Below are 57,671 nucleotides of genomic sequence, written 5' to 3'. Positions count from 1 at the left end.
TTGGATAAGCGCAAACCAGCCAGCCCCATAAACATAGTACCAAGCTACTTCAGTGCTGGTTTTGCTCTCTATTATTGTAGCGGCTCCGCTGGCTATGGCAAAGATTATCATCAAAACGATAGCTGAGCCCATACTTAAAAATAATGTTTTTGGATTTAACATCTGCTTCCTTTTATTTATATTGTGGCAAAGCTACCGAAGTGAAATTTATCTTAAATAACTGCCCTGCTTTGTTTCGGTTGAAACTGGTTTATTTTCGTTAGTATCCTGATCTGCAAGCGCATCTTTACCTTTTAGATAAGCAAGTATTGCACCTAAGTCATTGTTTGAGACGATCTTAGCTTGGTTTTGCATTACGTTTTTACCGCTACCACCAAAGCTTGAGTCGCTTCTATAAGAGATGATGCTATCTTCTATATCTTTAGCATCCATATTTTTGAGTGGTGTTGAGCCAAATGGTCTTTTATCTGCGCTTTCGCCATGGCAGCTAGCGCATTGTTTCTCATAAAGCTCTTTTCCTAAAGAGACACTATATCTACCTTTTCTATCAACGCCAAATTTTAAAATTCTATTGTCTTTATAGCGTCTTGGATCTTCATCGACATAGACATTTACTTTTTCATTTCTGTCATTAGCCTGCTTTTTTGCCATTTCGGCAAGCTCTTTACCAAACTCACCACGAGCCTCTATATAATAAACCTGAGAAGCTGCAAAGGCATTTGCCACCAAAAAACACGCCAAAAAAGAAATTTTGATATTTTTCATGAGTTTCCTTGAAATTTTGCTCTAAATTTAAAAATCCCGGATCAGATTGCTCCGACCCGGGATTATATCATAAGTTGATTAACGAGCTATGAATTAGAATGAGTATTTAGCTTCAAATCTAAATTTGTCTTCTTTTGTCTTCACATCATTAGGTAGTTTGTGAGTTTGGAAAGAGTAGAATGAGCTAAATGTTAGCTTTTTGTTGTATTGGTAAGCAAATCTTGGAACAAATTCTTCAACTTTATCTTTTACATCTGGGTTACCAGCACCAGCTGAAGTTTTTTGAGTACCTTTAACATAATCTAAGCCAACTTTGAATTTATCAAATGTATATGCACTTGTTGCATAGAAGAAGTTACCTTTACCCTCTGCATATGTCCAGTCAAATACATCTTCGCCAGCAGTTATTAGGCCACCTTGATCTTCAAAGCTAAAAGATGTTACACCTTTATCTTGTGCTTTCCAGCCGATATAACCAGCAGCTAGATCAAAACCAAATAGTGAAGTTGAAAGTTCGCCAGCATAGAAGTTACCGTCATTGTATTTAGCGCCACTCTCTGATGTTAAATGTCCTTTTGCTTCTTTATCGGCTGTGCTATTTGCATAGTTAAGTCTTGCACCTACAGAAATATCACTAGTGATAGCAAAATTTGCAGAAACATCAGCTGCAAGAACATCAGCTAGATTAGTTAAGCTTGCATACCATAGTTGGAAGTTAATAGGATCATATGAACCAGCGATACCAGCTGCATATAGGTTACCAACGTCATAATTATTTAAATGACCTGTAGCACTTAATTTAGGTTTATCTTTGTCTTTATCAGCATACAAAGTGCCATCACTCTCACTTCCGCCTTCAAGAGCATCAAAAGCTAAAGCTGTTAAAGTAAGGCCTTCTATATCTTCATTTACTACTCTTACACCAGTACCGATAGCATCATCAGTAAAGTATGAGCCAATCTCTTGTTTACCAGCTGTTATAGTAGTACCGCCGATCTTATAGCCAAGATAGAATTGGTGAACACCAAAAGTTCCAGTTGTGTTTGTTTTATCTGTACCAGCACCAGCATTATCACCTGAACCATCAGTAGCATTGTATCTTAAACCAACAACGCCAAAGAAGTTATCATCGATAGCAGCTTTAAAATTTGTGATCATTTTAAAGTTATGACCAGCCTCATTTGATTTTTTAACATTTTTTTGTGTTTTGTCATAATCATGTACATGAGTATATCTGTATCTTGCCATACCAGAAAGATCAACATTTTTTATAGCTTCTTCAAGTGGAGTAGCACTTGCTACACTTGAGAATGCGCCTAAAGCAACCAAAGCGGCTAAACTAATTTTTGTTAGTTTCATTTTTTCTCCTTTTAAGGTTTTTGTGTTGACGATTATAATCAATAAATTTTAATATGAAGCTTAAAAAATCATAAAATTTTGCATTTTTGTTACCGATCGTTTACCGATTTTGACCAAAAAGAGGTGTATTTTGATAATTCAACTTTTACAAGTGAGACTTTTAAAAAAGGGGATAAAAAGAAAAAGGGGCCGTTGCTTTGCCCCTTAAAAGGAGTTCTAGTTTTGATTGCTGATGAAATTATATATGCTAGCAGTAAATCAACGGTAATCTAAAAAGAAATTTTCTCCTCTTTTGGTACTTCGATATTTGTTTTTATATTTTTTCTTTTAACAACTACTTCATTTTGTGGTTTTCTTATGCCATTATATGCGCCTCTAGAGCCGCCCTCTTTTATAAGAAGCATGTCTATGAGCTTATCTGCGTAAAAAGTCGCATAGACAAGATCACCTTTATCGTAATAATATCTGTTTGCACAAAAATTTGCTTTGTTTAGTTTGTGATTTTTCACATCGCTGGCTACTATCTCGTAGCAGTATTTCGAATCTTTATAGCTGACATCTTTTATGAAGCCTTTGATGGAGCTTTTTGCAGGTATAGTTTTAGTAGCTTGCCTTGGTTGCTTGCGGACTGGTGGGTTGTCATCAAAAAATGAACATCCCAAAAACATAGTGGCTACTGCTAGAGGAAGTAAAATTTTAGCTTTCATCTTTTCTCCTTAATATAAAGAGCAAAGTATAGCTTTTAAGATTAAATAAAATTTGCGAGTTTTAAAATTTGAGTTTTATGCTTACATTAATATATAAATTTCTTGGGAGAGACCCCAAGAAATTTAGGCTGATACGTTTAAAACATTACCGCCAAGCTCGGCGATCTTTTTATCGAGCGTCTCAAGGGTCTTTTCGATAGTCTTTTGTGAAATTTCAGGAAGCTCACCACCCCAAATTTTCTTTGCATCCTCAAAACCCTTTGCCACGCCCTCTCTACCAGCTTTTAGCTTCTCTACATCATCACCTGCGCCATTTAGCACAAAGCTGGCTATCCTATCAGCTGTATTTGCGATACCAAAAAAGCCATTTTCGCTAACTAGCTCGCTTGCTTCATCGCTACTTAGCTCTCCTAGAGCTTTGCCATTGTAACCGATGCCTGCTAGATCAAGTCCAGCTAAAATGTCTGATAAATTTTCAGGTACGTTAAAGCTTAGACCACCTTGAGCTAGTAAATTTGAACTAGCATTTTGAGTAATATCTTTTTGATACTGCAAAAAGTAGCTATTTGATATCTCTTTTGCACTTAAATTTGAAATCTCAGGCTGCTTTTTAAAAACCTCTTTTTCATCTTTATGAAGCGAAATTTCTGATTTTACATTCTCTTTTACGCTTGAAGTGTTATATGAGCTTACTATTTGACTGATTTGCATATTTGGCTCCTATAAGTTTATAAAAACTATATCGCCAAAAGGTGGAATTTATTTAGGATAAAGCGGGAGAGCTCCCGCTGTGATTATTTACCAAGTGTTGCGTTTAGCATCCAGATGGCTTTTTCAAATTTAGCTATTTGATCTTGTGCGTACATCTGAGTTGTTGTGTCGCCCTCTGCAAGCTCATCAAGCTTTTTAAACTCGCCCAAAAGGTGCTTGTAATCAGCCAAAACGATCTCTAAAACTTCAGTCGGAGTGTAGCTCTCTTTTGGCTCGTGTTTTATGTGAGCGACTTTTGCTAGCTCCTCAGCCTTGACGATAGGCCTGCCACCAAGCATAAGAGCTCTCTCAGCTGCGTCATCAAAAATCTCACTCATATCCTCATAAGCTTTTTCAGTATACTCGTGGACGCTAAAAAATTGAATACCTTTTACATTCCAGTGAAGATCATGAAATTTGATATAAAGCGCATTTGCATCAGCCTGAATTGTGTTTAACTGTAAAATAACTTTTGACATTTTGTCTCCTTCTTTATTGTTTAAATGTGATGAAATTATATTGACTTAGAGTTAATCACTGGTTAATCAAATAATAAATTTTATTATTTAGTATAAATTTTGACTACAAAATAAATTTATCTTGTAGCCAAATGTAGAATTTAGAGATTTGTCTATTTTTTATAAGGTGTAGTTTTGTAGCCTTGCTCGATCAAACTACTCATGCCACCATCTAAATTTATAATCTTAAGATCTGAGCTATCTATCACTGCAGCTGCTGCTGTGCTTCTTCTACCACTTCTACAAACAAGAGCGATAGGTTTTTTGATATCAACCGCTTTTGAAAGCTCATCTAAAAATGCACTCTTATTGCTTGGATCAAAAGTGATAGTCTTCGCACCAGCTATGATGCCAGTCTCTTGCCATTCAGATGGAGTTCTAATATCAACGATCTGATCATATTTTTTGATCTCATCTGGACTTATATTAACAGTTTTAACATCAGCTGACAACATGCAACAAACGGCTCCTAAAAGTAAAATTTTTTTCATCTACTCTCCTTAAATAAATTTTTGAAATGTTAGCATGGATTATTAAATATATAAAATTTTTGTTGATAAATTTTATTGATAGTGAGGTCATACAAATAATTCATTAAAAAAATAAATTTATTTATATGTCAAATACAACTACTTATAAAAATAAGAATTTTAAATATAAATGATTAAAAGCACTCTATACAAGATTTTTATGAGATAGTATTTAAAGCAGGAGTGGTGTCCCCAGCGAGGTTCGAACTCACGACCTCAGAATTAGGAATTCTGCGCTCTATCCAGCTGAGCTATGAGGACAAATTTAGAAGTTAGTTTAAATTTTTACTCAAGTAGTTAAATTTTAAAGGGCAGATCGCTCTGCCCTATTTTGGCTAATTAGCCATTTCTCTTTTTAATAATCTCTTCACTTACGTTTTTAGGAACTTCTTCGTAGTGATCAAATTCCATAGAGTAAGTCGCACGACCTTGAGTCATTGAGCGAAGATCTGTTGAGTAGCCAAACATTTGAGCAAGTGGACAATAAGCAGCAATGATTTTTACACCATTTCTATCATCCATTGAATTTACTTGACCACGGCGCTTATTAAGGTCACCGATAACATCGCCCATATACTCTTCTGGTGTCTCAACTTCAACTTTCATCATAGGCTCAAGAATAACCGCACCTGCTTTTCTAGCGCCCTCTTTAAAGCCCATAGAAGCAGCAAGTTTAAATGCCATTTCAGATGAGTCAACTTCGTGGTAGCTACCATCAAAAAGTGTAACCTTAACATCTTCAACTGGATATCCTGCAAGAACACCACTTTGAAGCGCTTCTTTACAACCTTTTTCAACAGCTGGAATGTACTCTTTTGGAACAACACCACCTTTGATGTCGTTAACAAATTCAAATCCGCTAGCAGCTGGAAGTGGCTCGATACGTAAGAATACGTGACCGTATTGACCGCGACCACCTGATTGTTTAGCATACTTATACTCTTGCTCAACTGCCTTACGGATAGTCTCGCGGTAAGCAACTTGTGGTTGACCAACTTCAGCATCAACTTTAAATTCACGAAGCATACGATCAACAATGATCTCTAGGTGAAGCTCACCCATACCACTAATGATAGTTTGTCCGCTCTCTTCATCAGTGCTAACTCTAAAGCTTGGATCTTCTTGAGCAAGTTTTTGAAGAGCGATCGCCATTTTTTCTTGATCTGCTTTTGTTTTTGGCTCAACCGCGACACTGATAACTGGCTCTGGGAAGTCCATTCTCTCAAGGATAACTTTATCTTTTTCACTTGCAAGAGTATCGCCAGTTAAGGTATTTTTTAGACCAACAACAGCACCGATTTCACCAGCGAAAAGTTCTGTAATCTCTTCACGTTTATTTGAGTGCATTTTTAGTAAGCGGCCGATTCTCTCTTTGCAGTCTTGAACTGTGTTGTAAGCATAGCTACCGCTTTCAAGGCTTCCTCTATAAACACGGATAAATGTTAGCTGTCCAACAAATGGGTCAGTCATAATCTTAAACGCAAGAGCTGCAAATTCGCCATCATCTGTACTTTCAACAGTCACTTCAGTGCCATCTTCGTAAACACCATTTATCGCTGCGATCTCATCTGGAGCTGGCAAATAGTCAACAACAGCATCAAGTAGAGGCTGAATACCTTTGTTCTTAAACGCGGTTCCGCAAAGCATAGGCGTGATAGTCATTCTTAAGCAGCCTGCTTTTATGCCTTTTTTGATCTCCTCTTCAGTTAGCTCTTCACCTGCAAAGAATTTCTCCATCAAGCTATCATCTGTCTCAGAAACAGCTTCGATTAGTTTTGCACGGTATTCTTCAGCCTTATCTTTAAGCTCAGCTGGAATTTCTTCTTCAACATAATCAGTTGGTTTTTTCTCGTCATTCCAAACGTATGCTTTCATCCTTACAAGATCAATCACACCTTTAAAGTTATCCTCTGCACCGATAGGAATTTGAATAGGCACTGGATTTGCTTTTAGTCTTTCTCTGATCTGCTCTTCAACTCTAAAGAAATTTGCACCAATTCTGTCCATTTTATTAACAAAAACAATTCTTGGTACGTGATATTTATTTGCTTGTCTCCAAACAGTTTCAGACTGTGGCTGAACACCACCAACAGAACAAAATACCGCAACAGCACCGTCAAGAACACGCATAGAACGCTCAACTTCGATAGTAAAGTCAACGTGTCCCGGAGTGTCGATTAGGTTTACTTGGTAGCCCTTCCAAAATGCTGTAGTTGCAGCTGATGTAATAGTAATACCACGCTCTTTTTCTTGCTCCATCCAGTCCATAGTAGCAGCGCCATCATGAACCTCACCTATCTTATGGCTCATACCAGTGAAGAACAAAATTCTCTCACTAGTAGTTGTCTTTCCAGCATCAATGTGAGCCGCAATACCGATATTTCTTACCTTATGTAAAGGCGTTTTTCTCTCTGCCATACTAATTCTTTCTTACCAGCGGTAGTGAGCAAATGCTTTATTAGCCTCTGCCATCTTGTAAGTATCTTCCTTCTTCTTGAAAGATGCACCTTTTGAATTTGCCGCATCTAAAAGCTCATTTGCTAATTTATCAACCATTGTTCTTTCGCTTCTTTTTCTAGCAAAAGTTATAAGCCAGCGGATAGCAAGAGCTTGTTGGCGAGCTGGGCGAACCTCAACTGGTACTTGATAAGTAGCGCCACCAACACGGCGTGATTTAACTTCTAAAATAGGTTTTACATTTTCGATAGCGTCGTTAAAAACGTCGATGCCTTTAACCTCAGCATTTTTCTTTTCGATAGCTTTAATAGCACCATACATTATCTCTGTAGCGACGCTTTTTTTGCCATCATACATAAGAGAATTAATAAATTTAGTGATTATTTTATTTCCGTAAATCGGATCAGGTAAAACTTCCCTTACAGGAGCTTTTCTTCTTCTCATTTTGATTTTTCCTTCAAATTTTTATGAAATTTTACTCAAACGTTTGCAAATTTTAGCAACGTCTGCGAACCTAAATTTTTACTTTTTTGTTGCAGCTGCAGCGCCAGCTTTAGGGCGTTTTGCACCATATTTAGAACGAGAAACTGTTCTTTTTGCAACACCAGCAGTATCAAGTGCACCACGAACGATGTGATATTTAACACCTGGTAAGTCTTTAACCCTACCGCCGCGAACTAAAACTATACTGTGTTCTTGTAGGTTGTGACCTTCACCGCCGATATAGCTGATGACTTCAAAACCGCTTGTAAGCCTAACTTTGGCAACTTTCCTCAAAGCTGAGTTTGGTTTTTTAGGAGTTGTAGTATAAACCCTAGTGCAAACTCCTCTTCTTTGAGGGCACTCTTTTAACGCTGGAGATTTTGACTTAACAGTCACTTTCTTGCGTTCATTTCTGACCAATTGATTTATGGTTGGCACAATAATTCCTTTCAACTAAATTTATTAAAAAGACCTAATTTTATTTAAAAAAAGCTTAAATAACGGTTAATAAGTTAGACTTATTCATACGTTCCTTTTTTTATAAAACCGCTGTCATCTTTTAAAATTTCACCCTTTGCAACGACAAATTTAATCTCAAATTTATCATCGATTAGCAAAATATCTGCATCGAAATTTTCTTTTATCTCGCCTTTTTTATTTTGCAAGGCTACACTTCTTGCAACATTTGTCGTAAAATATGGCAACGCCTCTTCGATACTAAAGCCATCTTTTACAAAATTTATAAACTCTTCATATAAGCTCTTAACGCTAGCGATGCCTATTTTTAGTAAATTTCCGTCGCTATCATAGCTAGAGTAACTACCAAAGCCGTCTGAGCTAATGGTTATCTTATTTGTCGGTAAATTCTCTTTTTTGATGCGCTTTACAGCCTCAAGTGGCGTAAGTCCTGGCATGCAGGTAAAGTCGATATAGCCGCCATCTTTTATAAATTTAAAGCTTTGTTTAAAAAGCTCCTCGTTTCTATTTACGTGCGTTGGCTGAAATAGCGTGATCGGCATATCGTACTCATTTAGCACTTCGTAGATCAAATTTAAGCCCTTTTTACCATCACCCATGTGAAGCGTGGTGTGGCCTGACTTTGAGCTGATCATACCAGCCACCCTGCCAGCTGAAACTATGTGAGCGAGCTCATCTTTGCTTACACTTGATGAGCGGTGGTCGCTTATGGCTAACTTGGTGCCGATTATGGGATCAACAAAGACAATATCTTTTTCGATCTCGCCAGTTATGGTTGGCGTTTTAGAGCTGTATGCGCCAGTGTGAGCGTAGCATGTGATGCCCTCGTCGTTTAGCGCGTGTGCTTTTGCCACTAAATTTTCAACGCTTCTTGTCGTGCTGTCAGTTCCAAGTAGGCCAACAGCCGTCGTTATGCCAGCTTCTATTAAATTTGATAGCATGATCTCAGGCACCCTAGTCTTAAAGCCACCCTCGCCGCCACCTCCAGTGATATGCACGTGCTTATCAATAAGACCTGGTATAGCCGTGAAATTTGAAGCGTCGATCACCTTTACATTTGGTAAATTTGGCTCCAAATTTTCAGCTATGCAGACGATCTTGCCATTACATATAAATATATCTTTTTTACCAAGAAATTTTGGCGAGTAAATTTTGGCGTTTTTTATAAGTATCATTTGGCGTCCTTATTTATCTTAGCTATGCCGATGCCAGTAAGAGCTAAAATGATAGCAAAGACAACGCCCATGTAGTTTAGTATCGCCCATGGCAAATACTCTACCGTTGGCACACCAAGTGTGGCTGTCATATATGCGCCTGCTGCTGACCAAGGTATAAGTGGGACGATCACAGTGCCAGAGTCTTCAAGCGTTCTTGAGAGGTTTTTGGCTGCTAAATTTTTCTCTTTATAAAAGTCTTTAAACATCTCGCCAGGGATGAGGATAGAAAGATATGAACTACCAGTGACAAATGCGACGGTTAGGCATGAGCCGATAGTCGAGATGATGACGCCTGCTGTTGATTTAACCCTTGCCATGATGGTGTGAAGTACCTTTGTAAGCATGCCAGTTTTTGAGATGATGCCAGCAAAGCCCATAGCGCAGATGACTAGGATAGTGGTTGAATTTACCGAGCTCACGCCGCCTCTATTTAAAAGCTTGGTGATATCTTTTGAAAACTCCATATTAATGCCGCTCATCGTGACGTTAAAGCCAGTCATCACTGAGATAAAGCCATTTTTAAAGCTAAAATCTTGAACGATAACGCCAAGAAGCACTGAAAATAGCGAAGCTATGATCATGACAGGTATCGTTGGCCACTTTAGCACCGAACCAGCCAAGACAAAAAGCACAGGCAAAAGCAAGATGATATTCCAGTGAAAAATTTTATCAAGCTGACCTTGAAGTGCTAAAACCGACTCTGAAACATTTGCGCCACTGCTTGCAGCCTCGCTACCAAAGAATAGATAAGCTGCTATCGCAACGATAGTTGCTGGGATAGTCGTATAAAACATATGTCTGATGTGCTCATAAAGCTCTGAGCCAGCTGCTATCGGAGCTAGATTTGTCGTGTCTGAGAGTGGAGAGAGCTTATCGCCAAAGTATGCTCCTGCGACTACCGCACCAGCAGTTGCTGCTAAATTTACATCAAGACCTTGAGCTATGCCCATGATGGCGACACCGACTGTGCCAGCAGAACCCCAAGATGTGCCAGTTACGGTTGAGATGATAGCTGCGATGATAAAAGCAGTTAGGACTAGATACTGCGGACTTATAAGATCTACGCCGTAGTAGATGATCATAGGGATGGTGCCTGAAAATACCCACGAGCCAATAAGCAGACCGACTGCCCAAAGTATCATAAGTGCTGGCAATGAGCTTGAAATTTTCTCTATCACCCCTTCTTGAAGCTCGCTCCAACTATATCCTAGTCTCCAAGCGATGCCACCAGCCACGAGGGCTGCTATCAAAATGATCGGCTCAACCTTTAGCTTCATATAACCAACGCCAAGCGCAAGGCCTACGATCATAACCAAGATAGGCGTAAGGGCTAGCAGAAACGAAGGCTCTTTTTTTATAGAGTTCATCATGTGTCCTTTAAATTTGAGATATTTTTGAATTTAAAGGCTAGAAACTTAAATTGTTATAAAAAAATAAAATAAAATAAAAATTTAAATAAAATGTGTGAAAATTTAGCACATCTGATATGTGCTAAATTTAGATCAGTCTTGCTTGATAGCGTATTTGCCACTACCAGTCGAGATGATGCAAAGTGACATAGCGATATAAAGATATATAAGCTCTGCTTTAAAGCCATTTACATTAGTTAGCTCAAGTAAATTTGACAAGCCAAAATACGAATACAAAATGACAAGACTAGAGCCAAAAACTAGGAGCGCGCCAAGCCTTGAGTAAAAACCAACGGCGATCATTATAGGGGCTAAAACCTCGCTAAGATAGGCAAAATACGCTAGAAAACTAGGCAGTCCAGCATCAACTAAAATGCTCTTTACACCGCCAACTCCGTGTAAAATTTTGCCAAAGCCGTGTATAAAAAGGCAAATTCCAAGACCTAAGCGCAGAAATAAAAGTCCAAGATCGACATTTTTCATAATATCTCCGTTACATATTTTTAGTTAGGGATTTTATTTAATATTGATTAACGGCTTGTAAATTTTGAAATTTTGTAAATTTAAGTGGGGAAATTTATGAGAGGTTTAAGCCCCAAATGCGGGGCTTAATATATTAGTTTTCTTTGATCTTTATCTTTTTATCTTTATAAAAACCAGTACCAACTGGGATCATACGTCCAAGGATGACGTTCTCTTTTAGATCTTCAAGATAGTCAAATTTAGCAGCGATTGACGCTTCTGTTAAGACCTTAGTTGTCTCTTGGAATGACGCAGCAGAGATCACACTATCACTTCCGATAGCCGCTCTTGTAACACCAAGAAGGATCGGCTCAGCGATAGCTGGCTCGCCACCCATTTTCATGATACGTTCGTTCTCTTCTTTAAATTTGTTTCTTGAAACCATGTCGCCAACGATGAAATTTGTATTTCCGCTATCGACGATTTTGACTTGGCGAAGCATTTGAGAGACGATGATCTCGATATGCTTATCAGCGATCGCAACACCTTGGCGGCGATAAACTTGCTGAATTTCGCTGATCAAATAGTAGTGAAGTGCCTTCTCACCTAGAATTCTTAAGATATCGTGGCTTGAGATAAGTCCGTCTGTTAGTTTCTCACCAGCATGAACAAATTCGCCGTCTCTTACTTGGATCTGGCGGCTCTTTTCTATCAAATACTCAGCTGTCGTGCCATCTTCTGCTTGGATGATGATACGCTCTTTTGAGCGAAGTGGCTTGTCAAATCTAACAACGCCGTCGATCTCTGCAACGATAGCTGTATTTTTAGGGCGTCTTGCCTCAAATAGCTCACTAACTCTTGGAAGACCACCAGTGATATCTTTTGACTTAGCAACAGCTTTTGGAGTCTTAGCCAAAATGTCAGCTTGAGCCACTTCATCGCCACTTGAAACAAAGATCGCAGTTTTTGGATCAAGCGGATACTTGATCAAATGTCCGCTCTTTGTAGTGATAATGATCGCTGGTTTTACGCCACTTGGCAAATATTCGTTGATAACAAGACGTCTTTGACCAGTTGCCTCATCAGCTTGCTCAGTCGCACTATATCCTGGCTCGACATCTTCAAAGCTAACCACACCAGCTTCTTCTGCGATAGTTGGAGTTGAGTATGGATCCCACTCAGCGATTATTAGCTTGTCATCTTTTTCAGGTAGTGAGACCACTGTCGCTCTTTCTACCGCATCATTATCTGATACTTGGATGATAGAATTTCTTGGGATATAGTGGCGAACTGCCTCACGTCCGTCCTTGTCAGAGACGACAACAAAGAAGCCTTTTTCGGTTACTTTGTGACCTTTTTTAATATCTTTTAGCCTATCAAGGAAGTCACCTTTTAGTATGAAAAATTTAACCACACCATTTGCATCTGCTGTGATCTTTCTAGTTACTGGATCGCCGTCTGAAATTTTAAGCTCACTAGCATATGGGATACGATTTGGAATGTTCCAGCCCTCTTTGATGATCTCGACGATACTCTCGTTCTCTTTTACCTTATCACCATTTGCATAAGGGATATACATCTTGCCTTCGATCTTACCGCTAACGCCAGCTAGTTCGTTTGGCTTAGCAAGGTCGTTTCTTCTGATGGTATATTTGATCTCTTCTTTTTTGCCTTTAATCACGATATTTACGTCTTCGTGGGCATATTCGATCTCGATTTTACCATCGATTGTTGATTTTATCTTTGGCTCAACAAGTAGCACAGCTGCACTTCTTCTGTTTGCAACGATCTTTTTGCCGTTGTTCTCGTATGTGCTAAGGTTGTAATATCTAATAAAGCCCTCTTTTTGAGCGATGACTTGGCGGTCTTGCTGCTCAGTAGAAGCCGTACCACCGATGTGGAATGTTCTTAGCGTTAGCTGAGTACCTGGCTCACCAATTGATTGAGCTGAGATGATACCGACAGCCTCGCCTGGTTTTACGAGTTTGCCCTCACCCAAATTTAAGCCATAACATTTTGCGCAAACGCCTTTTGGCGCCTTGCACGTGATAGGTGTTCTAATGCTTACTGATTTTATGCCAGCTTCTGTTATTGCCTTAGCTTTCTCCTCATCAAGCAATGTGCCTTCGCTAAATAAAATTTCATTTGTTATAGGATCGATCACATCATCTGCTAAAACACGGCCCAAGACTCTCTCTTCAAGGCTCTCTATTAGCTCGCCGCTCTCTGTGATATCTGTGATCTCAACGCCCTCGTGCGTACCGCAGTCGTGCATTGTGACTTTAACGTTTTGAGCAACGTCGATTAGCTTTCTTGTTAAGTAACCAGCGTTGGCAGTTTTTAGCGCGGTATCTGCAAGACCTTTTCTAGCTCCGTGGGTTGAGTTGAAGTACTCCATTATGTTTAGACCTTCACGGAAGTTTGAAATGATCGGTGTTTCGATGATCGAGCCATCCGGTTTTGCCATAAGACCACGCATACCAGCTAGCTGGCGAATTTGCGCTGCACTACCTCTCGCACCTGAGTCAGCCATCATATAAATTGAGTTAAATCCGCCCTTATCACTTTGGATAAGCTTCATCATCTCGCTTGCAACGCTATTGTTTGTATCTGTCCAGATATCGATGATCTTGTTGTATCTCTCACTATCTGTTAAAAGACCAGCGCCATATTGCTTTTGAATTTCACGAACTTTTTTCTTAGCTTCGTCGATATATTTTTGCTTGCTATCTGGTACGATGATGTCTGCGATAGAGATAGAAATTCCCGCTTTTGTAGCATATCTAAAGCCTAAATTTTTAAGCTTATCAAGGAAGTCAGCCGTTACTTCAAGGCCGCCATTTCTATAAACATAATCAACCAAATTTGCAATGTCTTTTTTCTTCATGATCTTGTTCCACATATTTTCAGGGACAAAATCAGGAAGTATTGCTCTTAGGATCAAACGACCAGCTGTTGTAAAGATGATCTTGTTATCAACCATTGTCTTAATTTTAGCGTGGAGACCAAGAGTGTTAGCCTCTTCAGCAATCATTACTTCATCGACGCTTGAGAAAATTTTATTTGCACCTTTTTCGTCGTTTCTCTCTAGGCTTAGGTAATAAATTCCCAAAACCATATCTTGTGAAGGGACTGTGATGGCCTTACCACTTGCAGGAAGCAAGATGTTCATTGAGCTAAGCATCAAAATTTTGCACTCAGCGATAGCTTCCTGCGATAGTGGCACGTGAACAGCCATTTGGTCACCGTCGAAGTCAGCGTTGAACGCCGCACAAACTAGTGGGTGAAGCTGGATCGCCTTGCCTTCAACAAGAACTGGGTGAAACGCCTGGATAGAGAGCTTGTGAAGTGTCGGAGCACGGTTTAACATAACTGGATAGTCTTTAACGACCTCTTCTAAGCACTCCCAAACCTCATTTGTCTTATCTTCTATCATCTTTTTAGCTTGCTTAACGGTTGTCGCATAGCCTTTTTCTTCAAGGCGAGCAAGCAAATGTGGCTTAAATAGCTCTAAAGCCATCTTCTTTGGAAGACCGCACTGATCCATCTTTAGCTTTGGACCAACGACAATAACAGAACGTCCAGAGAAATCAACACGCTTACCTAGCAAATTCTGACGGAAGCGGCCTTGCTTACCTTTGATGATCTCACTTAGTGATTTTAGCGGGCGTTTATTTGCACCTTTTACCGCATTTGCTCTACGGCCATTGTCAAATAGCGCATCAACAGCCTCTTGAAGCATTCTCTTTTCATTTCTGATAATGATCTCAGGTGCGTCAAGCTCAAGCAGGCGTTTTAGACGGCTATTTCTATTTATTACACGGCGATATAGATCATTTACGTCTGAAACAGCAAATTTACCGCCATCAAGATTAACAAGTGGTCTAAGATCAGGCGGAAGAACTGGTAAATTTGTTATCATCATCCACTCTGGGCGGTTGCCTGAATTTAAAAAGCTCTCGATAACCTTTAGACGTTTTACGATAGTCTTTTTCTTGGCCTCAGAATTTGTAGCCTCCATCTCTTCTTGTAGCTGATTTAGAATTTGAGTTAGATCAAGCTCAGCTAGCATATCATAGATGACCTCGCCACCCATTCTAGCACTAAAGCCAGTCTCTTCATATCTTGAAGCTAGGCTTTGATATTGCTCCTCGTTTAAAACATCATATTTTTCAACTTTTTTAGAATTTTCATTGTCATAATAAGCCTCGCCAGCATTATCAACAATGTATGCCTCATAGTAAAGTACGCGTTCAAGGTCTTTCATCTTGATACCAAGAAGCGCACCTATACGGCTTGGCAAGAAATTTACATACCAGATATGAGCCACTGGAGTTACAAGCTCGATGTGACCCATGCGAGAACGACGAACTTTAGATGTTGTTACTTCAACGCCGCACTTTTCGCACTTGATACCTTTGTAGCGCATCTTTTTATATTTACCACAAAGACACTCATAATCACGGATCGGTCCGAAAATTTTGGCACAAAACAGACCGTCACGCTCAGGTTTTAGCGTGCGGTAGTTGATAGTTTCTGGTTTTTTAACCTCGCCATAGCTCCAAGATTTTATCTTTTCAGGACTTGCTAAACGAAGTTGGAAAGCTTCAAAATCACGAGGTCTATGCTCTTCTTTTATCTCAACTGGTTTTAAATTAGTTAGTTTCATTTGTCTCATCCTCATCATATACTTCCACATCAAGAGCTAGTGACTTTAGCTCATTTGTTAGAACAAAGAACGTCTCAGGGATACCAGTCTCAGGAACGTTTTCACCTCTTGTTAAAGCTTTGTAAGCAGAAAGTCTTCCCTCAACATCGTCTGATTTTACAGTTAGCATCTCTCTTAGTGTATGAGCAGCACCATAAGCCTCAAGTGCCCAAACCTCCATCTCACCAAACCTTTGACCACCAAATAGCGCCTTACCGCCGACAGGTTGTTGTGTAACAAGACTGTATGGTCCAGTACTTCTTGCGTGGACTTTTTCATCAACCAAGTGGTGAAGTTTTAGCATATACATACAACCAACATTAACGCGTTCTCTTATTTTTGAACCTGTGCGTCCGTCATATAGCTCAGTTTTACCGTCACTATCTATCTTTGCCATCTCAAATAGTTTTGCAAATTCGTCAGCTTTAACGCCTTCAAAAATCGGAGTTGCAAATCTTACACCATTGCTCCAATCTTTTGCATACTCAAGAAGCTTCTCATCACTCATCTTACCAAGAGCTTTTTTAGCGTCCATTAGCTTAGCAACGCTTGCGATCTCTATCATCTTAGCTCTTAACTCTTTTATCCACTCGCCTTTTTTTGTCTCAAAAATTTCATTGATCTGCTCACCTAAGCGGTAACCAACAAGACCAAGGTGGCTCTCTAAAATTTGACCGATGTTCATACGGCTTGGAACGCCTAGTGGGTTTAGCACTATATCAACGATCTGACCACTTGGAAGATACGGCATATCGACTTCTCTAACTATATTTGAAACGATACCTTTGTTACCGTGACGTCCAGCCATCTTATCGCCAACTTTTAGTTTGCGTTTTGTAGCTATATAAACTTTTACAAGTTTTACAACGCCGCTTGGTAAAATGTCATCTTTTTCTAAAATTTCTATCTTAGCGTCGTGCTCTTCTTTAAGCTTTTTCTTCTCATTTTGAAAGTAATTTTTTAGCTCATCATATTTCTTTTGGATATCTTTTGAAAAGCTCTTTACGATAGCATTTAAGGTAAATCTGTTGATATTCTCAAAGTCAGCTTTGTTGATCTTTGAGCCTTTTTTATACTCTTTTTTATTTACCTCTTGATCGCTCGCTAGTGGGTTTTTAGAAAGAAGTGCTGTAACTTTTAGCATCTCTTCGCGGTCTAGCATAAGCAGTCTATCGTGGTGCTCTTTTTCTAAAAGAGTCTTCTCTTCTTCATAAGCTTTGTTTGTTCTACTATCTTTTTCATAGCCTTTTTTGGTGAAAATTTTAACATCAACAACCACGCCCTCCATCGAAGCTGAAGCATAGAGCGATTTATTTACCACGTGGCCAGCTTTTTCACCAAAGATCGCACGAAGTAGTCTTTCTTCTGGGGTTGGTTTAACCTCGCCTTTTGGAGATACCTTACCAACAAGGATCATACCAGGCTTGATCTCTGTACCGATTTTAACGATACCGCTTTCGTCAAGGTGCATAAGCTCCTCTTCTTTGACGTTTGGTATATCTTTTGTTATCTCTTCAACGCCGTCTTTTAGCTCACGAGCCTCAATCTCTTTTTCATAGATATGAACGCTTGTAAAGGCATCTTCACGTATCATTTTTTCACTAATAACGATCGCGTCCTCGTAGTTGTAGCCATTCCAAGGCATAAATGCAATTAGTGCGTTTTTACCGATAGCTAGCTCGCCTTTTTCCATGCTTGGGCCGTCAGCTATGATTTGATTAGCCTCGATCTCATCGCCTTTTTTAACGATCGGATGTTGTGAAAATGTCGTATTTTGGTTTGTTCTTAAATTTTTCTCTAAAGAGTAGTGATCGATATATGGACCAGCTTCATCTTCACCAAGGATAAAGATGTTTTTATTATCAACCTTTTCAACCACGCCGCCTCGTTTTGCTTTTACGCTCTCCCAAGCATCTCTTGCGATAACACTCTCCATACCTGTTCCAACGATAGGAGCAGTTGAGCGAAGTAGTGGCACTGCTTGACGTTGCATGTTTGATCCCATAAGCGCACGGTTAGCGTCGTCGTGCTCTAGGAAAGGGATAAGTGAAGCTGCAACACCAGCTATCATACCAGAGCAAAGGTCGATCAAAGTAACATCTTCTCTACGAGCAAGCATCATCTCGCCCTCTTTTCTAACCTCGATCAAATCCTCAACAATATGTCCATTTTCATCAAGCTTAGTTGATGCTGGAGCGATAACATTACCCTCTTCTTGTGTCGCTGTTAGATAGACTATCTCATCAGTCACTTTGCCATCGACGACCTTTTTATAAGGCGCCTCAACAAAGCCAAGGTCATTTACTTTTGCATAAGTTGAAAGAGTGTTTATAAGACCGATATTTTGACCTTCTGGTGTTTCAACCGGGCAAATTCTGCCGTAGTGAGTTGGGTGAACGTCACGCACCTCAAATCCAGCACGCTCTTTTACCAAGCCACCCTCGCCAAGTGCAGACAGACGGCGTTTATGAGTAACCTCACTAAGTGGGTTTGTCTGATCCATAAACTGGCTTAGCTGACCGCCAGTGAAAAATTCCATGATTGTTGCTGTAATCATTTTTGGATTAATAAGATCATAAGGCATGATCTCGTCAGTATTGTTGCTTAGGCTTGTAAATTTATCACGGATAGCCTTTTGCATCTTAACAAAACCAAGATGAAGCTCACTAGCAAGTAGCTCGCCGATAGACCTTATACGGCGGTTACCAAGGTGGTCACGGTCATCAATGTGGCCTTGTCCATTTTTTACTTTTATAAGATATTTTGCAGTTTTAATGATATCTTCACTAGTTAGCAATGTAACATACTCTGGCACATCAAGCGAGAGCTTGTGGTTCATCTTCATACGACCAACTTTTGTTAGGTCATATCTTTCAGGATTAAACAATATATCATTTACAAAGCTTTTTGCAGCCTCTTTAACTACCGGCTCGCCAGGTCTCATGACCTTATAAATTCTAATCGCAGCAAGGTCATTTTCATCATCAACACCCTCAGTTTGTTTTAAAACTTTAAGCATATCATTATCAGCGATAAATGAATTTATTATAGCGTCATCAACTCCGGCTGCAGAGTTGTTTATAATGTCGATACTTTCATGCTCAGCTAAAATTTTTGCAAGTTTATTCTCATCAAGAGCAGATAGTGTGTCATATAAAATTTCGCCGCTTTCTGTGTTTATCACAGGGTTTGCCAAATATCTACCTATAAGTGCTTCGATCGGATACTCGACAAATTTAACGCCATCTTCGATTAATTTATCAGCTTTTTTCTTTGTTAGACGCTTGCCAGCTTGGTGAAGAACTTCTCCGTCTTCATTTTTTATATCATACTCAACTCTTCCTAGGTAATCCTCTGGATTGAAAAGAGTTAAAAATTTATTATTTTTAATGACTAAATTTTGTATCGGATAGAATAGCTTAATAATGTCTTGTTTTTTATATCCTAATGCCCTAAACAAGATAGTTACAGGCACTTTTCTGCGCTTATTTATCCTAACATATAAAATATCTTTTGTATCATATTCAAAGTGCAACCAAGATCCGCGATCTGGGATTATTTGAGCTGTATAGATAAGTTTATTTGCAACAGTCGCACTCTCTTCTTGTTTAAAGATAACGCCAGGGCTTCTATGGAGTTGATTTACAACAACACGCTCAACACCATTTATAATAAATGAAATTCTATCTGTCATCAACGGAATTTCACGTATAAAAATTTCTTGTTCTTTTATATCTTTAACGCCAACTTTATCGCCAGTCTTATCGTCTTTTTCATGGACGATAAGGCGTATTTTCATTTTTAAATTTACAGAGTATGTAAGACCTCTTTCTATGCACTCTCTGATTGTATATTTTGGTTTTCCAATCTCTGAGCTAACATATTCTAAAGTCAAACGATTTTGCGGATCATGTATAGGGAAAATCGACTTAAAAACTTTTTCGATACCGCTTTCTGTCTGATTGTTATTTAGATTTAAAAAATTATCAAAGCTCTTTTTTTGTAGTTGTAGTAGGTTCGGAACGTCTATCTCTTTAACGACATTAGAGAAGTCAACTCTAAGACGATTTCCTGAGTATAAGCTATTTAACATTGCATCTACCTCGTGGTAATTTTGAAAGAAAAGTATAGCCTTTTACAAGGCATCTAAAATTTAAAAAAGAGAGAGCCTCTGCCCTCTCTTGAAATATTAAGCCTAAATAATAAAAAATTATTTAAGTTCAACCTTAGCACCAGCCTCTTCAAGCTCTTTTTTAGCTGCTTCAGCTTCGTCTTTGCTAACGCCTTCTTTAAGAACAGATGGAGTTCCTTCAACAGCGTCTTTAGCCTCTTTAAGACCAAGACCTGTAAGTGCTCTAACAACCTTAATAACGTTGATTTTCTTATCACCAGAATCAACAAGAACGATGTTAAATTCTGTTTTTTCTTCAGCAGCAGCTGCACCACCAGCAGCAACTGCACCACCAGCTACCATTACAGGAGCTGCGCTAACACCAAATTTCTCTTCAAACTCTTTTACAAGTTCGCTAAGTTCAAGTACAGAAAGATTAGATATGAACTCTAATACGTCTTCTTTTGTAATTGCCATTTTTAATCCTTATTATTTTTTAATTTAATTAAGCTGATTGTTCTTTTTTCTCTTTAAGCGCATTCAAACCAATTGTAAAATTTTGAATTGGCGCATTCCAAACTTGCAAAAGCATCGCAATAAGCTCATCACGGCTAGGCATTTTAGATAGAGCTTTAACTTTATCAACGCTTGCAACTTCGCCATCAATATAAGCTGTTTTAATTTTGAAAAGATCAGAATTTGACTCTTCAAATTTTGCGGCTACTTTAGTTACTGCTAATTGATCTTCGCTCCAAAGATAGATATTCGTATCTTTGAGTTCCATTCCTACTTTATCAGAATTTTTAAGAGCAATATTTGCAAGAGTATTTTTAATAACTTGAACTTTTACATTTTGTTCTTTTGCAGAATTTCTTAAAACTTCAAGTTTTTTAACTGAAAGACCACGATAGTCACAAACTACAATAGCTTCAGCAGTTTTAAATTCACTCTCTAATTTTGCAACAACTTCAGTTTTTTCGTTACGTGTCACTTTTTCTCCTTTCCGACCGGTAATTTCAAGCAGAGCGGGTCGAATCAATTAAGCCCAATGGCCTCGGCTATCTCCAATCTAAGATATAAATTTCTCTAAATTATTATTTTAAATCCATAACTTCTTGAGTATCAAGAGTTACAGAAGGGCTCATTGTTAAAGACAATGAAGCATTTTTTACATATCTACCTTTTGCAGTCGCAGGTTTATGTTTATTAATAGCTTTAATAAATGTTGAAATATTTTCATTTAATTGCTCTTTAGTAAAATTGACCTTGCCAAGACCTGCATGTATATTTCCTTGCTTATCAACACGGAAATTTACCTGACCACTTTTTGCATTATTAACAGCTTGTGCAACATCCATTGTAACTGTTCCAGTTTTTGGATTTGGCATTAAACCTTTAGGTCCTAAAATTCTACCAACTTTACCTACAAGACCCATTAAATTTGGAGTAGCTATAAGAACATCAAAGTTCATTATACCTTTTTGAATATCCTCAACCAGATCATCAGCACCAACTATATCAGCACCAGCAGCTTTTGCCTCATCAGCTTTAGCATCTTTTGCTATAACAGCAACTCTTACAACTTTACCTGTGCCAGCTGGTAAAACAACTGAACCACGAACCATTTGATCAGCATGTCTTGGATCAACGTTTAATTTTAACGCAATCTCAACTGTCTCATTAAATTTAGCAGAAGCTAGAGTTTTAACTGTATCGATAGCCTCGCTAAGGTTATAAATTTTATCTTGCTCCACTTTTTTGAGCAATTCTTGAAATCTCTTACTAGTTTTTCCCATAAATTTCTCCGCATATAAATTGCTTCCGTCTTTTGAAAATCAACCTGACGGTAAAGGTTTTAGTCTACTACTTCGACACCCATTGAACGAGCTGAACCAGCGATAATCTTAGCTGCTTGCTCTTTATCATTTGTATTTAAATCAACAAGTTTTTTCTCAACAATTTCTAAAACTTGAGCTTTTGTTAATTTACCTACCTTATTTTTTAAAGGATTATCTGTTCCCTTTGTTATACCCGCAGCCTTTTTAATAAGGTCTGTAGCAGGTGGTTGCTTTGTGATAAATGTAAAACTTTTATCAGCATAAACTGTTATAACAACTGGGATATTAAATCCAACCATATCTTTTGTTTTTTCATTAAAGGCTTTACAAAATTCCATAATATTAACGCCTTTTTGTCCTAATGCTGGACCAACTGGCGGGCTAGGATTTGCTTTTGTTGCGGCAATTTGTAATTTTATTTCACCTATAACTTTTTTAGCCATTTCTTGCTCCTTAAATTATCTTCTCAACTTGTGAATACAAAATATCAACAGGGGTACTTCTACCAAAAATAGAAACATTGAGTCTAAGCTTACCATGTATCATATCGTATTCTTCAACGATACCTGTAAAGTTAGCAAAAGGACCTTCTGTTATGCGAACGCTTTCACCATCCTCAAAAAATATTTTAGGTTTTGGTGCCGCTCTTTTTTGAACTTTTTCCAAGATAGTATTTATATCTTTTTCAGTCAATGGTGTAGGCTTTTTAGCCTCACCGATAAAACGTCCAACCTTTGGTAAAGACTGAATCTTATGCCAAAGAGCTGTATCAAGATCTAAACATGCAAAAGCATATCCAGGATAAAGAGTTCTTTCATTAATTTTTTGCTTACCGTTTTTTATCTCTATTACGTCTTCTGTAGGAACGATAACTTCTTTTAGTTGATCTTCGATACCGTGATCTCTAACTAAATTTTCAATTCCTCTTTTTACTGCCATTTCGCTACCAGCGTAAGTTTGTATAGCATACCATTTATGTGACATTATTTTTCCTTATCCTATATAACTTTAGAAAGAACAAAGGACATAATAACATCAACAAGAGCTAAAAAAAGTGAAACAACAGCGACCACGATAAAAACTGCAATAAAAGCATTTCTAATTTGTTCTTTAGTAGGAAAGATAACTTTCATTATTTCCAATTTAGATAGCTTTATATAATTTATAAATTTTTCCATAATCTTAACCTTAATTGTGGCAGGGCAAGAGGGATTCGAACCCCCAACCATTGGATTTGGAATCCAGCGCTCTACCGTTGGAGCTATTGCCCTAATAGCTACTTATTCTTAATTAGCTTTTTAACTTAACTTCTTTATGAACAGTATGTTTTTTTAATCTTGGGCAATATTTTTTGAGCTCAACCTTATCTGTAGTGGTTTTGCTGTTTTTTGTAGTAGTGTAATTGATATCACCACACTCAGAGCATTTTAAACCGATTTTAATTCTCATATATATTCCTTATAGAAAGCCAAAGGGTTTCCCCTTTGGCATAATTTTATAAATTAACCAAGTATTTTTGAAACAACACCTGAACCAACAGTTCTACCACCTTCGCGGATAGCAAAACGAGTACCTTCTTCAAGTGCAACTGGAGCGATAAGCTCAACAGAAATTCTTACGTTATCACCTGGCATAACCATCTCTGTTCCCTCTGGTAATGTAATAGAACCAGTAACGTCAGTTGTTCTTACGTAGAATTGTGGTCTATAGTTGTTAAAGAAAGGAGTGTGGCGACCGCCCTCTTCTTTAGTTAGAATATAAACCTCACCCTCAAATTTTGTGTGAGGAGTAATTGATTTAGGTTTGCAAAGAACCATACCACGTTCAACGTCTTCTTTTTTAGTACCACGAAGAAGAACACCAACGTTATCGCCAGCTTCACCTTGATCCATCTCTTTTCTAAACATCTCAACACCAGTAACTGTTGTTGTTTGTGTAGGTTTGATACCAACGATTTCTATTGTGTCACCAACTTTAACAACACCTTTCTCAATTCTACCTGTTACAACTGTACCACGACCTGAAATTGAGAAAACGTCTTCGATTGGCATAAGAAGATCTTTGTCTGTAGCACGAACTGGAGTTGGGATATAGCTATCAACCGCATCCATTAGTTCCATAATTTTTGCTGACCATTCGCCATCTTGTCCAGCTTTTGCCTCTTCAAGAGCTTTAAGTGCTGAACCAGAAACTATTGGAGTATCATCACCTGGGAAGTTGTACTCGTTAAGTAGTTCGCGAATTTCCATCTCGACTAGTTCAAGTAACTCAGCGTCATCAACCATATCTGCTTTGTTCATGAAAACAACGATATAAGGAACACCAACTTGGCGAGATAGCAAGATGTGCTCTCTTGTTTGTGGCATTGGGCCGTCTGCTGCAGAAACAACTAGAATAGCGCCGTCCATTTGAGCAGCACCTGTAATCATGTTTTTTACATAGTCGGCGTGGCCCGGGCAGTCAACGTGAGCATAGTGACGTTTTTCTGTCTCATACTCAATGTGTGAAGTAGCAATTGTAATACCACGCTCTTTCTCTTCTGGAGCATTATCAATATTATCATAATCTTTTAGCTCAGCAAGACCTTTGCGTGAAAGAACAGCAGATATTGCAGCTGTTAAAGTAGTTTTACCATGGTCAACGTGACCGATAGTGCCTATGTTTACGTGTGGCTTGTTGCGTGAAAATTTTTCTTTAGCCATCTTTTCCTCCGTTATGATATGTGTCTTTATCTAATTCAAATTCGTATAGTAATTTAAAATCATATAAACCAGTGGAGCTCATAGCGGGACTTGAACCCGCGACCTCTTCCTTACCAAGGAAGTGCTCTACCTCTGAGCCATATGAGCGAAAAACGCTTGGCTGAGATGATTTTAATCAACATACAAACAACTAAAAATTCATGAAAATAAAGATGGAATAACTGTGTTTAGTAAAATCTAGATACAGCTCCCAGTTTACTTTCCCAAATTTTGGAGCGGGAAACGGGGCTCGAACCCGCGACCCTCAGCTTGGAAGGCTGATGCTCTAGCCAACTGAGCTACTCCCGCATAACAATGGTGGTGAGACGTGGATTCGAACCACGGAAGACATAGTCAGCAGATTTACAGTCTGCCCTCGTTGGCCGCTTGAGTATCTCACCTTAAACATTAATAAGTTATTTTGGTATTTTCTGGTCAAACACTGTTACAAAATGGAGCTGGTGAACGGACTTGAACCGCCGACCCACTGCTTACAAGGCAGTAGCTCTACCAACTGAGCTACACCAGCACCTGTTTTGTGAAGTGGCAATTATAGCCCAAAATAAAATAAAAGTCAAGGAGATTTTGAAAAATATTTTATATAATTTTTTGCAATCAAAAATCTATAGAATTTATAAAAAATTTCAAAAATAGCCCACTAATCTGAGCCACTTTTACCAAAAATCAAAGATAAATTTTACATATACAAAATTTCATATTTTCATAGTTTTATTTTTTTTAAAAGCTAAAATTTCTATAATTACGAAAAATTACAAAGGATTTAATATGCAATTTTTACCTTGGGCGGTAATTTTACTGCTAATTTACGTGATCTACTTCTTAATGATCCGCTATGAAAAAAAGATAGCGACACTAAGCAAAATGATCGAGCAAAATAGTGATGGTATCAAAGAAAATAGAGACCTTATAGGTCAAAACAGATCATTAATCGAGAAAAATAAACACAACATTGAAAAAAATACTAAAGATATTACAACAAATGTTGAAAAAATAGACATTGACTTGGAAGATTAATTCTTCCAAAATTTCTCTTCTTTTTCCTTTTTTATCAAATTTTCGTAAGTTTGCATTCTTATATTCACTGGCTCTAAATTTATGCCATCTTTTTTTATCTTAAAATATTTCCCATCCATCAAGCAATACTCTGGCACCAAGTCATAGCGCTTCGAAAGCGGCAAAACTCTAAAGCTTAGATTATCCAGTATCAAAGGCTCTTTGTTTAAATTTTCCCAAACAGCTAGCACCATATGATATTTTTTTGTATTTTTTTCCTGAACAACTAGAAGGCATTTTTGATTATTCACGCCAAGATCTTTTAGGCTATCACGCTTTGATATCGCGTACTCCTCGCAGTCTCCGCCACCTCGCCTTAAAAACTCACCCCTAGTGCTCCATACATCGACATTTGTATTGTAAAAATCATCATATCTTGGCATCAAAGAATTTAGATATGAATTTATGAGCTCTAGCTTTCTGATAAAGCTTTCGTGTTCTATTTTTTTCATAAAATTTGCATAGTGATTTAGTATATTTTTGCAAATTTGATTTTTACATTGAGATATATTTTTTGGAGAAATTTCAAAATTATTTGCAAAAAGAGAAGAGACAAAAAAGAAAAGAAGCAAAATTTTACGCATGCAGCTGCTTCATCAAAAGCACAAGACCTATTCTATCTTTCACATTTAGCTTGCTGTAAATTGACGTAGTGTGCGCCTTTACCGTCCTTAAAGTAATGCCTGTTTGCTCTGAAATTTCATTGTTTGTTAGACCTTGGTAGATTAAGTTTGCGATCTCTTTTTCGCGTGAGCTAAGCTCGCTTAGATCAGACTTTTTCTCCAAAGTCTCACTTTCATTATTTATATATGAGCCAGTTAGTTCTCCGATCATCGCTTGGATAAATTCTGGATAAAGCCAAACTTTGCCATTTAAAATCGTCTCAAAGGCATCTTCAAAGTGCGTTTTTCTCATGTGTGAGTTTGCATATCCTTTGACACCAAGAGCTAGCAGATGTTTGCCTTCACTAAATTTTGGTTCGTTTGCAAGGATTAGACATTTTATATTTGGAAAACTTTCATGAATGGTTTTAATATTTTCATCAAGACTATCTTTAAAGGCATTTGTATCGATACCGACGATATCGACCTCGTCGTTTAAATTTGCAAAAAAATCCTTTTTATTGTGAGTAAATTTCACACTATCATCTGAAAAATACCCTCGCCAAAGATTATTAAGCGAACCATTTTGAGTAAAAAAAACCACATTCATAACCATATTTCCTTATATCACATATAGGTTTGCTCGTAAATTTTTGACTCATTTACGAAAACGATCAAGTAGCGCTCCTTGCCACTATTTGCCTCAAATTTATAACTAAAAGTGGATAAGAATTTCTCAACCGCTTCTTTGTCTTCTTTTAAAAAGATACTCATCTCAAAACAACCATTTGATATAGCGTATCTATATGGCACGCTAAGAGATAGTAAATTTAGATCAAAGTCCAAGCTGTCACTGTTTTCATCGTAGCCACCAATTGATATCTTGATGCTACTTACTAGCTCATCTTCTATCTTTAGTCCAGCCAAGCTGATGTGCTCTTCTTTTTTTAAATTTATCATCTCATCAAAGCTTTTTTCGCAGTCTTTAAAGAGAAATTTAACGACCTCTTTTCCGATTAGATCGCATATTTTGCCATCATTTAAAATGACAAATTCCTCAGCCAGCTTTGCTCTTGAAATTTGATATTCGTTAAAATTTCGCTCAAAGCTAGCTGACTTTTGCATTATCGCTCCGTTAAAGCGTTTTGTTTTGCTTTTAAGATAGGTTTTAACAGATAGTCAAGTATCGTCTTTTTACCAGTGATGATATCAGCTGAAACTATCATACCGACCTTTATCCTAAGTGGCTTCTCTTCGCTACCAAGATAGTTTTTCTCAGTTTCTATCCTGACTAGATAGTAGCTCTCGCCTGTTTTTTCATTTGTCTCGGTATCGGCACTGATCTGCGTTACTTTGCCTTTTAAGCCACCATAAATACTAAAATCATACGCCGTAAATTTAACCATCGTATCAAGTCCAGGTCTTAAGAACGCAACGTCAGCTGGCTTAACCTTTACCTCAGCGATGAGTTTATCTTCTAGTGGGACGATCTCAGCTATGTTTTCACCAGGCTTGATAACGCCTGAGACTGTATGCACCATCATCTTACTAACGATACCATTTACCGGAGATCTTACATAAGTTCTTTCAACCCTGTCGCTTAGGCTGATTTGCGACTCGTTTATCCTTGCGATCTCAGCAGAGACTTCGTTTAGCTCTTTTTTTGCATTGTTTTTAAATGCCAGCTTTGCCTCTTCTATCTTATTTTTTGCCTCTTTTATGGTTGATTCGACCCTTGGTACAGCAAGCACAGATGCGTCAAGCTCGCCCTTTAGATCATTTACACGTCTTTGAAGCTGGATATACTCGACCTCACTAACAAGACCCTTTTTAAAGATAGGCTCCATGATCGCTTTTTCTTTTAAAACAAGGTTGTAGCTATTTTGAGTTTGAGAAATTTTATTTCTAAGCTCATTTAGCTCGCTTTGGCGCTGATGGATCTGCTCTGTTAGAATTCCTATTTGCTCATTTAAGTGATCGATGTTTGAGTTATGCAAGCTTATCTCGTATTTTATAGCCTTGCTATTGTTCGCATCTCTTGTTTCGTTATAGTCAAATTCTTTATCATTTGCTTCAGCATCAAGCCTCATAAATTTAGCCTGAAGCTCATCAAGTCTTAGCTTTGACTCGCCGTAGCTACTTGTAAAGTTTTTATTATCAAGTCTGATTAAAATTTGATCTTTTTTAACCTCATCGCCCTCTTTTACAAAAATTTGATCCACGATACCACCTTCAAGGTTTTGTATCGCTTGGTTTTTGCCTGATGGGATGATCTTGCCGCTACCTCTTGTTATCTCATCTATCTGCGCCCACGAAGCCCAGATAAGAAGCCAAAATACAGTTATGCTAACTGCGTAAAGTATCTTTTTAGAGGTTGATGGAGCTTTTGCCAAAACTGCTTCTGAGAGGCTTGACATAAATTTCAAGTCATAAGCATCGTAGTTTTTTGCTTGGATGTTTGACTTGATGCCATCTACGCTATTTAAAATTTGATCTCCAGCGCTCTCTTGGTCTTTTATGTCGCTTTTTTGGACTGGCTTTTCGTCTGGTTTTAAATTTTCATTTTGTTGATTTTTTATATCTTCTTGCATAATCACTTCCCACTAAGTCTAGCTAAAACTTCGTCTCTTGGACCATCTAGTAAAATTTTGCCGTTATCCATCACTATGAGCCTATCAACAAGATCGAGCATCGATGTTCTGTGAGTTACTAAAATCATAGTTTTATTTACGGTATTTACCTTTAAATTTGCTTTTAGCTTGCTCTCAACTGTGTTGTCTAGTGAATTTGTAGGCTCGTCAAGCAAGATGATAGGACTATCAAGCAAAAATGCCCTAGCCACAGCTATACTTTGACGCTGACCGCCACTGATGCCATCGCCTCTTTCAAATACTGGCATATCAAATCCAAGTGGGTGAGCATTGACATATTCATCTACGCCACTTACCTTAGCCGCCTTAATGATCTGCATATCATCGACATAAGGAGCTTTTTGAACGATATTTTCCCTAACCGTTCCTTTAAATAGCACAACATCTTGTGGCACGTAGCCGATATTTCTTCTAAGGTCAGCTGGGTCTATCTGGTTGATATCTATACCATCAATTAGTACCGAGCCTTCGGTCGGTGCGTAAAGGCCTAGGATTATCTTTTGTAAGGTTGTCTTACCAGAGCCATTTCTACCTATGATGCCTACTTTTTCGCCCGGCTGAATGACAAAATTTATCCTATCAAGTGAGCCTTTTGTAGTATCTGGATATGTAAAGCTAACGTTTTTAAACTCTATCTTGCCCTCAAAAGAATTTCTTCTAACAAATTTCTTGCCCTCAGGTCTTTCAACTGGCATCTGCATGATCTTGCTAAGGCTTTGATAAGCTGTCTTTGTCTGCTCAAAATTTGCAGCTAGTGAGGCTACTTGACCCATAGGAGCGATCGCACGAGAGCTAAGCATAACAGCAGCGATCAAACCACCCATTGTAAGGTGCGTATCTTGTATCATATAAACGCCAAGAACGATGATAGCGATAGTGTTTAACTGCACCAAAAATGAAGTCACGGTTGTGATTGAAGTAGTGATTATTTTTGATTTGATGCTTCTGTTTGCTATCTCGCCAGTCGCCTCTTCCCAGTTCCACTGCACGTGTCCGCTAGCACCAAGAGTTTTAATGGTCTCCAAGCTACTAAGGCTCTCTATCAAAATTCCATTTTTCATAGCCGAAGCCTCAAATGTGCTTTTAATCGCGTTTTGAAGCGGGTCTTTTATAAAAAATGTATAGCACAAAATAGCTATCATGATGACGATAGGCACAAGCACAAGATAGCTTCCGATAAAATAAGTAACTATCAAGAATATTAACGCAAACGGCAGATCCACAATGGCAGCAAGCGACGCAGATGAGAAGAAATTTCTAACTGTGTCAAATTCTTTCAAGTTACTAGCAAATGAACCAACTGACTTTGGCTTATTGCTAAATTTCATATCCATTACGCGCTCAAACAAGATCGAGCTCATAATGATATCGCTCTTCTTGCCTGCGATCTCAAGAAAATACGAACGAACAAATTTTAAAAATAGATCGATGCCATAAACGACGCTCACGCCAAGTGCTAGAACCCAAAGTGTCTCAACTGCGTTATTTGGTACAACGCGGTCATAGACGTTCATCGTAAAGAGCGGGCTTGCAAGGACAAATAAGTTTATGATAAAGCTTGCAACAACCACATCTAAATAAATTTTCTTAGAGCGCTTTAAAGTGCCCCAAAACCAGTGATCATTGCCAGCGTCGATAAGCTTTGTCGAGCTTGTATCTTCTGGGACAAATTCACGTTTTAGGTAGTAAGCATAGCCTAGATACTCATCTTTTAGCTTGCTTGTTTCTATCGTGCTAGTGCCAGTTGAAAGATCAGGCGTGATGATATTTGCCATCTTTTTGTCTTCGCTGAAAGATTGCAAGATGCACGCTTTTTTACCTCTAAGCATCAAGATACAAGGCAAAACTAAAGGCGAAATTTGATCAAGGTCTTTTCTGACAAGCGTTGATGCAAAGCCAGCACGTGAAGCTGCACGAGAAAATAAAGACTTCGAGCTCTTTAGTGAAAAAAGCTCGATCTCTTCGCCATCTTTTACAGGCAGACCGATAGTCAAAGCATCGGCACTATATGGGTTATTATGAAGTTTGGTAAAGATCACCAAACATTGAAGCAGTTCGTCTTTTATTTTATCGCTATGCATCTATCATCCAATATTTTTGATTTCATCTATGTAAATTCCTTGCATATTTTTAATGCCAAGCTCAATTAGCTTACTCTTTTGCTCTTCACTCTCAACACCGATCGCAATCAAAATGATATCTTTTGAGCTTAAAACAACATCTAGTGATTGTTTTGTATTTGCTCCTGATTTATCACTTAAAAAGTCGATTAAGACGCTTGACTGGATCTTTACGTAGTCTGGATTAAATTCTTTTAGTTTCTCAATGCCTTTTGCGCTGAGTTCAAAGTGGTCAAATCCAAAACCAAAGCCGAGTTCTTTTAATTTTTTAGTAAGTCTAACTATACTTTCGATACTAATATCGTCTTTGTTTGGAATTTCTATATAGTTTTTAGATTTTGAAATTTGAGCGATTTTCTTAAGCGTAGCTTCAAGTTTTGAGAAATTTTCATCCGAACTTAGTATTTCTTTACCCAAATTTATCGCCAAGCTTCCTTGAGGCAAGATATTTTCAGGCAAAATTCTAGCGATTCTATTTAGGATATGAAGATCGAGCATCGCACCTAAATTTAGCTCATTTACCATTGGCATAAAGTATGATGCCATACGCCATTTGCCCTCGCTATCAACTAGCCTTAGATAAAGTTCATACTGCTCAAAGCTTGAGTCAAAACCAACTACTTTTTGAGCTGCAAATTTAAATTTATCCTCTTTTATAGAGTCAAAGATAAGCTCTTTGTATTTCTCTTTGCCGATGACTAGGGTGTTTTGATTTGCATTAAATTCTTTGCAAGTAAAGCAGCCAGCCAGTCTTGCACTAGCCAAAGTGACGTCAGCTGATGTAAGTAGTGTCCTCATATCAGTGCTTGGCGAGTACTCGACAATAGCAGCATTGACTGGGCATTCGCTATCATTTATAGAGAAATTTGCATAGAGTTTTTTAAACTCTGCCATGATCTTATCGTCTAAAGCTGAGAAATTTGACGAGTTTTTACCGTAAGAAAGCAAGATAAAATCGTTGTCATTTAGCCTTGCAACGATCGCATTTTGGTCATTTTCGGTTGATTTTTCTTGTAAAATTTGAGCTATTTTTATGATGACACTTTGCCATTTTTCAAAGCCAAGAACGCCTTTTAGCCCTGCTAGATCTTTAAAGCTAACAAGTGATGCAACACCGCTTGAATACTCTTCACTTGCTAAATACTCACTAAATTTAGTTTGAAAAAACCTTCTATTGTAAGTGCCGCTCATAGAGTCTTTATATAAAAGCTCTTGATACTTGCTAAGTGTTGCGGCCTCTCTTTCAAATATGTCTTGAACCTTGCTAACCATCGAGTTCATGGCGAGCACCATCTTTTTAAGGTCGGTTGTGAATGGAATTCTCTTTTGGATGATAAATTTATTATCAAGTATCGCTTCAGCTTGATCTTGCACCTTAACAAGTGGTCTAAATATCGCCTTAAGAGCGAAAAACGCCACGACAAGAGCGATGATGATCATTAAAGCTAGAAAGTTAAAAATATTTTTTGAGTTTGAGTAAAGCTCGTTGTAAGCAAGTGCTGTGCTGCCTTGAACATATAAAGTGCCAAATTTAGCCCAGCCAGTCATGATCTCGCTTGTTGCAACTGGTGCTTCAAATTTAGCGATCTTATAAAACCACTCAGGGATATCTTTAACGATAGTTTGTTGAGAATTTTCTATAAGCACCTTACCATCGACGTCTTCAAGTTTAATGAGCTTGTATCTACCGCTATCAAACATAGAATTTATCATCGTTTGTGCCAAAGACATATCCTCAGGATCAACAATCGGCTTTAAAGCAAGTCCAAGTGAGTTTGCTGTGTGCCTTGCATTTTCACCGAGCTGGTCGTTGATGTATCCATTTAGGCTCTTAAAATTTAAGTAGCCAACAGCCATAAAAATCACGATGCCAAAAGCTATCACAGCGATCATAATCTGTTTAAATAGCGTCATAAATCCTCTTTTCCTATCCTATCTATTAGTTCCATCCACTTAGGATTTTGTTTTTTATTTCCACCTGGTATTGCCTGACCAAGACCTTCTTGTTTTGCCAAGTATAGCGAATCACCGTTGAAACTATAAACTGGCACAAGGTCTGTTCTTTGAGTTGCGATTTTTATTTTACCATTTATGTTGTCTAAAATTAACGGAATAGACTTTGGTGTATCATAATATGCCAAAACCATATGTGCTTGGTTGTATCTTAAGGCTTTAACGTATGTGAAGTATAATTTTTGAGTTGGAATTCCGAGTTGCTTTAGAGTGAAATACTTTGCGATAACGTAGTCTTCGCAGTCACCAGCGCCTTTTCCTACAAATTCCATTCTGGTAGCCCAGTAATCTTTTTTATGCCAAAGTTGCATATCATCAACCCACCTAAAAGAGTTAAAAAAATCATTTACTTTTATTAATTTCTCTTGTTCGGTTGCATCTTGCAATGAAGTCATTAAAGAATTTAATGCCGATGCCCTTCTTCTTGCATCTTCTCCATAAATTTTAGCCACCTTTGCTATCGTTGTTTGTTTTATAAAATCCCCGACAGCATTTAATGCTAATAACGAAAAAAGGACGCTTAAAGTAAGCGTCCAGAATTTTGCTTTGACCCTCATGGTCATCACTTTTTAAATTTTTATCTTAAGTCGTTTTGAATACTGCAAGCGCCTTGAATATATCTCTTAGCAAAGCCTGGCTCAAAACTATCTGAAACCATACCCATATTATCTAACAATCTATATTTTGCATAAGATAGTGCAGTCTCAGTTGTAGCGATCTCTTTTAAAGCAGTGTTGTACTCGTTTTCTGCATCAAGTAGGTTGATAAGGTCGCGGCGACCGATTCTAAACTCATCTTGGTATGCATCAAGAGTAGCTTTTGCATATTCAACGTGTTGATTTAGATATCCCATTTTCTCTTGGTTAAGAACATAGTTTTGCCATGAGAATTCTAAAGACTCTTTAAGCTCTCTTACAAGGTTGTCCATAGTTTGTTGCTCTTGTTGAACAGCAAGTTGGCTCTTCTCTTTATCTAGCTTATCGTTACCTTTGTTATAAAGGTTATAGTTTAGTCTTAAAAGAGCGTCAAATGTTTGCTCTTCATAATCATCATATAAAACATTTGAGTGATCATAAGCACCTGACACAACAAGATCTAGTTTTGGTAAGAATGGTGCATTTTTCTCTTTTACAACAGACTCTGCCATAGCGATGTTTGATCTTTGAACTAGAAGTGTTGGGTTACAAAGAACAGCTTTGTCATAAACGGCCTCTTTAGTGCTTGGTAATGGCAGGTTAAATTCAGGCATTACTAGGTTTTTAGCTGCAACTTTTCTTCCATATAGTTTTTCAAATGTAGAAAGTGCATCTTCATAGTTATTTTTTGCAGCTATATAGTTTGATTGAGCCAAAGTATAGCGTGATCCAGCTTGTCTCTCTTCAGAAGCTACGCCGTAACCTGATCTTGCTCTATCTTTGATTTGGCTATAAATTTCTTCATGGCTTTTTACGTTTTCTTCTTCAATGTCAAGAATTCTCTTTGTTTGAAGAACTTGTAGGTAAGCATTTGCTGCGCTTAGTGTTAGTCTATCTGCAGCTTGAGCTACTGTGTAAGCAGCTGAGTCAAGTCTTGCACTTTGAGAGTTGATTCTGTTTTTATCAGCACCACCATTATAAAGGTTTTCAACTAAAGTTAAAGATGCGCCAGATACTCTGCCATCGCCTCTTCTTGTTGTAAGACCATCATCAAGACGTTTTCTCTCATATCCTACTCTAGCAGCTGCATCAAGTGTTGGATAGTAGGCATTTTTAGCTATTTTTAGATCTTTACCAACTTGTAAGTAGTTAAATTCTGTAGCTTTTAAGCTTGGGTTTTCATTTAAAATAGTTTTTACAACTTGATCCAAAGTCAATACACTATCATCAGCTTGTGCTGTAGCTGCTGCTTTAGGCTCTGCCGATATAGTTTGCTCTATATTAGATTTTTTAGCTGACTGAGCATTTGTTACAGGTGACTTAGCTCTCATTAGAGCATCTTTATAACCTGACTCATTTTGAACTTTAGCTAACAACTCATTAGCTTCATTTTCAGAAACTGGAGTTGTATCAACATATAAAAACTTTCTTCCACCAACTTCATAAACGCCAGTAGTTAGTCTGCTATCTGATATTTTGCTGTTTACTTTGCTAACAGCACTATCGATTCTAGCAGCGCTATCATCTTGAGCGAATGAAGCTAGAAAGATCCTATAAGGGACATCTTGAGCAGACAGCAACGTTGCTGCGGCCAAAGCACTAATTGCTAACATCTTTTTCATAACTAGATCCTTTTACCTTTTTATTGTCAAGCTTTGGCTCGACTTTTAGTGCGAATTATACACCAAGAAATATTAAACGTATTTTAAATACCTTATGACAAAAAAATAATTTTTATATCGTCTTAGAAAATCGCCTTAAATTTTCAGGAATTTTCTTAAGATACTCATCAAAACACATTGCAATATTTCGTATTATCAGCGTTCCTGTCTCATTTACGCTGATCTTATCTGTCGTAACATCGACAAATTCACTTAAATTCTTTAGCTCTTCAAGCTCATTTTTGAAATGTTCAAAGAAATTTATATGAAATTCATCCTCGACTGCCTTGATATTAAGCCCAAAATTACTCATCAAACTCATGATCACACTTTTTCTAAGCAAGTCTTCATCGCTTAGATAAATTCCCTTTGCATATGGCAACTTTCCACTATCGATCGCTTTTTCATACTCGTCCATGTCTTTATGATTTTGCGCGTAGTGTCTTTTACACTCACCGATACTTGTGATACCTATGCCGATAAGATCAGCGCCACCCTTTGTCGTATAGCCTTGAAAATTTCTATGCAAAGTGCCGTTTGCCAAAGCGCCAAAAAGCTCATCATTTGGCTTTGCAAAGTGATCCATTCCTATCATTTTATAGCCATTTTTGGTTAAAAACTCAGCTGTAAATTTTAAAATTTCAAGCTTCACTTCTGGATTTGGCAGGGTTGTCTCATCAAATTTACGCATCGACTTTTTTATCCACGGCACGTGAGCGTAGTTAAACACTGCAAGCCTATCAGGATCAAGCGTAAGAGCAAGCTCAAGCGTCTTTTTAAAGCTCTCTAAGCTTTGATACGGCAGACCGTAAATTAGATCCATATTTATTGACTTTATGCCCTTTTGCCTAGCCATTTTTACGGCATTTTGAGTAATCTCATAGGGCTGAATTCTATGAATTTCTTTTTGCACCTTCTCATCGAAGTCTTGCACGCCGTAGCTTATGCGGTTAAAGCCATGAGATATAAGCACATCAAGCTGCTCGTTTGTCAAAAATCTCGGGTCTATCTCGCAGCTTATCTCGGCCTCTTTTGAGAAATTTTTAAATTTAGCCTTGATAAGTTTGATGATCTCATCAAGCTGAGCGGCATTATAAAATGTCGGTGTACCGCCACCAAAGTGCATCTGCAAGACTTCAATGCTTGTGTCTAGGTGGCGAGCTAAAATTTCAAGCTCTTTTTCTATATATCTTATATATCTCTCTTTGCGGTCCTCTTTGCTCGTGTAGATGACGTTACAGCCACAAAAATAGCAAGCGCTCCTGCAAAATGGCAAGTGCAAATAAAGCGAAAGCGGCCTTTTTTTATCGCGGTTTTCAAGCTCTTTTATATAAGCCTCATAGCTAAATTTATCGCTAAACTCCGGTGCTGTCGGATAGCTCGTATATCTTGGCCCTGGCCTTGAATACTTCACATACGCACTAAAATCAATCATCTGCCCTGCTCCTTGCCATTTGGATCATCTCTTTTATATCTACAAATAAATTTGGATGCTCTTTTTTGATATTTTTTACCAGCTTATCAAGGTCGATGTTAAACTGCCTGCTCTTTTTATCGTGAGCGATTTTTTTGATCTCATCCATCGCAACCACCCAAACATCACTAAAATCAACCGGTATATTTTGCCAGATCGTCTTTTCAAGCCTTAGGTCAAAATTCTCTTTTTGCGACTCTTTTAAGGCCTCTATCAAAGCTGAGAGCGATTGTACAGAAATGACCGTGTGTAAATTTTGATTTTCATCAATGCCAAACCACGGCTCTTTCGAGTCCCAAGAGCCACTTTTTAAATTTAAAATGTGCTCGTTTGGATTTTTCGTTGAAACTATCTCAAAGACCGTTTTTTCAGGCTCGCTTAGCCCAAGGTTATTACCGATCTCATCTATCTCATCATATATATTTTTCTCTTCACTCATCTTCTTCTCTCGTCTAACCAGACCATCACGCCCTTTTGTGCATGAAGTCTATTTTCCGCCTCGCTAAAAATTTCATCCGCGTGTCTCTCAAAGACCGCCTCACTCACCTCGTAGCCTCTGTAAGCTGGCAAGCAGTGCAAAAATATCGCATCTTTTTTAGCTAGGCTCATCAAATTTTCATCCACGCAGTATCCAGCAAAGTCTTTTAGCCTCTTTTCTTTCTCGGCCTCTTGACCCATCGATACCCAAGTGTCCGTAGTCACTACATCGGCACCATTTACCGCTTCTTTTATATCATTTGTGATAAAAATTTTCGCACCTGAAATTTTTGCGTTTTCATTAGCTATTTTTAAAATTTCAGCATCCACCTCGTAGCCCTTTGGCGTGGCTACTCTTAGCTCAAGTCCTAGTTTGCTTGCTAGCATGAGCCACGAGTGCGTCATGTTGTTGCCATCTCCTACGTATGCGACCTTCTCACCTGCGCTAAATTCAAGCATGGTTAGATAGTCTGCCATGAGCTGCACTGGATGAAATTTATCACTTAGCCCATTTATCACTGGCACGCTTGAAAATTTAGCAAATTCTTCTAGTGTCTCGTGCTTATCGACCCTTAGCATAGCCATATCACACATCCTGCTTATCACTCTAGCGGTGTCACGTATAGGCTCGCCACGTCCTATTTGTATATCATTTTTACTTAAAAATAGCGCATATCCGCCAAGCTCATGCATACCCACATCAAAGCTCACCCTCGTTCTGGTTGAACTTTTTTCAAATATCATCGCAAGCTTTTGATCTTTCAGATATGGCTTAAATTCTCTAGCCTTCGCCTCTTTTTTGATCTTGCGGGCTAAATTTATCATCTGCTCGATTTCATCTTTGCTAAAGTCATTTAGCGTCAAAAAGTGCCTCATCTTAGCCCCTTAAAATTTTAGCCGCTTCTTTTGCGTGATAGGTGATGATCAAATTTGCCCCTGCTCTTTTAAAGCCGATTAATGTCTCCATCATAACGCGCTCGTAGTCGATGATGCCAGCTTTTGCGCCAGCTTTTAGCAGTGCGTACTCGCCGCTTACGTTATAGACGCAAAGCGGCAGAAGTGTCAAATTTCTTAGCTCTCTAACAATGTCAAGATAAGCAAGCGCTGGCTTTACCATCAAGATATCAGCGCCTTGCGCCTCGTCTTGCAAGCTCTCATTTATAGCCTCCAAGCGGTTTGCGCTGTCCATTTGATAGCTCTTTCTATCGCCAAAGCTTGGTGCGCTTTGTGCCACGTCGCGAAATGGTCCGTAGTATGCTGAGGCAAATTTGGTTGAGTACGCCATCACTGGCAAATTCTCAAAGCCATTGCTATCAAGCGTCTCTCTTAGCGTTGCGATGATGCCATCCATCATGCCGCTTGGTGCGATCATGTCGGCGCCATTTTGAGCGTGTATCAAAGCTTGTTTAGCTGAAATTTCAAGCGTTGCATCGTTGTCGATCGTGTTATGCACGTGGTCGATTATGCCGCAGTGGCCGTGGTCTGTGTATTCGCAAAAGCAAAGATCGGTGACGACTACTAAATTTGGAAATTTATCTTTTATAGCTCTAAGCGCAGTTGCGATGATGCCGTCGCTACTTAGTGCGTCGCTGCCAACGCTATCTTTTAGGCTTGGTATGCCAAATAAAATGATCGATTTTATGCCTAAATTTACTATCTCTTCGCACTCTTTTAAAATTTCATCGATACTCATTTGATAGACGCCTGGCATCGAAGCGATCTCGTTTTTAACGCCTTTGCCCTCGACAACAAAGAGCGGATAGATGAAGTCATTTACGCTAAGGCTAGTCTCTCTTACCATCTCTCTTAAAGCTGGATTTATTCTTAATCTTCTAAAACGTTTAAACATATTTTTGCCTTTTCTTTGTTAAAATGCGTGATTTTTAGCTAGTTTAGCACAGTTGGAGTAAATTTAAAATGAAAATAGAAATTTCAAACGCCGCAAATCTACCCTCAAGATTTGGCACTTATAAGGTTCAAGCCTTCAAAGAAGGGGCAAAAGAGCACCTTGTGATCTACAAAGAGCCTCTAAGCGAAGTAGTAAATCTTAGAATTCACTCCGAATGCCTAACTGGCGATGCGATCGGGAGCCTAAAGTGCGACTGTCGCGACCAGCTTGAAGCGAGCCTAAAATATATCGAAGAAAATGGCGGCATGGTCATCTACCTGCGTCAAGAGGGCAGAAATATCGGGCTTTTAAACAAGATAAACGCTTATAGCCTCCAAGACAAGGGCTTTGACACCATTGAGGCTAATCACCAGCTAGGTTTTAAGGCCGATGAGAGGACATACGAAGTGGTTGATTTTATCCTAAATCACTACGGCATAAAAGAGGTAAATTTACTCACAAATAACCCTTTAAAACTTCACGGACTAAGCTCAGTAAAGATCGTAAAACGCGTGCCTATCGTCATCAAACCAAATAAATTTAACGAAGGCTACTTAAAGGTCAAAAAAGAGCAAATGGGGCACATCTTGTGATGAAAAATGAGCTTTGCTTGCCAGCAGAATTTGACGAAAAAGTAAAGGCTTACGCTCAAATTTTTGCTAAATTTAACAAGGTTCATAGCTTAAGCAACTATAAAGATATAAGCGAGCAGGTGCTTGATAGCATAAAGCCACTTGAGATTTTTGACCTAAGCGCCAAAACGGCGATCGATGTTGGCAGTGGAGCTGGCTTTCCAGCGATATTTTTAGCCCTTGCGATGCCGCGCACTAAGTGGCACCTTTTTGAGCCGATAGCCAAAAAGTCATCATTTCTAAGCTACGCTAAGATCGAGCTTGGCTTGCAAAATTTAGAAGTTCATAGCCAAAAGATCGAGCTTGCAGATAAATTTACAGTTGATCTCATCACCTCAAGGGCGCTTAGTAAGACAAAAGAGCTTATAAAAATTTGTGAGGGATTTTATGATGAAAATACTAAATTTCTCATCTATAAGGGCTCAAGCGTCATGGATGAAATTTCAGACATAGACGCGCAAATTTACAATGAAAAAAATAGAAACTACATATATTTTAATCTCAAAAACCAAGGGGAGATACGTTGAAATACTTGATTTTTGTAGCGATTTTGGTTGCGATTTACATCATATTTTTTAAAAATAGAAAAAAAAGCGACAAGATAAGCACCAGCAACTTCGAGGAGTGCAGCAAATGCGGTGTCTTTAGCGACATCGACCAAATGGTGCTAAGAGACGGAAAATACATCTGTAAAGAGTGCATAAAGGGTGAGAGATGAAAATTTTGGGTGATGAACTGATCAAATTTGAACCGCTATTTCTTTGCAAAAGCGAAGATGAAATTTCAAGTGGTAGGCAAAATCTCTTTAAATTTGATAGAAATTTGATAAAAAGAGCGTTAGAAGCTGGAGCAAACTTTAGCATCATCGCAAATGACATCAACGAAGCTATCATCGCAAACGCCGCTGGAGCAAAATTTATTATTGCCGATATTACGCTAGCAAAAGATCTGGCAAAAGTTGCGCAAAACTACCTATTTGACGCGCTTATCGCCGTTTTGGTAGAGAGTGAAACAAGCCTTTGTGAGCTTGCGAAATTTGAGATCGACGCAGCTATCCTGCCAAATGCTATAAAAGAATAAGGACAAAAATGGAAATTTTCAAAACCGCTTTTTTAATGGTTGCTTTAATGCTAGTTTTTATCGCTATTGGCGGTTACGTGGGCGGCGAGCAAGGCATGATAATTGCCTTTTTGATGGCAGCTGGCATGAACCTATTTTCTTACTTTTTCAGCGACAAGCTCGTGCTAAAAAGATATAACGCCATCCCAGTCGATGAGAGCAACGCTCACGGCCTTTACGAGATCGTCTCTCGCCTCACACAAAAGGCGAATTTGCCGATGCCAAAAATTTACATCATCCCTGAAGAGGTACCAAACGCCTTTGCCACAGGCCGCAACCCAAGCCATGCAGCCGTTGCAGTGACAGAGGGGCTTTTAAAAATTTTAAATGAAAACGAGATCGAGGGCGTGCTAGCTCACGAGCTAAGCCACGTAAGGCACTATGACATCCTAACTGGCTCAGTCGCTGCCATACTAGCTGGAGCCATCGCGATGGTCGCAAATTTCGCCAAGATAGGCACCCTCGCCGGTCAAAATCAAAACTCGCAGCGAAACGCCAACCCAGTGATTATGCTAATCATCGCCGTTGTCATGCCTCTAGCTGCTACGGTCATCCAAATGGCAATCTCAAGGGAGCGCGAGTACAAGGCCGACAAGGGCGCAGCCTATCTAACAGGGCACCCAGAGTGGCTAGCTAGCGCGCTAAGAAAGCTTGAAAACTACTCAAATTCTTACGTCATGCAAAACGCAAGCGAGCAAAGCGCCCATATGTTTATCGTAAATCCATTTGGCTCGCTAACTAGCAAGCTTGGTGTGCTTTTTAGAACGCATCCTAGCACTAGCGACAGGATCGCTGAGCTTCAAAGACTAGAGCAAGAGATAAAAAGAGGCATGTAAAAATTTAGCCCTTAGCAAATTTGGGATAAATTTTTTTGGTTTAAATTTTAAATATTGATAGTCAAATTTTAAAATTTCATGAACGAGTAATTTCGGCTCTGATTTTAGTGGAGAGCTTTGCGAAACCTAAAATCAGTAGTCAATTCTTGCGAGTGAATGGAATTTTAAAATTTGAAAAATAATAAATTTCTATTTTTAAAAATACAGACCTTAAATTTAAAAACTCTTTTATTTAAAAGGGAGACAATGGGACTCGAGTTACGAGACCGTCCCCTTATCCCCCTTTTTAAATCCTCCAAACCCCTCGCACGTTAGAGGGGCATGCCTCAGTGCTTCGCACTGCATGCGTTTTGTGTAATAGAAAATCAGGCAAATTTTAAAATTTCATGAGCGAGCATATCACGGCTCTAAATTTAGTGCTAAACGTAGTGCAGCCTAAATTTAGTAGTCTGCTAAGGCAAGCGAATAAGATTTTAAAATTTGCAAAATAGTTTTTTAAAAATTTAAAGTTTTGCTTCTTTGTTAAGGGGGAAGAGGCTTGAATTACGAAGTCGCTCTCTTCCCCCTTAACGATCCCCTAACTCCGACAACGTTAGAGGTGCATGCTTCAGTGCTTCGCACTGCATGCGGTTTATTTTTAAGGAATTTCTAGCAAATTTTAAAATTTCATGAACGAGTAATTTCGGCTCTAAAATTTGAGCTAAGCGATAAGCGAAGCCAAATTTTAGTAGTCAATTCTTGCGAGTGAATGAAAGTTTTAAAATTTGAAAAATAATAAATTTCTATTTTTAAAAATACAGACCTTAAATTTAAAAACTCTTTTATTCAAAAGGGGGACAAGGGGACTTAAATTACGAAGCCGTCCCCTTATCCCCCTTTTTAAATCCCCTAAACCCCTCGCACGTTAGAGGGGCATGCAACAGTGCTGACGCACTGCATGCGGTTTTATTAAAATTTACAAAGACAGTTTGGCTAAAAACTAAATTTACAACCCATAAACTAAAATTTAACCCCAAATTTCACTGCAGTTTCTTGCAATCTTCATCTTTTATGGTGTATTCAAAGATTAGTTCGCCGTTTTCTGAGTAGAAAATTTCATCCAAACTAACGCCGATGCTTAGCATATTTAAGATTTCTTTATCCTTGCAGGCGGTTCTTAAATTCTCTTTTTTTATGGCCTCGATAAATTCCAAAAGTTCTTTTTCTTCAAGCCTTTTGATCTCTTGTTTTCTTGCGTGTTTGACGGCGTATCTGTAGATGAGCGTATCGCCCACGTTTAAGATATCATTAAGCGTTAGCGTCGGCGTGCAGATAAATGGGAGCTTTTTTTTGTAGTATGTTACGTGATTTTTCGCTGCCATATCTGGCGTCAGAGCCAGAGCTAGCGAGCAAAAAAACAGCGCAAAAATGGCTACTCGCAACTACTTTTATCCAGCTTCAAATCAAAAAGATGCCTGCCCTCAAAGCCGTAGCTACCACTTAGCGTGATGCCACGATTTAGCGCAGCTCTTGCCATGCCTGAGTTGCAAAGCGCCTCTTTTCCGTTTTGATAAAATTCATCTTTTAAAGCCAAAATTTGAGCCTTGTTGTAGCCTTTTAGCTTCTTTGTCTTGGTCTCGTTTAAGACAAACTCGCCATGTATGTTTAGCCCATCGCTGCTTACATCTTTTAGCGTGATCATCTCATCGACCCTGCTTGGCAAATTTGGCTTTGCGGTTTGGACGACAAAGGCTGGGATCTGCTTTGTATCAAGCTGATTTAGTATCTGCTCATAAACTTTAAACTCACTCTCTTGCACACCAAAAGCAAGGCTTGCAAGAGCTAATAAAACGATCTTTTTCACATATTACCTTTATATAAATTTTCTAGTGATATTTGGCGAGAGTTTGACTAAGATGTCGTAGTTTATCGTGCCAAAAAACTCCGCCCAGACATTTGCGTCCTCAAAGACACAGACCCACTCGCCACTATCTTTGCAGCTAAAGCTATCCATCGAAATTTTGCCAAGTATCAGCTCGCCATTTGCAAGCCTTAGCTCACCAAGTCCATTGTATCTTAGCAGTCCGTCGCCATATCCAAGATCATAAGTAGCGACGTTTATATCATCTTTTGCTATAAATTTAGCCCCATATCCCACGCTTTGACCACTTTTTAAGACCCGCCTGCTAACGCGCTTTGCCCAAAGTGAAAGCACTGGCTTTAAATTTAAAGAGCAATTAAACTGAGCATATCCATACTGAGCGATGCCTACGCGCACCATCTCATCTTTTATCTCACTCGCTCTTTCAAGGGCGGCTGAGTTGTGAGAGTGAAAGATCGGTTTTTTTATACCAAACTCATCACAAAGAACTAAAATTTTCGCTTTTGCGGCGCTAAAATTCTCTCTTTGCACGAAATAATCAGCATTTAGCTCATCACTTGCGCGAAAGTGCGTATAAGCGCCAAGAAGCTCTAAATTTCTTCTGGCTAAAATTTCAAATGTATAATCAAGCTCGTTTATATCAAGCCCATTTCTATGCATGCCAGTGTCGATGGCGAGGTTGATTTTTGTATTTTCTTTTATCTTTAAAAGTGCGTCTATGTCGTTTATGGCATAGGTAAATTTAGCGCTCTCATCGCCTGTTGGGATGTGCGAGAGGATCAAGATATTTTCAAAGATATCAGCGATCTCATTTGCTTCACACTCGCTCTTTACAGCGCAGTTTTTTATGCCAAATTTCTTAGCCTCGCTAGCTATGAGCCTTGCGCCATGCCCATAAGCGTTATCTTTTAGCACGACGATAACATTTTCTTTTCCGCCAGCTTTGTCACAAATTTTAGTTAGATTGTGGATGTAAGCTGCTTTGTTTAGGTGTATCTCAGACATTAAAATTCACATCATAAGCTTTATAAACATCAGGCAAGAGCTTTCTTACGTTGTAGTCAAATGCATAAAATTTAGCGTAAATTTCTTTTAGATCAGCCTCTTTAACCTTGCTAAAGTCAAAGACATCAGTGCCATTTTTCTTTGGCACTTGGCGGTCTAGCTCAGCAAAAAACGCAGACCTAGCCTCTAAAATTTTCTCTATCTTCTCTTTTACTTCTTTAGATTTTTCCACTTCTACTCCTCTATAAAAATTTTCATCTCATCGCCATAAAGCTTGACATAAAGGGTCTTTTGACCTGCAAATTTATGCGTATCAGCAGCGTAATCCTCATAAAAACTCACGCGAAAGAGTTTGTCGTTTTTAAGATTTGGATAAGGTGTGATGAGAAAATTTGAAAAAGCGATATGTTTTTTCTCTTTTTTAGAAAAGATCGCTCGTTTCATATTTTTAAAATTTTCTAAGCTCATGCCGTCATATCGCTCAAAATCTTTATCATAAAATTTCAAATAGCTATCAATGTCACTCTCGCTCCAAGTCTTTTTCCAGTTAAGAATTCCAGAGATGATGACAGCTATGTCGTTTGCAGCGGCTTCTGGGCGCTTATCCTCGTAGATAAATGCGAGTGTTTTTTTGTGGTCTATAACTTCGTCAAATTTCATCAAGATGTCATTTTGCATAGCCACGCAGCCTTTTGTCTTTAGCTCATCTGTCCTTTGACCATCGAGCGGATAGCCATGTATCCAGATGCCACTGCCATTGCGTTTTGCAAGCTTATCAAGCAAATTTGGATATGAAAGAGAAAAGGCAAGAGGCCCCAAGTATCTATCATTTGGCGTAAATCTACGCGTGAGCTGATAGACGCCAACTGGCGTTTTTAGATCGCCCTCAAGCAGTTTGTCGCCGTTTTTGCCAACAATGACACTTGAGCTAAATAGTTTTTTTGTAACGCCGTCTTTATAAGAGATGACTTCAAGCTCTTTATCAGTCTTATCAACCACGCTTAGAAGTATCTCGTTGTCGTAATATCCGTATCTAACGTCCTTGTCTTTGAGCTTGTTTAGCCAGTAGTCCTTACTTAAAATGTTCTTTTCAATGGCTTCTATGACAGCAGATGGGCCATTTTTTAAGTAAATTTCTTCGTAATTTTGGGCAAAAAGACAAGGCGCTAACGCGATGAAGAAAAGTAGTATCTTTTTCAAATGAAGTGTCCCAAAAAGTAAAATTTAGTGCGTAATTATAGCCTAAAAAATTTCAATTTTTAAATTTTAAAGGGAATTTTAGTTTCTTTATATGTATAATCTGAAAACCATTATTAATTTACCACAAAGGAAAAAATATGAAAAAACTTGTTTTTGGTGCATTGCTTGCAGCATCTACACTAATGGCAGCTGACATCAGCCTAGAAAATGTCAGAGCAAGAGACACAAAGCCTGGCACAAACAACAGCGCTATTTTCATGAATATCAAAAATGCTTCAAATGCCGATGTAAAGCTAGTTGGCGTTCATTCAAGTGTTTGCAAAAGCACTGAAATTCACACTCACAAGATGGAAAATGGCATGATGGCCATGGTTCAGGTTGAAGACGCCGTTATCCCTAAAAATGGCGAGACAAAGCTAGCACCTGGTGGCCTTCACATCATGCTAATGGATCTAAATAGGCCTATAAAAGATGGCGACAAGGTTGATCTGGAGCTTAAATTTAGCAACGGCGAGAGCATCAAGCTTGATAATATCGGAGTAACCAAAAACTTTAAATAATGAAAAAAATTCTAATCCTTTTTTCACTCATATTTATCGTAGCAGGCGCTTTTTGGATAGGTCATAAATTTATGATCAGCAAAGATGATCCGCCTGAATTTGCCGATGTAAATACATCGCTTGATCCTCTAAAATGCGATCTAAACAAAGATGCTTGTGAGGTGAAATTTAATGGCGTTAAGCTAAAGATAGACATCTCGCCAAGACCGATCTTTGCGATGAGACCATTCAGCTTTAAGATCATTAATGGCAAAAATTTAGGACTAAAAGATCCAAATCTTGTAATCGATGGCATAAATATGAACATGGGTTCTATAAAGGCAAGGCTTGATCAAAGAGGCGATAGCCTAATAGCCCAAGTCGTGCTAAGTGCTTGCGTGGTCGATCTTATGAGGTATAGATTTAAGCTGCTTGATGGCGAAAAAGATACTGGATTTTTTGTCGATCTTGATCTAAAAATGTAAGGGCAAATGATGAAAAAGACACTTTGGGGCTTAATAATAATCTTAATATGTGCTGGTCTTGCGATGCTTTTTATAAAGCCAAACAAGTATGATTTTAAGGCGCTTTCAGAGCATGGCGAAGTGAGCCTTAAAAACTATAACGGCAAGTATAAAGCGATATATTTTGGTTATCTTTACTGCCCCGATGTCTGCCCTACTACGCTCTCTCTTGTGGGCGATGAGCTAAATAAACTAAAAAGAGACGACTTTGAGCTACTCTTCATCACCCTTGATCCTGAGCGTGACACGCCTGAAAATTTAACCCTCATGGCAAAAAATTTCTACAAGGACGCAGACGGACTAAAGATGAATGATCTGCCAAAAGTAGCTAAAAACTATGGTGTAAAATATCAAAAAGTGCATCTTAAAAACTCTGCTATGGGCTACTCTGTCGCTCACAGCTCTGCTATCTATCTGCTAGATAAAGAGGGGAATTTTTACAGCGAAATTTCAAATTTAACTAACGAAAATATCAGAGAAAATCTCTTAAATTTAATAAAAGATAGACCTTAAATTTATCTTGTAGATCAAAATTTCTTATTTTTAAAGAAAAATTTCTTAAACAGCTATACAATTCTTTTTAAACTAGCCGATATTGCAACAATGTAAATCATATGTAAAGGAATCCGTGTGAAGTCAATCACCAATAAAATAGCACTAATGCTAATAGTTGCTCTATGTATCTCGTTTGTGGCTATGTCGGCCGCTAGTTACTACACTGCCCAAAACAAAACCATCGAGCTAGTCATCCAATCTCAACGTCAAATTCTAAAAGATGTAAAAAACGCTATGAATACATTTTTTGACGAGAATACACATGCCGCAAATGGCATCGCCCAAAGGCTAGAAAAGCTAGAGGACAGAAGCCAGATAAATGAAATTTTAAGCACAGGCAAGCTTATCGTATCGCCTGAGATAGAAAGAATTTTTGTTGGATACGAGAGCGATGGTGCGATGTACCGCTCAAATGGTAAAAATGAGACGCCAAAAGACAATGGCTATGATCCAAGAACAAGAGACTGGTATAAGATCGCAAAAGGCGCAAAAGCAACTTTTTCTGATCCTTATAAATCATCAAGCTCAAATGCCATGATGATAGCATTTTCAGCACCTATCGGCAATAAGGGTGTCGCTGCCATGAATGCTGATATTTCAAGTCTCAGTGAAGAGATCATGAGTATCAGCAAGACTGATTATAGCTATGCTTACGTAGTAGATAAAGATGGCAAGATCATCATCCACCCTGACAAAGATCTAGTCGGCAAAGACAATCCAACCACAAGCAAGCTGGTCGCTAGATATAAAAATAAAGAATTTAATGAAAATGGACTAATTGCTTATAAAAACACAAAGGGCGAGGATAGATATGCTGACTTTATAGAGCTAAACGATCGTGGCTGGCTGGCTATATCTGCTATGCAAAAAGATGTATTTACCACAAATACTATGCCCCTCCTAAAGATCCAGCTAATCCTAGCAGTGCTATTTATCGTTATACTCTCAGCATTTGTCTATTTCTTACTTAAAAAGTCTCTTAACCCTATAAAAACTATCCAGTCTAAACTTGATGATCTATTTAAATTTGTAACTTACGAAGCAAAAGCACCAAGCAAGCTAGAGGTAAGATCAAATGATGAATTTGGTGAGATGAGTAAAGCTATAAATGAAAACATCGATAAAGTCGTAGCTGGCATCAAAAAAGATAGCACTATGATAGATGAGCTAAATAAGGTAGCAAATTTAATGATCAAAGGAAACCTTGGAGCAAAGATAGGCTCAACTCCAAACAACCCATCGCTAAATGAGCTAAAAGAGCTACTAAATAAATTCTTTACATCTATCTCGGCAAATTTAAAGGGCATAACAAATGTTCTTAGCTCATATACTAAAAATGACTTTACAGCAAAGGTCGAGATAAATGATGAGCTAGAGGCTGATCTAAAGGCTATGATACTTGGAGTATCAAATATGGGTGAAGTAATTTGCACTATGTTAAACTCAAATTTAAATGATGCCAAGATGCTTGAAGAAAAGGCTACAACTTTGGCTTTGGCTATGAAAGAGCTCACACAAGGTGCTAGCACTCAAGCAAATAGCTTACAAGAATCTGCTGCTGCAGTTGAGCAAATGTCTAGCTCAATGAATGCCATCTCTCAAAAGACAGCTGATGTTATAAGACAAAGTGATGAGATCAAAAACATCATAACTATCATTAGAGATATAGCAGATCAAACAAACCTTCTAGCTCTTAATGCTGCTATTGAAGCAGCCAGAGCTGGAGAGCATGGTAGAGGATTTGCAGTTGTTGCTGATGAAGTTAGAAAACTAGCAGAAAGAACACAAAAATCTCTAGGAGAGATAGAAGCAAATACAAATGTATTAGCTCAATCAATAAATGAGATGAGTGAATCAATCAAAGAGCAAAGTGAAGGCATCAATATGATAAATCAATCAGTTGCTCAAATAGATCACCTAACAAAAGAAAACGTAGTAATTGCAAACCAAGCAAACGAAGTAACATCAGAAGTAGATGAGATGGCTAAAGCCATAGTTGAAGAGGTTAGGAAGAAGAGGTTTTAAACTACTCTTTCTCTAGAGTTTTAACAAACTCAATTTTGTTTAATACAGATTACTTCATTAATATTCATAAATCCCAACCTGGTTTAAGCTGGGTTGGGGGTTGATCTTTTAAATTTAATCTTTGTGCTTATCTATAAATTTCAAATTTAACACTCAAGAATTATCTATCAAATTTTAAAATTTCATGAGCGAGTAATTTCGGCTCTAAAATTTGAGCTAAGCTGTAAGCGAAGCCAAATTTTAGTAGCCAACTCTTGCGAGTGAGTGAAAGTTTAAAATTTGTAAAAATAGCAAATTTCTATTTTTTGAAATCTCAACTTTAAATTTATAAACTCTTTTATCCAAAAGGGAGACAAGGGGACTTGAATTACGGTCTGCTTGCAGTTGCGAGCTAGTGAAGCAAAGCCGTCCCTTTATCTTTCTTCGCGAATTTGCAAATAAGATAAATTTACAAATTTTAAAATTTTATTCGCTCATAAATTTTAAAATTTACTAGAGTTTTTAACCGTATATTATTTGTTTGAAATATTAAATTTTCGCTATAAATTTTCCTGTCACAAAAGATATATAATTGTGACAAGTCTTGTTAAACATTAAAAATACCTTGGATATAAATTTTTAACTTCATAATCTATTGTATTTTCGAGAAATTGATTAAATAAAAAATAAATTTAACCCATTTTATATGTTACTTTTCTACACATTATTTAATAAGATTTTTAATATATTTTTTTAAGATTAATAAAAAATCAATCTATATAATAATTTATATTTTTGATTTTAAATTTACGATTTTGCGCTCTTGGCAAGGCTCTTTTTTATAGAAATTCTTGGAAAGAATTTGTAATTTTAAAATTTAAGATTTTGACAAAATAGCCGATGTAAATCAGGCGTAAATTAAGCTTTGCAAAGTTAATATTTATTTAACTTTGTGTTAAATCTTTTAAGGAGAAAAAATGAATCGACGAGATTTCATCAAAAGTGCTGCAGCTAGTGCTGCTTGTGCTAGTGCCGGTATCGCTGTGCCAAGCTCGCTAAGTGCGGCAAACGAAGCTGAAAAAGGCTGGCGTTGGGATAAGGCTGCCTGTAGATTTTGTGGAACCGGATGTGGCATCATGGTTGCTACAAAAGAGGGCAAGATAGTAGCTGTAAAAGGCGATCCAGAAGCACCAGTAAACCGCGGTCTAAACTGTATCAAAGGCTACTTTAACGCTAAGATCATGTACGGCGAAGATAGGATCACTCATCCACTTTTACGTGTAAATGAAAAGGGCGAATTTGACAAAAAAGGCAAATTTAAGCAAGTAAGCTGGAAGCAAGCATTTGACGTAATGGAAGCTCAGTTTAGAAAGACTTATGATGAGCTTGGACCTCACGGCGTTGGCGTGCTTGGCTCTGGTCAATACACAATCCCAGAGGGCTACACAGCAGTTAAGCTTATGAAAGGTGGCTTTAGAAGCAACAGCATCGATCCAAATGCAAGACACTGTATGGCAAGTGCGGTTCTTGGCTTTATGCAAGTTTTTGGTATCGATGAGCCATCAGGCTGCTTTGATGACATCGAGCTAACAGATACCATCATAGCTTGGGGCGCAAATATGGCTGAGATGCACCCGATCCTTTGGGCACGCGTCAGTGATAGAAAGCTTAGCGATCCTGATAGAGTAAAAGTCGTAAATTTAAGCACCTACTCAACTAGAACATCAAATTTAGCCGATATCGAGATCATTTTTGCTCCGTCATCTGACCTTGCTATCTGGAACTACATCGCTCGTGAGATAGTCTATAACCACCCTGAGATGATCGATGAAGAATTTGTTAAAAAGCACTGCGTCTTCACAGCTGGCCCAGTTGATATCGGATATGGCCTTCGCCCAGACATCCATCACAAAAAATATGCTCCAAGCGAGCTAGACACCGCTGCGACTGAGAAGTCAAAGGTGCTAAGCGAGGCTGAGGGCGTTACACTTTCTTATCTTGGTTTAAAAGCTGGCGATACACTAGAAAACAAAAACGCTGCAAAAGCTGGCGATCACTGGCAAATAACATTTGAAGAGTTTAAAAAAGCTCTTGCGCCTTACACACTTGACTTTACGGCTAAGGTAGCAAAAGGCGATCCTAACGAAGATATCAATGAATTTAAGAAAAAATTAAAAGCACTTGCTGATCTTTACATCGAGAAAAACCGCAAAGTTGTTAGCTTCTGGACTATGGGCTTTAACCAACACCAACGCGGTACATGGGTAAATGAGCAAGCTTATATGGTGCATTTCTTACTCGGCAAGCAAGCACTCCCAGGCTCAGGTGCCTTTTCTCTAACTGGTCAACCAAGTGCGTGCGGAACTGCAAGAGAGGTTGGAACATTCGTTCACCGCTTGCCAGCTGATATGGTTGTTGGCAATCCAAAGCACAGAGAGATCACTGAAAAACTTTGGAAACTACCTGCTGGCACACTAAATGCCGTACCAGGCTCACACTACGTAAAAATGATGCGTGATCTTGAAGATGGCAAGGTTAAATTTATCTGGGTTCAAGTAAATAACCCATGGCAAAACACTGCAAACGCAAACCACTGGATCAAAGCAGCTCGCGAGATGGACAACTTCATCGTTGTAAGTGACCCTTATCCAGGAATTTCTGCAAAAGTAGCTGACCTTATCCTCCCAACTGCGATGATCTACGAAAAATGGGGCGCATACGGCAATGCTGAGAGAAGGACACAGCACTGGAGACAGCAAGTATTACCAGTTGGCGAAGCGATGCCTGATATCTGGCAGATGCTTGAGTTTAGTAAGCGCTTTAAGCTAAAAGATGTTTGGGGCGAGAAAAAGCTAAATGACAAAGTGACACTTCCAAGCGTGCTTGAAGCTGCAAAAGCTATGGGATATAGCGAAGAAGATACGCTATTTGACGTGCTTTTTGCAAATGAAGATGCTAAGAAATTTAGCGCAAATGATCCGATCATGGAAAACTATGACAATACAGAAGTCTTTGGCGATAGCAGAAAGGTGATCGGCTCTGATGGTAAAGAATTTAAAGGATATGGATTTTTCATCCACAAATATCTTTGGGAAGAGTATAGAAAATTTGGCGTTGGCCACGGCCACGACCTAGCTGACTTTGACACTTACCACAAAGTAAGAGGTCTTAGATGGCCAGTCGTTGATGGCAAAGAGACTCAGTGGAGATTTAACACTAAATTTGACCCATACGCGAAAAAAGCTGCTCCAAATGATAAATTTGCATTCTACGGCAACAAAAACGCAGCCCTTCCAACAGGCGATCTAAAAGGCGTAAAAAATCAAGAGAAAACTCCTCTTGCAAACAAAGCAAAAATTTTCTTCCGCCCTTACATGGATCCATGCGAGATGCCAAGCAAAGATTATCCATTCTGGCTATGTACTGGTCGTGTCCTAGAGCACTGGCATACAGGCACGATGACTATGCGTGTTCCTGAGCTTTATAGAGCCGTCCCAGAGGCGCTTTGCTACATGCATGAATATGACGCTAAAAAGCTTGGCGTGCTTCAAAATGAGATCGTTTGGGTCGAGTCACGCCGTGGCAAGGTAAAAGCTAGAGTAGATCTAAAAGGTAGAAATAAGCCACCAGTAGGTCTTGTCTATGTGCCTTTCTTTGACGAAAACGTATTTATAAATAAAGTCTGCCTTGACGCTACTTGCCCGATCTCAAAAGAGACAGACTATAAAAAGTGCGCGGTTAAAATTTACAAGGCATAAAAGTGGCTGATATGGAATTTTCAAGTAGGCGTGAAGCTTTGAAATTTGGAGCTAAGGCAGCGATCTTAGCTCTTGGCGGAGGCTTTATATGGTCACTTAGTGCCAAAGCCTCACCGCTTATACTTCTTAGACCGCCTGGTGCGAAAGCGGAGAAGCAGTTTTTAAAGAGCTGTATTAGGTGTGGGCTTTGTGTAGAGGCCTGTCCATTTGATACGCTAAAACTCGCTACTCTTGAAGATGGTATAAGTGTCGGTACGCCTTATTTTGAGCCTAGAAAAATTCCTTGTCATATGTGCGAGCATATCCCTTGCGTGCCAGCCTGTCCGACTGGTGCGCTGGATGCAAATTTAGTTAGCACAGCTGGCAAACTAGACATAAATAAAGCCAAAATGGGCGTTGCAGTGGTCGATATGAAAAACTGCGTGGCATACTGGGGCATACAGTGCGATGCTTGCTACAGATCCTGTCCGCTCATAGATAAGGCCTTGTATCTTGAGTATCGCCGCAACGAAAGGACGCAAAAGCATGCGTTTTTACTCCCAGTAGTTGATAGCGATATCTGCACGGGTTGTGGCGTGTGCGAGCGAGCCTGTATCACCGAAAAAGCAGCCATTACCGTGCTAAACCGCGAAGTTGTGCTTGGCAAAGTTGGCGATAACTACGTCAAAGGCTGGGTAAAAGAAGATGAAAGGCGCGTGGATGATGCCGATAGCAAGATAAAGCTAGATATCAAAAAGGCGACTGACTATCTAAATGGTGGTGAGCTATGAAATTTTTAATCTTAAGACGAATAACTCAAATTTCCATCCTAGTGCTATTTATCCTAGGAAATGTTTATGGAGTTAAGATACTTAGCGGAAATTTAAGCTCATCTTTGCTTTTTGGACAAATTCCACTAAGCGATCCATTTGCGGTACTTCAAATTTTACTAGCAGGCTTTAGCGTAGGCATAAATGCAGTAATTGGCGCTATCATCGTATTTGCATTTTATGCACTCATCGCTCCTAGGGCATTTTGCTCGTGGGTTTGCCCAGTAAATTTACTAACTGACATTGCTTACAAGCTAAGAGAGAAATTTGGCTTTAAGGGTGAGAAAATTTTAAACGTAAGTAAAAATTTACGCTACTACTTGCTAGCGCTTGCTCTTATCTTAAGCCTTGCTCTGTCAATGCCAGCTTTTGAGAGCATTAGCTTTGTTGGCATCATCCAGCGTGGTATCATCTATGGCTCAGTTAGCGCCATTGGCATCGCCCTTGGTATAGTTGCCTTTGATATGTTCGTGCTAAAGCGAGGAATTTGCTCACACGTCTGCCCGCTTGGTGCATTTTACGCGGTAATATCAAAATTTGCACTCATCAGAGTAAAACACGACGCAAATGCCTGCACAAAATGTATGAAATGCAAGCTCGTCTGCCCAGAGGTGCAAGTGCTAGATATGATCGGCAAAGAGAGCCGCGCGGTTAGCTCAAGCGAGTGCGTAAGCTGCGGTAGATGCATCGACGTTTGCGGCGACGGGGCGTTAAATTTTAGTATTAGAAATTTAAGGAGAGAAAAATGAAAATGAAAATAATGGCGCTTGGAGCACTATGCGCTGCCTTTTTAGCGGCATGTGCATTGAATAATCCAAGCATTAGTGATTCGCAAATCGGCCTTAGAAATGTTGATTTGTTAGATGATAAAGACGTTGTTTTAAAAGACATCAACTACACAAAAGAGCCAGCAGGTATGGCAAAGAGATTTGACAGATCTTTTGAAAATGCACCTCCATTTATCCCACACGACACTGAGGGTTTGGTGCCTATCACAAAAGATTCAAATATGTGCGTAACCTGCCACATGCCTGAGTTTGCAAAAGATAGCGGAGCAACTCCGATCCCAGCTTCTCACCTTTATGACATCAGAAATAAAAAAGATCTTGCAGGCAAGCTTGATGATGAGAGATATAACTGCACAACTTGCCACGTTGAGCAACAAAATGGCGTAACCCAGCTTGTTGGCAACAAATTTAAGCCTGACTTTAGAGATAAAAACGGCTCACATAAGTCAAATTTACTAGACGTTTTAAATGAGGGCGTTAAGTAATGCAAAGCAGGCGAGAGCTTTTTAGTAAAATTTTGGGGGCAAAACCTGCTCCCAAATTTATAGATCCGCCATTTTTTAGCGGTGAATTTGACTGCACTGGCTGCGAAGCTAGCTGCGTAAGTGCCTGTGAAAAAGAGCTTCTTAGCTTTGAAAATGAAAGAGTTGTTTTTAAAGTTAAAAAGCTAGGCTGCGACTTTTGCGAAGAGTGCGCGAAAGCTTGTCAAAGTAGCGCTCACGTAACACTAAGCTTAAACTCTCCAAAGAGCATAAATGCTAAAGTTAGCATCAATGTCGCTAGTTGCTTAGCGTGGAATGACACGATTTGCTACAACTGCCTTGACGCTTGTAAATTTAAAGCGGTTGAGTTTCTTGGTGTTTTTCGCCCTATAATCAATCAAAATTGCGTCAGCTGCGGCGAGTGCTTTGATGTTTGTTTTAAAAATTCGCTTGAGATGGAGGCTTTATGAGAGTTTTATTTTTTCTTTTTTGCTTGCTAAATTTTATCTTTGCAAATGAGATCACAACGCCTATTAAAGAGATAGAAGCTAGTGCAAATGTGCTTAATACTACGCTGATAAATGGCAAACTTTTTATCGCAACTGATGGTGGCACGGTTGAAATTTACGATCCAAAGCAGAGTAAATTTGAAGAGATCATCAAAATGGATGATATAAAAACATACGTAAGCGACCATGAGAGGCCAAAAATTTTAAGCATAGATGAGCTTGGTGGGAAGATCCTCATCCTAAGCGAGGGTGACTACGCTACAAAGGTGCTTTATCTAAGAGAAAATGGGCAGATGAGAAGCATAAAAATGGCTAATCAAGCGATAAAAAAGGCTCTATTTTTAGATGATGAGCATATAGCACTTGCCTCGATCAGCAATGAAATTTACTTTTTAAACCTAAAAAGTGGCGAAATTTATGATAGCTTTAAGATATCAATCGCAATGCTCTCAGACATGGAGATAAGCGAGGACAGAGGCACGCTAGCGATCGCTTGCGAGAGTGGTAAGGTCTATTTTTACAACGTTCGCACTAAAAAGATGGATAGAATTTTAGATATCCACACTGATAATATCTACGACATCGCTTATAAAAATGGCGTCATGATAAGTGGAGGCACCGACAGGATCGTTGGCATCTTCTCAGCTGGAACGCTAAAAAAGATAAATACTGGCTTTTTGGTTTATGGCGTGGGGCTTAGTAGTGATGGCAAGATCGCTGCATATATGAGCGATGAGATGAGCGATGTAAATTTAGTTGATAGTGCTAGCCTGGAAAATATCGCGATGCTAAAAACTGGACAAAGCACGATAAATAGCATAGTTTTCATAAGTGACAACGAGGTCGTAACCTCTGCTTATGAGAAGAAAATTTTATTTTGGAGAGTTAGATGAATATTTCAAGCCTGATAGTCTATACAGATAATAAAAATGAGAGCGTAAAAGGCGAGATAAGCAAGCTAAAAGAGTGCGAGATCATCACTGACGCAGAAGATAGGATCGTGGTGGTCGTTAGCTCAGAGAGCATAGAAGATGAGATCAGAGTTTTTAAGATGATAGAGGGCATTAGCGGCGTGGTGAGCGTTGCGATGGTTTATAGCTACCAAGAAGACGCTCAGGAGAATAGAGAAAGGCTTGAAGCAAACGGCAAGATAAGTGAAATTTTAACAAGCGATGACGTAAAAGCCGAAGATATCGCATATGGCGGTAGCGTGCATTATAAGGTGAGGTGAAATTTAATTTAAAGCAATAAACCGCATGCAGTGCGAAGCACTGAAGCATGCACCTTGAACGTGCGAGGGGTTTGGAGGATTTAAAAAGGGGGATAAGGGGACGGCCTCGTAACTCGAGTCCCCTTGTCTCCCTTTTGGATAAAAAGAATTTACAAATTTAATAAAGCTGCCTTTGCAAATTTTAAAATTCCATTCACCCCTAAGAATTGACTACTAAAATTTGGCTTCACTTATCGCTTAGCTCAAATTTTAGAGCCGAAATTACTCGTTTATGAAATTTTAAAATTCACTCGAGTTTCTCTTATAAAAAATATTTTTGGTTTGTAATTAGAAATTTTAAAATTTGATAGATAGTTCTTGAGCATTAAATTTAAGATTTAGAATTTAAAAAAATTAAAATTCCAACCCAGTCTAAACCAGGTTGAAATTTATGAAGATTTATGAAGTGGCTTGATTAAAATTTATTCTTTCTTACTTCACTTACTATTGTCTTAGCCATGTTATCAACATCACTTGTTACTTCATTAGCTCTATTAGCAATTACCACATTCTCTTTTGTTAGATTATCTATTTGAGCAACTGATTGATTTATCATATTGATACCTTCACTTTGCTCTTTGATTGATTCACTCATCTCGTTTATTGATTGAGCTAATACATTTGTATTTGCTTCTATCTCACCAAGTGATTTT

57 protein-coding genes, 6 tRNA genes and 2 pseudogenes (1 of these 65 running past the window's edge) are annotated in these 57,671 nt (G+C 38.6%); 18 read left to right on the top strand and 47 right to left on the bottom strand.

All coding sequences use genetic code 11. The features are described 5' to 3' along the window. From ccsA to CYO89_RS00350, 29 genes are all read right to left on the bottom strand, one after another. Positions 1–162: the beginning of a cytochrome c biogenesis protein CcsA gene (ccsA, locus tag CYO89_RS00490; RefSeq protein ID WP_103596760.1), read on the bottom strand. Its footprint begins 2,934 nt before the window's first position; the window shows 162 of its 3,096 coding nt (coding positions 1–162); it begins with the start codon at positions 160–162; its stop codon lies off the left edge, out of view. A gap of 45 nt (positions 163–207) precedes the next feature. Then, the gene (locus tag CYO89_RS00485; RefSeq protein WP_002941036.1) at positions 208–765 is read right to left on the bottom strand and encodes a c-type cytochrome; all 558 of its coding nucleotides are present in this window, start codon (positions 763–765) and stop codon (positions 208–210) included. Between the two features lie 93 nt (positions 766–858). After that, positions 859–2,124: a major outer membrane protein gene (locus tag CYO89_RS00480; RefSeq protein WP_103596759.1), complete on the bottom strand. Its 1,266-nt coding sequence runs from the start codon at positions 2,122–2,124 to the stop codon at positions 859–861. A gap of 269 nt (positions 2,125–2,393) precedes the next feature. After that, complete coding sequence (locus tag CYO89_RS00475; RefSeq protein WP_087583701.1) at positions 2,394–2,831, bottom strand: hypothetical protein; 438 nt, start codon at positions 2,829–2,831, stop codon at positions 2,394–2,396. Positions 2,832–2,954: 123 nt separating this feature from the next. Further along, positions 2,955–3,542, bottom strand: a complete 588-nt coding sequence (locus CYO89_RS00470) for a hydrogenase-4 component G (protein WP_103596758.1) — start codon at positions 3,540–3,542, stop codon at positions 2,955–2,957. Positions 3,543–3,625: 83 nt separating this feature from the next. After that, the gene (locus CYO89_RS00465) at positions 3,626–4,060 is read right to left on the bottom strand and encodes a Dps family protein (RefSeq protein ID WP_009294499.1); all 435 of its coding nucleotides are present in this window, start codon (positions 4,058–4,060) and stop codon (positions 3,626–3,628) included. A 152-nt stretch (positions 4,061–4,212) separates the two neighbouring features. After that, the gene (locus tag CYO89_RS00460; protein WP_103574039.1) at positions 4,213–4,590 is read right to left on the bottom strand and encodes a rhodanese-like domain-containing protein; all 378 of its coding nucleotides are present in this window, start codon (positions 4,588–4,590) and stop codon (positions 4,213–4,215) included. Positions 4,591–4,813: 223 nt separating this feature from the next. Continuing rightward, a tRNA-Arg gene (locus tag CYO89_RS00455) sits at positions 4,814–4,890 on the bottom strand. A gap of 78 nt (positions 4,891–4,968) precedes the next feature. Continuing rightward, positions 4,969–7,047, bottom strand: coding sequence for an elongation factor G (gene fusA / locus CYO89_RS00450; RefSeq protein ID WP_103594975.1), 2,079 nt, complete (start codon positions 7,045–7,047; stop codon positions 4,969–4,971). A 12-nt stretch (positions 7,048–7,059) separates the two neighbouring features. Beyond that, positions 7,060–7,530 carry a 30S ribosomal protein S7 gene (gene rpsG / locus CYO89_RS00445; RefSeq protein WP_002941142.1) on the bottom strand — a complete coding sequence of 157 codons (471 nt, stop codon included), beginning with the start codon at positions 7,528–7,530 and terminating at the stop codon, positions 7,060–7,062. 78 nt (positions 7,531–7,608) lie between these two features. Continuing rightward, positions 7,609–8,007, bottom strand: a complete 399-nt coding sequence (gene rpsL, locus CYO89_RS00440; protein WP_021089995.1) for a 30S ribosomal protein S12 — start codon at positions 8,005–8,007, stop codon at positions 7,609–7,611. Positions 8,008–8,087: 80 nt separating this feature from the next. After that, positions 8,088–9,221, bottom strand: a complete 1,134-nt coding sequence (gene iadA / locus CYO89_RS00435) for a beta-aspartyl-peptidase (protein WP_103596757.1) — start codon at positions 9,219–9,221, stop codon at positions 8,088–8,090. Continuing rightward, positions 9,218–10,630: a Na+/H+ antiporter NhaC gene (gene nhaC / locus CYO89_RS00430; protein ID WP_103596756.1), complete on the bottom strand. Its 1,413-nt coding sequence runs from the start codon at positions 10,628–10,630 to the stop codon at positions 9,218–9,220. The genes iadA and nhaC overlap by 4 nt, the downstream gene beginning before the upstream one ends. A 135-nt stretch (positions 10,631–10,765) precedes the next feature. Then, positions 10,766–11,155, bottom strand: coding sequence for a DoxX family protein (locus CYO89_RS00425; protein WP_103596755.1), 390 nt, complete (start codon positions 11,153–11,155; stop codon positions 10,766–10,768). 133 nt (positions 11,156–11,288) lie between these two features. Next, on the bottom strand, positions 11,289–15,803 hold the full coding sequence (rpoC, locus tag CYO89_RS00420; protein ID WP_002941087.1) for a DNA-directed RNA polymerase subunit beta': 4,515 nt from the start codon (positions 15,801–15,803) through the stop codon (positions 11,289–11,291). Beyond that, complete coding sequence (rpoB, locus tag CYO89_RS00415) at positions 15,790–19,935, bottom strand: DNA-directed RNA polymerase subunit beta (RefSeq protein ID WP_103576216.1); 4,146 nt, start codon at positions 19,933–19,935, stop codon at positions 15,790–15,792. Before rpoB ends, rpoC begins: the two co-directional genes overlap by 14 nt. A gap of 117 nt (positions 19,936–20,052) precedes the next feature. Beyond that, a complete protein-coding gene (rplL, locus tag CYO89_RS00410; RefSeq protein WP_012001504.1) occupies positions 20,053–20,430 on the bottom strand; it encodes a 50S ribosomal protein L7/L12 in 378 nt (125 codons plus the stop codon). Between the two features lie 28 nt (positions 20,431–20,458). Then, positions 20,459–20,944, bottom strand: coding sequence for a 50S ribosomal protein L10 (gene rplJ / locus CYO89_RS00405; RefSeq protein WP_009294520.1), 486 nt, complete (start codon positions 20,942–20,944; stop codon positions 20,459–20,461). A 103-nt stretch (positions 20,945–21,047) separates the two neighbouring features. Continuing rightward, positions 21,048–21,749 carry a 50S ribosomal protein L1 gene (gene rplA, locus CYO89_RS00400; protein ID WP_002941167.1) on the bottom strand — a complete coding sequence of 234 codons (702 nt, stop codon included), beginning with the start codon at positions 21,747–21,749 and terminating at the stop codon, positions 21,048–21,050. A gap of 59 nt (positions 21,750–21,808) precedes the next feature. Further along, on the bottom strand, positions 21,809–22,234 hold the full coding sequence (rplK, locus tag CYO89_RS00395; RefSeq protein ID WP_002941145.1) for a 50S ribosomal protein L11: 426 nt from the start codon (positions 22,232–22,234) through the stop codon (positions 21,809–21,811). A gap of 10 nt (positions 22,235–22,244) precedes the next feature. Continuing rightward, entirely contained in the window at positions 22,245–22,778 is a 534-nt protein-coding gene (nusG, locus tag CYO89_RS00390) for a transcription termination/antitermination protein NusG (protein ID WP_180385147.1), read from the bottom strand. Between the two features lie 11 nt (positions 22,779–22,789). Then, entirely contained in the window at positions 22,790–22,969 is a 180-nt protein-coding gene (gene secE, locus CYO89_RS00385) for a preprotein translocase subunit SecE (protein ID WP_002941070.1), read from the bottom strand. Between the two features lie 17 nt (positions 22,970–22,986). Next, positions 22,987–23,062 (bottom strand) — tRNA-Trp (locus CYO89_RS00380). A gap of 19 nt (positions 23,063–23,081) precedes the next feature. After that, on the bottom strand, positions 23,082–23,240 hold the full coding sequence (rpmG, locus tag CYO89_RS00375) for a 50S ribosomal protein L33 (RefSeq protein WP_002941157.1): 159 nt from the start codon (positions 23,238–23,240) through the stop codon (positions 23,082–23,084). Positions 23,241–23,293: 53 nt separating this feature from the next. Continuing rightward, complete coding sequence (gene tuf / locus CYO89_RS00370; RefSeq protein ID WP_002941132.1) at positions 23,294–24,493, bottom strand: elongation factor Tu; 1,200 nt, start codon at positions 24,491–24,493, stop codon at positions 23,294–23,296. A gap of 72 nt (positions 24,494–24,565) precedes the next feature. Further along, a tRNA-Thr gene (locus tag CYO89_RS00365) sits at positions 24,566–24,640 on the bottom strand. 124 nt (positions 24,641–24,764) lie between these two features. After that, positions 24,765–24,841 (bottom strand) — tRNA-Gly (locus CYO89_RS00360). A 7-nt stretch (positions 24,842–24,848) separates the two neighbouring features. Then, positions 24,849–24,933: transfer RNA gene (locus CYO89_RS00355), tRNA-Tyr, on the bottom strand. 52 nt (positions 24,934–24,985) lie between these two features. After that, positions 24,986–25,061, bottom strand: a tRNA-Thr gene (locus CYO89_RS00350). Positions 25,062–25,318: 257 nt separating this feature from the next. Here CYO89_RS00350 and CYO89_RS00345 point away from each other — a divergent pair. Beyond that, positions 25,319–25,567 (top strand): hypothetical protein, encoded by a 249-nt coding sequence (locus CYO89_RS00345; protein ID WP_002941090.1) that lies wholly within the window; start codon positions 25,319–25,321, stop codon positions 25,565–25,567. Here CYO89_RS00345 and CYO89_RS00340 read toward each other — a convergent pair. The 12 genes from CYO89_RS00340 to hemB form a co-directional block, all read right to left on the bottom strand. Continuing rightward, positions 25,564–26,058 (bottom strand): transglutaminase-like cysteine peptidase, encoded by a 495-nt coding sequence (locus tag CYO89_RS00340; RefSeq protein ID WP_258032479.1) that lies wholly within the window; start codon positions 26,056–26,058, stop codon positions 25,564–25,566. The genes CYO89_RS00345 and CYO89_RS00340 overlap by 4 nt on opposite strands. 124 nt (positions 26,059–26,182) lie before the next feature. After that, positions 26,183–26,818 carry a response regulator transcription factor gene (locus tag CYO89_RS00335; RefSeq protein ID WP_002941084.1) on the bottom strand — a complete coding sequence of 212 codons (636 nt, stop codon included), beginning with the start codon at positions 26,816–26,818 and terminating at the stop codon, positions 26,183–26,185. A 17-nt stretch (positions 26,819–26,835) separates the two neighbouring features. After that, positions 26,836–27,333, bottom strand: a complete 498-nt coding sequence (locus tag CYO89_RS00330) for a DUF5416 family protein (protein WP_103596753.1) — start codon at positions 27,331–27,333, stop codon at positions 26,836–26,838. Further along, entirely contained in the window at positions 27,333–28,799 is a 1,467-nt protein-coding gene (locus tag CYO89_RS00325) for an HlyD family type I secretion periplasmic adaptor subunit (RefSeq protein ID WP_103596752.1), read from the bottom strand. Before CYO89_RS00325 ends, CYO89_RS00330 begins: the two co-directional genes overlap by 1 nt. A 2-nt stretch (positions 28,800–28,801) precedes the next feature. Then, on the bottom strand, positions 28,802–30,940 hold the full coding sequence (locus CYO89_RS00320; RefSeq protein WP_009294535.1) for a type I secretion system permease/ATPase: 2,139 nt from the start codon (positions 30,938–30,940) through the stop codon (positions 28,802–28,804). A 3-nt stretch (positions 30,941–30,943) separates the two neighbouring features. Further along, positions 30,944–32,893, bottom strand: a complete 1,950-nt coding sequence (locus CYO89_RS00315; protein ID WP_103570821.1) for a bifunctional diguanylate cyclase/phosphodiesterase — start codon at positions 32,891–32,893, stop codon at positions 30,944–30,946. Further along, positions 32,890–33,549 carry a transglutaminase-like cysteine peptidase gene (locus tag CYO89_RS00310; protein WP_012001497.1) on the bottom strand — a complete coding sequence of 220 codons (660 nt, stop codon included), beginning with the start codon at positions 33,547–33,549 and terminating at the stop codon, positions 32,890–32,892. The genes CYO89_RS00315 and CYO89_RS00310 overlap by 4 nt, the downstream gene beginning before the upstream one ends. A gap of 20 nt (positions 33,550–33,569) precedes the next feature. Beyond that, positions 33,570–35,249: a TolC family outer membrane protein gene (locus CYO89_RS00305; RefSeq protein ID WP_103596751.1), complete on the bottom strand. Its 1,680-nt coding sequence runs from the start codon at positions 35,247–35,249 to the stop codon at positions 33,570–33,572. Positions 35,250–35,361: 112 nt separating this feature from the next. Beyond that, positions 35,362–36,723, bottom strand: a complete 1,362-nt coding sequence (gene hemN, locus CYO89_RS00300) for an oxygen-independent coproporphyrinogen III oxidase (protein ID WP_103596750.1) — start codon at positions 36,721–36,723, stop codon at positions 35,362–35,364. Beyond that, positions 36,716–37,201 carry a DUF2603 domain-containing protein gene (locus CYO89_RS00295; protein ID WP_012001494.1) on the bottom strand — a complete coding sequence of 162 codons (486 nt, stop codon included), beginning with the start codon at positions 37,199–37,201 and terminating at the stop codon, positions 36,716–36,718. Before CYO89_RS00295 ends, hemN begins: the two co-directional genes overlap by 8 nt. Beyond that, a complete protein-coding gene (gene argF / locus CYO89_RS00290) occupies positions 37,198–38,115 on the bottom strand; it encodes an ornithine carbamoyltransferase (RefSeq protein ID WP_103596749.1) in 918 nt (305 codons plus the stop codon). Before argF ends, CYO89_RS00295 begins: the two co-directional genes overlap by 4 nt. Before the next feature lies 1 nt (position 38,116). Continuing rightward, complete coding sequence (hemB, locus tag CYO89_RS00285; protein ID WP_103596748.1) at positions 38,117–39,088, bottom strand: porphobilinogen synthase; 972 nt, start codon at positions 39,086–39,088, stop codon at positions 38,117–38,119. Positions 39,089–39,156: 68 nt separating this feature from the next. On the opposite strand from hemB, the gene ribA reads away from it, so the two are divergent. The 5 genes from ribA to htpX are packed head-to-tail and all read left to right on the top strand — an operon-like array spanning position 39,157 to position 41,714. After that, positions 39,157–39,720: a GTP cyclohydrolase II gene (ribA, locus tag CYO89_RS00280; RefSeq protein WP_012001491.1), complete on the top strand. Its 564-nt coding sequence runs from the start codon at positions 39,157–39,159 to the stop codon at positions 39,718–39,720. Beyond that, positions 39,720–40,286, top strand: a complete 567-nt coding sequence (rsmG, locus tag CYO89_RS00275) for a 16S rRNA (guanine(527)-N(7))-methyltransferase RsmG (protein ID WP_103596747.1) — start codon at positions 39,720–39,722, stop codon at positions 40,284–40,286. Before ribA ends, rsmG begins: the two co-directional genes overlap by 1 nt. Then, positions 40,283–40,477: a hypothetical protein gene (locus tag CYO89_RS00270; RefSeq protein WP_103596746.1), complete on the top strand. Its 195-nt coding sequence runs from the start codon at positions 40,283–40,285 to the stop codon at positions 40,475–40,477. Before rsmG ends, CYO89_RS00270 begins: the two co-directional genes overlap by 4 nt. Further along, positions 40,474–40,839, top strand: coding sequence for a hypothetical protein (locus CYO89_RS00265; RefSeq protein WP_103596745.1), 366 nt, complete (start codon positions 40,474–40,476; stop codon positions 40,837–40,839). Before CYO89_RS00270 ends, CYO89_RS00265 begins: the two co-directional genes overlap by 4 nt. A gap of 8 nt (positions 40,840–40,847) precedes the next feature. Then, entirely contained in the window at positions 40,848–41,714 is an 867-nt protein-coding gene (htpX, locus tag CYO89_RS00260; RefSeq protein ID WP_103596744.1) for a zinc metalloprotease HtpX, read from the top strand. A gap of 1,019 nt (positions 41,715–42,733) precedes the next feature. Here the strand turns inward: htpX and CYO89_RS00255 are convergent. The 5 genes from CYO89_RS00255 to CYO89_RS00235 are packed head-to-tail and all read right to left on the bottom strand — an operon-like array spanning position 42,734 to position 45,780. Next, the gene (locus CYO89_RS00255) at positions 42,734–43,075 is read right to left on the bottom strand and encodes a hypothetical protein (protein WP_181001858.1); all 342 of its coding nucleotides are present in this window, start codon (positions 43,073–43,075) and stop codon (positions 42,734–42,736) included. Positions 43,076–43,125: 50 nt separating this feature from the next. After that, positions 43,126–43,557 (bottom strand): peptide deformylase, encoded by a 432-nt coding sequence (locus CYO89_RS00250; RefSeq protein WP_103596742.1) that lies wholly within the window; start codon positions 43,555–43,557, stop codon positions 43,126–43,128. A gap of 9 nt (positions 43,558–43,566) precedes the next feature. Continuing rightward, entirely contained in the window at positions 43,567–44,580 is a 1,014-nt protein-coding gene (locus tag CYO89_RS00245) for an alanine racemase (RefSeq protein WP_103596741.1), read from the bottom strand. Then, positions 44,573–44,812 (bottom strand): CmeU family protein, encoded by a 240-nt coding sequence (gene cmeU / locus CYO89_RS00240; RefSeq protein ID WP_103596740.1) that lies wholly within the window; start codon positions 44,810–44,812, stop codon positions 44,573–44,575. Before cmeU ends, CYO89_RS00245 begins: the two co-directional genes overlap by 8 nt. Before the next feature lie 2 nt (positions 44,813–44,814). Next, positions 44,815–45,780: a L,D-transpeptidase family protein gene (locus CYO89_RS00235; protein WP_103596739.1), complete on the bottom strand. Its 966-nt coding sequence runs from the start codon at positions 45,778–45,780 to the stop codon at positions 44,815–44,817. A 137-nt stretch (positions 45,781–45,917) separates the two neighbouring features. Between CYO89_RS00235 and CYO89_RS00230 the strand changes: the two genes are divergently transcribed. From CYO89_RS00230 to CYO89_RS00180, 12 genes and pseudogenes are all read left to right on the top strand, one after another. Continuing rightward, positions 45,918–46,340, top strand: coding sequence for a copper chaperone PCu(A)C (locus tag CYO89_RS00230; RefSeq protein WP_021088383.1), 423 nt, complete (start codon positions 45,918–45,920; stop codon positions 46,338–46,340). Then, positions 46,340–46,804 (top strand): hypothetical protein, encoded by a 465-nt coding sequence (locus CYO89_RS00225; protein ID WP_103596738.1) that lies wholly within the window; start codon positions 46,340–46,342, stop codon positions 46,802–46,804. The genes CYO89_RS00230 and CYO89_RS00225 overlap by 1 nt, the downstream gene beginning before the upstream one ends. 9 nt (positions 46,805–46,813) lie before the next feature. Continuing rightward, positions 46,814–47,356 carry an SCO family protein gene (locus CYO89_RS00220; protein ID WP_103596737.1) on the top strand — a complete coding sequence of 181 codons (543 nt, stop codon included), beginning with the start codon at positions 46,814–46,816 and terminating at the stop codon, positions 47,354–47,356. Between the two features lie 147 nt (positions 47,357–47,503). Then, positions 47,504–48,154 (top strand): annotated as a pseudogene (locus CYO89_RS10680) (cache domain-containing protein); the annotation flags it as partial. 105 nt (positions 48,155–48,259) lie between these two features. Next, positions 48,260–49,423, top strand: a complete 1,164-nt coding sequence (locus tag CYO89_RS10675; RefSeq protein ID WP_430516202.1) for a methyl-accepting chemotaxis protein — start codon at positions 48,260–48,262, stop codon at positions 49,421–49,423. Between the two features lie 956 nt (positions 49,424–50,379). Further along, positions 50,380–53,160 (top strand): nitrate reductase catalytic subunit NapA, encoded by a 2,781-nt coding sequence (gene napA / locus CYO89_RS00210; protein ID WP_103596735.1) that lies wholly within the window; start codon positions 50,380–50,382, stop codon positions 53,158–53,160. An 11-nt stretch (positions 53,161–53,171) separates the two neighbouring features. After that, the gene (napG, locus tag CYO89_RS00205) at positions 53,172–53,930 is read left to right on the top strand and encodes a ferredoxin-type protein NapG (protein ID WP_228027415.1); all 759 of its coding nucleotides are present in this window, start codon (positions 53,172–53,174) and stop codon (positions 53,928–53,930) included. Continuing rightward, complete coding sequence (gene napH, locus CYO89_RS00200) at positions 53,927–54,718, top strand: quinol dehydrogenase ferredoxin subunit NapH (protein ID WP_103596734.1); 792 nt, start codon at positions 53,927–53,929, stop codon at positions 54,716–54,718. The genes napG and napH overlap by 4 nt, the downstream gene beginning before the upstream one ends. Further along, a complete protein-coding gene (locus tag CYO89_RS00195) occupies positions 54,715–55,242 on the top strand; it encodes a nitrate reductase cytochrome c-type subunit (RefSeq protein WP_103596733.1) in 528 nt (175 codons plus the stop codon). Before napH ends, CYO89_RS00195 begins: the two co-directional genes overlap by 4 nt. Further along, entirely contained in the window at positions 55,242–55,709 is a 468-nt protein-coding gene (locus CYO89_RS00190) for a 4Fe-4S ferredoxin (protein ID WP_103596732.1), read from the top strand. The genes CYO89_RS00195 and CYO89_RS00190 overlap by 1 nt, the downstream gene beginning before the upstream one ends. Beyond that, the gene (locus CYO89_RS00185) at positions 55,706–56,641 is read left to right on the top strand and encodes a WD40 repeat domain-containing protein (RefSeq protein ID WP_103596731.1); all 936 of its coding nucleotides are present in this window, start codon (positions 55,706–55,708) and stop codon (positions 56,639–56,641) included. Before CYO89_RS00190 ends, CYO89_RS00185 begins: the two co-directional genes overlap by 4 nt. Continuing rightward, positions 56,638–56,979 (top strand): chaperone NapD, encoded by a 342-nt coding sequence (locus tag CYO89_RS00180; RefSeq protein ID WP_002939660.1) that lies wholly within the window; start codon positions 56,638–56,640, stop codon positions 56,977–56,979. Before CYO89_RS00185 ends, CYO89_RS00180 begins: the two co-directional genes overlap by 4 nt. A 454-nt stretch (positions 56,980–57,433) precedes the next feature. Here the strand turns inward: CYO89_RS00180 and CYO89_RS00175 are convergent. Continuing rightward, positions 57,434–57,671, bottom strand: a pseudogene (locus CYO89_RS00175) (methyl-accepting chemotaxis protein); the annotation flags it as partial.

The sequence above is a fragment of the Campylobacter concisus genome (genome assembly GCF_002913765.1).
Taxonomy (GTDB): domain Bacteria; phylum Campylobacterota; class Campylobacteria; order Campylobacterales; family Campylobacteraceae; genus Campylobacter_A; species Campylobacter_A concisus_BB.
This window is presented reverse-complemented; position numbering and strand designations above follow the sequence as displayed.

Coding starts and splice junctions, on each gene's coding strand:
- CYO89_RS00265 (WP_103596745.1), top strand. CDS start 40,474: ATGAAAATTTTGGGTGATGAACTGATCAAATTTGAACCGCTATTTCTT.
- secE (WP_002941070.1), bottom strand. CDS start 22,969: ATGGAAAAATTTATAAATTATATAAAGCTATCTAAATTGGAAATAATG.
- rpoC (WP_002941087.1), bottom strand. CDS start 15,803: ATGAAACTAACTAATTTAAAACCAGTTGAGATAAAAGAAGAGCATAGA.
- CYO89_RS00345 (WP_002941090.1), top strand. CDS start 25,319: ATGCAATTTTTACCTTGGGCGGTAATTTTACTGCTAATTTACGTGATC.
- tuf (WP_002941132.1), bottom strand. CDS start 24,493: ATGGCTAAAGAAAAATTTTCACGCAACAAGCCACACGTAAACATAGGC.
- hemN (WP_103596750.1), bottom strand. CDS start 36,723: ATGATTGATTTTAGTGCGTATGTGAAGTATTCAAGGCCAGGGCCAAGA.
- CYO89_RS00480 (WP_103596759.1), bottom strand. CDS start 2,124: ATGAAACTAACAAAAATTAGTTTAGCCGCTTTGGTTGCTTTAGGCGCA.
- CYO89_RS00335 (WP_002941084.1), bottom strand. CDS start 26,818: ATGAATGTGGTTTTTTTTACTCAAAATGGTTCGCTTAATAATCTTTGG.
- CYO89_RS00245 (WP_103596741.1), bottom strand. CDS start 44,580: ATGTCTGAGATACACCTAAACAAAGCAGCTTACATCCACAATCTAACT.
- CYO89_RS00225 (WP_103596738.1), top strand. CDS start 46,340: ATGAAAAAAATTCTAATCCTTTTTTCACTCATATTTATCGTAGCAGGC.
- CYO89_RS00460 (WP_103574039.1), bottom strand. CDS start 4,590: ATGAAAAAAATTTTACTTTTAGGAGCCGTTTGTTGCATGTTGTCAGCT.
- CYO89_RS00255 (WP_181001858.1), bottom strand. CDS start 43,075: ATGGCAGCGAAAAATCACGTAACATACTACAAAAAAAAGCTCCCATTT.
- CYO89_RS00195 (WP_103596733.1), top strand. CDS start 54,715: ATGAAAATGAAAATAATGGCGCTTGGAGCACTATGCGCTGCCTTTTTA.
- iadA (WP_103596757.1), bottom strand. CDS start 9,221: ATGATACTTATAAAAAACGCCAAAATTTACTCGCCAAAATTTCTTGGT.
- nhaC (WP_103596756.1), bottom strand. CDS start 10,630: ATGAACTCTATAAAAAAAGAGCCTTCGTTTCTGCTAGCCCTTACGCCT.
- rpmG (WP_002941157.1), bottom strand. CDS start 23,240: ATGAGAATTAAAATCGGTTTAAAATGCTCTGAGTGTGGTGATATCAAT.
- CYO89_RS00470 (WP_103596758.1), bottom strand. CDS start 3,542: ATGCAAATCAGTCAAATAGTAAGCTCATATAACACTTCAAGCGTAAAA.
- rpsG (WP_002941142.1), bottom strand. CDS start 7,530: ATGAGAAGAAGAAAAGCTCCTGTAAGGGAAGTTTTACCTGATCCGATT.
- CYO89_RS00340 (WP_258032479.1), bottom strand. CDS start 26,058: ATGAAAAAAATAGAACACGAAAGCTTTATCAGAAAGCTAGAGCTCATA.
- CYO89_RS00485 (WP_002941036.1), bottom strand. CDS start 765: ATGAAAAATATCAAAATTTCTTTTTTGGCGTGTTTTTTGGTGGCAAAT.
- CYO89_RS10675 (WP_430516202.1), top strand. CDS start 48,260: ATGCAAAAAGATGTATTTACCACAAATACTATGCCCCTCCTAAAGATC.
- argF (WP_103596749.1), bottom strand. CDS start 38,115: ATGAGGCACTTTTTGACGCTAAATGACTTTAGCAAAGATGAAATCGAG.
- CYO89_RS00330 (WP_103596753.1), bottom strand. CDS start 27,333: ATGCAAAAGTCAGCTAGCTTTGAGCGAAATTTTAACGAATATCAAATT.
- CYO89_RS00425 (WP_103596755.1), bottom strand. CDS start 11,155: ATGAAAAATGTCGATCTTGGACTTTTATTTCTGCGCTTAGGTCTTGGA.
- CYO89_RS00185 (WP_103596731.1), top strand. CDS start 55,706: ATGAGAGTTTTATTTTTTCTTTTTTGCTTGCTAAATTTTATCTTTGCA.
- rplA (WP_002941167.1), bottom strand. CDS start 21,749: ATGGGAAAAACTAGTAAGAGATTTCAAGAATTGCTCAAAAAAGTGGAG.
- napG (WP_228027415.1), top strand. CDS start 53,172: ATGGAATTTTCAAGTAGGCGTGAAGCTTTGAAATTTGGAGCTAAGGCA.
- ribA (WP_012001491.1), top strand. CDS start 39,157: ATGAAAATAGAAATTTCAAACGCCGCAAATCTACCCTCAAGATTTGGC.
- rpoB (WP_103576216.1), bottom strand. CDS start 19,935: ATGTTAAATAGCTTATACTCAGGAAATCGTCTTAGAGTTGACTTCTCT.
- rplL (WP_012001504.1), bottom strand. CDS start 20,430: ATGGCAATTACAAAAGAAGACGTATTAGAGTTCATATCTAATCTTTCT.
- hemB (WP_103596748.1), bottom strand. CDS start 39,088: ATGTTTAAACGTTTTAGAAGATTAAGAATAAATCCAGCTTTAAGAGAG.
- htpX (WP_103596744.1), top strand. CDS start 40,848: ATGGAAATTTTCAAAACCGCTTTTTTAATGGTTGCTTTAATGCTAGTT.
- CYO89_RS00475 (WP_087583701.1), bottom strand. CDS start 2,831: ATGAAAGCTAAAATTTTACTTCCTCTAGCAGTAGCCACTATGTTTTTG.
- CYO89_RS00315 (WP_103570821.1), bottom strand. CDS start 32,893: ATGACGCTATTTAAACAGATTATGATCGCTGTGATAGCTTTTGGCATC.
- CYO89_RS00465 (WP_009294499.1), bottom strand. CDS start 4,060: ATGTCAAAAGTTATTTTACAGTTAAACACAATTCAGGCTGATGCAAAT.
- rsmG (WP_103596747.1), top strand. CDS start 39,720: ATGAAAAATGAGCTTTGCTTGCCAGCAGAATTTGACGAAAAAGTAAAG.
- CYO89_RS00220 (WP_103596737.1), top strand. CDS start 46,814: ATGAAAAAGACACTTTGGGGCTTAATAATAATCTTAATATGTGCTGGT.
- rplK (WP_002941145.1), bottom strand. CDS start 22,234: ATGGCTAAAAAAGTTATAGGTGAAATAAAATTACAAATTGCCGCAACA.
- napA (WP_103596735.1), top strand. CDS start 50,380: ATGAATCGACGAGATTTCATCAAAAGTGCTGCAGCTAGTGCTGCTTGT.
- fusA (WP_103594975.1), bottom strand. CDS start 7,047: ATGGCAGAGAGAAAAACGCCTTTACATAAGGTAAGAAATATCGGTATT.
- CYO89_RS00310 (WP_012001497.1), bottom strand. CDS start 33,549: ATGAGGGTCAAAGCAAAATTCTGGACGCTTACTTTAAGCGTCCTTTTT.
- napH (WP_103596734.1), top strand. CDS start 53,927: ATGAAATTTTTAATCTTAAGACGAATAACTCAAATTTCCATCCTAGTG.
- CYO89_RS00320 (WP_009294535.1), bottom strand. CDS start 30,940: ATGCATAGCGATAAAATAAAAGACGAACTGCTTCAATGTTTGGTGATC.
- CYO89_RS00305 (WP_103596751.1), bottom strand. CDS start 35,249: ATGAAAAAGATGTTAGCAATTAGTGCTTTGGCCGCAGCAACGTTGCTG.
- CYO89_RS00325 (WP_103596752.1), bottom strand. CDS start 28,799: ATGCAAGAAGATATAAAAAATCAACAAAATGAAAATTTAAAACCAGAC.
- CYO89_RS00230 (WP_021088383.1), top strand. CDS start 45,918: ATGAAAAAACTTGTTTTTGGTGCATTGCTTGCAGCATCTACACTAATG.
- CYO89_RS00180 (WP_002939660.1), top strand. CDS start 56,638: ATGAATATTTCAAGCCTGATAGTCTATACAGATAATAAAAATGAGAGC.
- CYO89_RS00295 (WP_012001494.1), bottom strand. CDS start 37,201: ATGAGTGAAGAGAAAAATATATATGATGAGATAGATGAGATCGGTAAT.
- CYO89_RS00190 (WP_103596732.1), top strand. CDS start 55,242: ATGCAAAGCAGGCGAGAGCTTTTTAGTAAAATTTTGGGGGCAAAACCT.